The following is a 56091-nucleotide window of genomic DNA, read 5'->3' on the forward strand; positions in this document are numbered from 1 at the left end:
GCCATCCTGGGGCTTGCCGCCGCCCCGAACCCGTACGTGGCCGGGATCGCGCTCGCCGTGTGTGGGGCGGGCATGGGCGCCACGATGGTGCTCGGGCCCTCTCTGCGGCAGGCGATCGTCCCGGCGCACCTGATGGGCCGGGTTGCCTCCACCTCCCGCATGCTCGCCATGTGCGCCGCCCCGTTCGGCGCCTTCCTCGGCGGCTGGCTGGCCACCACGTACGACGTACGCACCCCGCTCTACGCCGCCGCCGGCCTCCTCCTCACCATGACCGCCCTCACAGCGACCATGACCAACAACCGCCGGGTCGAGGCGGCACTACGCAGGGCTGCCTCGACCGGCGGTCCGGGTCACCGGGAATCCGCGGATCTTGTTCGGGAGGACGCGCCCGAAGTGTTGTGACGCTTGGCAGCCAACCACGAAAGGTGTCCAGCTCGGCCTGGCCGCCGCCCATCCAGCACGACCCATGCTAAGTAAGCCGCTTGAAGTTGTCCCCGAACGTCCACCCCTTCGACCCGTCCCAGTTGAGGGACCACGTCATCAGGCCCTTCAGGGCGCCGTTGTAATGGTTCCATGCCTGGGTCACCAGGCTCGGGGTCATGTAGCCGCCGCCCGCGCCCGGTTGGGCGGGCAGGCCCGGGACCTGTTTGTCGTAGGGGACCCTGATGGTGGTGCCCTGGATGACCAGGCCCTTGTCGAGGCAGTCGGTCTGCTTGGTGAAGCCCTGGACGGTGCCCGCCGCGTAGGAGTCGCCGGAGCAGCCGTACATGCTGCCGTTGTAGTACTGCATGTTGAGCCACCACAGGCGGCCGTTGTCCGCGTACTTCCTGATGACGGGCAGGTACGCGCCCCAGATCGAGCCGTACGCGACGCTGCCCCCGGTGACGTAGGCCGTCTCGGGCGCCATGGTCAGGCCGAAGTTCGCGGGCATCCGGGCGAGCACGCCGTCGATGATGCGGACGAGGTTGGACTGCGAGGGCGAGAGCTGGTTGATGTTGCCGCTGCCCACGAGGCCGGTCTCGATGTCGATGTCGATGCCGTCGAAGTTGTACTTCTTCAGGATCGGCACGATCGTCTCGACGAAGCGGTCGGCGACCTTGCTGGAGCTCAGGTCGATGCCGGCCGTCGCGCCGCCGATGGACATCAGGATCGTGGCGCCGTCCGCCTTCGCCCGGCACATCTCGGCGGGGGTGGCGACCTTCACCGTCGAGTCCATCCCGTCCTCCCACAGGACGGTGCCGTCGGAGCGGATCACGGGGAAGGCGGCGTTGATCACGTTGTAGCCGTGTTCGCGGATGCGGGAGTCGGTGATCGGGGTCCAGCCGAACGGCGGGTGTACGCCGTTGGCGGCGCCGTCCCAGTTCTCCCAGTAGCCCTGGAGTACCTTCCCGGCGGGTTTCGACTTGACCGCGCAGGTGTCGGCCGCGGGAGCGGAGGGGGCCGCCGTCGCGGCGGTCGACAGTTGTGCGACACAGGCCAGTGCCAGGGCGGTCCCCAGCAGGCGTAACGTCCGACCGATCACGCTGTGCTCCTTGGGTGCGAGGGGGGAGAGGAGAGGAGACGTGCGTGGTGCGAAGCGTCACGTTAGGAAGGACTGGACCAGGCGTCAATAGGTCTGTACCAAAGGGTGGTTGGGGTGTCGCGGCCGAGGCGGCGGGTGTGTCGCCTGCGTGGAGCGGGTCAGTCGTCCACCGGCAGGCCCTCGGACTCCTTGATCCGCTTCATGATGATCTGCGAGTTGACCTCCGTGACACCCGCCAGCGCCGTGAGCCGTTCGATCCACAGACGCTCGTACGCGGCGAGGTCCGCGACGGCGATGCGCAGCAGGCAGCCGGGGCTCCCGAACAGGCGGTACGCCTCGATGACGTCCGGAATGTCGTGCAGCGCCGCCTCGAACGCCTCGACCGTCGCGCGGTCCCGCCGCACCTCGATGGAGACCAGCACCTCGAAGCCCCGGCCGACCGCCTCCGGGTCGACGACCGCGCGGTACCCCTGGATCACGCCGTCCAGCTCCAGCTGACGCACCCGCCGCATGCACGGGGACGCGCTGAGGCCGACCCGCTGGGCCAGCTCCTGATTGGTCAGCCGACCGTCGTTCTGAAGTTCGCGCAAGATGTTGCGGTCGATCTCGTCCATGTCGCAATTATTCACTACGGATGTTGCCGGGACGCTTGTTTCAGGCAAGCACATTGCGCGCTGTTCGATCTATCGTTGCGTCGAGGCTGCCCGCCATCCGGGGGGCTGTTGGTCCTCGGGGTTCCTGGGAGGTACGCAGACGTGGAAGCACAGGCGCGACGGATCGTCGTCATCAGCACCGGCGGGACGATCGCCAGCCGCTGGCAGGGGACCGGCTTCGCCGCCGACGCCCCCGGCCGCGAGGTGCTCGCCTCGGCCGCGATACCCGCCGGCATCACCTCCGAGGTCATCGACCTCTTCAACGTGAACAGTCCGCGTCTGACCTCCGCCCAGCAGATCTCCCTGCTGCGCACCGTGCACGAGGTGCTCGCCGACCCCGGCGTCGACGGCATCGTCGTCACCCACGGCACGGACACCCTGGAAGAGTCCGCCTTCCTGCTCGACCTGTACCACCGCGACCCGCGCCCGGTCGTCTTCACCGGCGCCCAGAAGCCGCTCGGCGCCGAGGACGGCGACGGACCCGGCAATCTGTACGACGCGCTGCTCACCGCCGCGACCGTGCGCGACCTCGGCGTCCTGGTCGTCTTCGACGGCAAGGTGCACGCGGCGCGCGGCACCGTGAAGACGCAGACCCTCGCCGCCGACGCCTTCGCCGACCCCTCCGGGCCGCGCGTCGGCAAAGTCGGCTTCGGCAAGGTCTCGGTACTGCACCGCCCGGAGCGCCCCGAGCCGCTGCCGCTGCCCGCGGCCACCGGCTCGCTGCCCCGCATCGACATGGTCATGCACCACGTCGACGCCGATCCGCTGCTCCTGGAGGCGGCGATCGCGGCGGGCGCGCGGGGGATCGTGCTCGTCGCCACCGGAGCGGGCAACGCGACCCCCGAATTCGTCACCGCAGTCACCGACGCCGTCGACCGTGGCGTTCTCGTCGCGCTCACCACCCGCGTCCAGGCCGGTCCCGTCACCGAGATCTACACCCACGGTGGAGCCGTCGACCTCGCGGCCGCCGGAGCCGTCCTCACCGGCACGCTGCGCGCGGGCCAGGCGCGCACCGCGCTCCTCGCCGCGCTGCTCACCACGGGCGACCCGGCCGCGCGCACGGCGGAACTCCGCCGTCTTCTCGGCGAGGGCGAGGGCGAGGGCGAAGGTACTGGCGTGGCCGAACCGGTCGCCGCCTAGGTCGCCGCCTAGGTCGCGTCCGCAAAGTTCCGTCGTCCGCCCGGAGGGCGGGCCCCGCGGCGAGCGTGCGTGCCAGACGTCGCGGGGCAGGCGGGACTGGACTGCGCGGACACGGCCCGGCCCCGCCCCAGCCTCGCCTCTCCCCGCACGGCCGCCGGAAGAGAACAGACCACCATGCCTGCCGCGCCCACCAGCGCCACGTGCCGCGGACAGGACCTGCTCGGTGACCGCGACGTTCCCGCCGACGCCTAGTGGGGCAGCCACTCCGTGTGCGCCACGGAGCCGTGTGTTCCGTGACGTCCTCTGACGCTCGGCCAGGAGTTCTCCGCGTACGCCGTGATGCTGGAGAAGGGGTTGTTGCCGCCGGAGCGGCCTGAGTCTTCTGTGTCCTGCCCGTGCGGGCCGTGTGGGGCTGGGCGCGCAGTTCCCCGCGCCCCTATCGGGGCGACTTCGCGGACGCCAGTATGTCCAGCGCCGCCCGTGCCGTGAACTCCGCCTGGCCGCCCCGGAAGAGCAGCTCGGCCTCGGCGAACGCCGGGGCATCCGCGTGGGCGGCCACGTACGGGATCGCTACGCACCGCATGCCCGCCGCCCGCGCCGCCGTCGCGCCCGGCGCCGCGTCCTCGAAGACCACGCAGTCGGCGGGGTCCGCGCCGAGCAGCGCGGCCGCGGCGAGGAACACGTCCGGCGCCGGCTTGCCGCGCGGGACCTCCTCCGCGGAGACGAACGTGGTCAGCTGGGCGTCCAGACCCGTACCGGCGAGGATCGCCTCGATGGCCGCGCGGGAGGACCCCGACGCGACGGCCATGGGTACGCCCGCCTCGTGCAGCAGTTCCACGAGCTTGCGCATCTCCGGGTAGACGCGCGTCCCGGCGCGCGCCAGCTCCAGATAGCGGCGGTCGAGGTCGGCGAGCAGCTCGGCCACCGACGCGTCGATCCCGTACTCCCGCCGCCACCGCGCGAGCGTCTCGTGGGAGCTGATGCCCACGTACTGCTCGTTGTCGGCCCAGGTGTACTCCCGGCCGGTGAACTCGGCGAGCAGCGCCCGCGACGCTTCGTAATAGGTGGGCTCGCTGTCCACAAGTGTGCCGTCGAGATCGAAGATGACCGAGGTGGTACCGAAGCTGCTCATGCCGTCAAGGATGCCAAAGCCGCAGGTCGCGGCCGCGGGGTGGTGGGCGTAGTGGGCGTGGTGGGCTCAGCGCTGACCCGCTGCCGTCCTGCCGACCGACTCGACCAGCGGAAGCAGCCGGTGCGGCACCCGCTCCCGCAGGGCCATCTCCGTCCGCGTGCGCACCACGCCCGGCAGCTTGATCAACTGCTGGATGACGTCTTCCAGATGGCCGTTGTCCCGCGCCGCGACGCGGGTCAGCAGATCGCCGCCGCCCGTGATCGAGTATGCCTCGATGATCTCCGGCACGGCCGCGAGCGCGTCGCCCACCTCGTCCAGATGCCCCTGCGTGACCTCGATGTGGACGAAGGCAAGCACCGGGTGTCCCAGCGCCGCGGGGGAGAGGAACGGGCCCGTGCCGGTGATCACGCCGTCCCGCTCCAGGCGGTCGAGCCTGGCCTGCAGCGTGCCGCGCGCGATGCCGAGTACGCGCGCGTACTCGCGCAGGCTGGTGCGGGGCTGTTCGAGGAGCAGCCGCAGGATGCGGGTGTCGAGTTCGTCGACGGCCATGGTCGGGGGTTCTCCCAGGTGAGGAGCGAGGTTGATCGCTGGTGACTGTAGTCGCTGGGGCCCGCGCGGCCGTGGCCCGCAAGGCCGCGGCCTGCTACGGCTGAGCCTGGGCCGCGATGAACTGGTCCCACGTGGCGACCGACGCGGCCGGCGGCGCGGAGATCTTCGGAACGGTGCCGAAGTCCGAGTACTCCTCGTTGATCTCGTCGCGGCCCTTCTTGCCCTCGCCGGTCTCCCGCGCCTTGAGGACCAGGTCGTCCTTGCCGACCCACATGTCGATGACGACCGACTCCATGCCCTGCTTCTTCGCCATCTTGACGTAGAGGTCGCGGAGGTCCGCGGGCAGGGCCGGACCGTCGTACTTCGCCAGTTCGTCCAGGACGACCTTGCCGCGGTAGTGGTCGGCCGGGTGGTCGCCGACCTTCTCCTCGGCGACCCACTCGGTGGACTCCGTCGCGGCGAGGGCACCCGTGAACTCGGCGACGTACCCGGCGCCGCGCGGAGTGCCACCGCCCCCGCCGAGATCCATGCTGTACCAGCTCTTGCCCGGCACCTTGTCCGTCTTCACGTACGTCGAGCCGCCCGTGGAGAGCATGTGGCTGATGCCGTCCGGGTTGACCGCGGACTTCGAGACCTGCGCCTTGATGACCGTGGCGGCGGGCTTCTTCTGGTACAGCATCTCGGAGCGGTCGGTGCCGCCCTGTCCGGTCTGGACCGTCTTGTACGAGGACTGCGCCGCGGTCTTCTTCGCCGCGGCCGTCAGGACGGCGCGGGCGTCCTTCCGCTCATCTTTCCGCTCGTCCGTCCGCTCGTTCCGCGATGCCTTGCCCTTGTCGCGGTCCGCGCCGTCGCCCTCGCCGCCGCAGCCCGCCAACACCATCGTGAGCGCCGCCCCCACGGCCGCCGTCACGATGCCCCTCCCCTTGACCTGCACAGTTCTTGTTCCTCGCCGGTTGTGCCGAATTTTCTGTGATCTTAACCGGCCGCTGCCCAGGCGCCGCGCGGGAGCTACTTCGGCGTGATCCAGATCTGGCGTTTCTTCGCGTTCGCCGAGTACAGCTGGACCTTGGTGCCGTCGGCGGTGCTGCCGCCCTTGACGTCCAGGACCTTGCCGGACGCGACGTGCACGATCCGGCCCCTGGCACTCACCGACCAGCGCTGGGACGCCCCGCCGTCGCAGTCGCGCAGGCCGATCTTGTTGCCGTCGGCGCTCGCGTCGCGGTGGTTGTCCAGGCACTTGCCGAGCGCGCGGAACGTACCGTCCCGCTGCGCGATCCACGACTGCGCGACGCCGCCGTTGCAGGCGTAGAGCTGGATCCGCGTGCCGTTGGCGGGCCTTCCGCCCTTGACGTCGAGGCACTTGCGGCCGATGCCGGTCACCTTGCCCTGCGGGGGCAGCGCGGCACCGCCTCCGCGCGCCAGGTGGCGCAGGCCCTGCATGTCGTACTGCTGTACGTAGGTGCCCGCGCGCTTGTCCTGGTAGGCGTGGGTCGGCGTGCACATCACGGGGAACTGGCCGGAGTCGGTGCCCTTGACGCAGTCGCCGCGTGCCGCGCTGCGGTTGGCGTGCGCGAGGCCCATCGTGTGCCCCAGTTCGTGGCTGATGTGGTTGCGCAGATACGTCTCGCCCATGGCGGGGGCGGGCTTGCCGGCCGCGGTGAAGAACTCGTCGTCGATGTACGCGTGCCCGCTGGTCACCGTGCCGGCGACGGAGGAGGCGTAGAAGCCGCAGCTCAGGTCCTTGCTGCCGGAGCCGTCGCGGACCACCTGCCACCCGGCGCTGCCGCCGTCGGCGGGCGGTACGCACGGGCGCCGCAGCAGGCCGATGACGACCTCGCCCCTCGGCCTGACGTATTCCCAGCCCACCGGCCGCGTGTCGACGGTGACCGGCAGGTTCGTGACGCGCCGCAGCTCCGCGGCCGACCTCTTCACGTAGGGGGCCAGCCAGTCGGCGGCCTTCTTGTCGTAGAACTTGATGGTGTAGCCGGTGGCGAGCAGCTTGGCCGCGCCGCCCGACTGCCAGCCCTCGCCGTGCGGGGCGGCGGCCGCGGCGCGCCGGGGCGGGCTCGCTGAGGGGGCTGAGGGGACTGAGGGGACTGAGGGGACTGAGGGGGTCGAGGAGGCCGAGGGCGGCGGGTTCAGGGTCATGACGCCGTCCTTGAAGTGCGTTCCGTCGGTCCCGGAGGAGCCGAAGTCCTCCCTCTCCGCCTGGCTCGCCGCCGCGTGCGCGTTCGACGTGGCCGGGCGGGGAGCTGTCGGTTCCTTGGCGTCGGTGGCGGTGCCGAACGCGCTGGGGGACAGCTGTGGACCCGCCACGACGGCCGCCGCGGCGCCGACGGCGGCCACGGCCATGTGGCGTTTGGGTGCGACACGCTTACGACGCTTACGACGCTGACGATTACGACGCTTACGTATCGAACTCAAGTCCCCGTGGTCCTCTCGCGGCTCCCGGACTCCCGGACTCCCGTACTCCCGTACTCCCGGCTCCCGGGTTCGAACAGATGATAGGCGGGAAGTACGGGGCGGCTGGTGCCAGTTGGTCCGCGGCTCCGCGCGGACTCAGTGCGCGTCCTCCGTCGGGCGCAGGCCCTTCGGGATCTTCGTCCAGGTGAGCGCCGCGGCGGCAAGCGGCAGCGCGGCGGCCATCAGGAACGTCGGCGTCATCCCGGAGGTGAACGCGTCGGCGGCCCCCGACAGCAGGGCGGCGCCGGCCGGTCCGGTCAGCTCGGAGGCCACCCGCGCGGCCTCGCCGATCGAGTCGCTCGCGGCCGAGGCGGCGTCGCCCGCGAGGCCCATGTCGGGCAGGTTCACGCGGTACAGCGCCGTGGCGACACTGCCGAGGATGGCCACGCCCATCGCGGCGCCGAGTTCGTAGCACGTCTCCTCGACGGCCGCCGCACCGCTGACGTCCTTCGCCGGGGTCGCGGCCATCAGCGTCACGGACGCGGCGGTCGTCGCGATGCCGACGCCGCAGCCGAGCACGCCCAGCGCCACGGCGATCTGTCCGTAGCCGAGCGGCCCCGTCAGCTGGAGCAGCCAGGGCAGGGCGAGGCCCGCCGTCATCAGCAGCAGACCGCCGCCCATGACGTGCCGGATCGGCAGCCGGTGCATCAGCACCGGCGTCACCAGCGAGGTGAGGACCAGGCCGAGCGGCGCGGGCAGCAGCCGGACGCCCGCCTCCAGGGGGGTGTAGCCCTGCCCGTACTGGAACCACTGGGTGATCAGGAACAGGGCCGAGCCCAGCGCGATCATGCCGAGGAAGATCGAGGCCGCCGCGATGGCGAACGGCCGCGAGGCGAAGAGGCGCACCTGGAGCAGCGGGTGCTCCAGACGCAGCTGGCGGCGCACGAAGACGGTGAGCGTCACCGCGGCCATGACGAGCAGCGCCCAGGCCATGGGGTCGGCGGGGCCGCCCTTGCCGAGCTGCTTGATGCCGCCCGCCAGGGCGAGCATGCCGAGGACCGACTGGCCCACGCCCCACCAGTCCCAGCGGCCCTGGCGGGGCTGGTGGGACTCGGGCAGGATCCACAGGCCGAGCGCGATGATCACCAGCGCGACGGGGATGTTGATCAGGAACGCGGAGTGCCAGCCGTCGTGCTCCACGAGCAGACCGCCGATGACCGGGCCGAGCGCCATGCCGCCGCCGAAGACGGCGGACCACACCGCGTAGGCGAGGGCGCGCTCGCGGGCGTCGGTGAAGACGTGGCGCAGGATCGACAGGGTGGCGGGCATGATCGCCGCGCCACCGGCGCCGAGCAGCGCGCGGGCGGCGATGACCTGCCAGGCGGCGGTCGCGAAGACGGCGAGCAGCGAGGCGAGGGCGAAGACGCCGAAGCCGATGAGCAGCAGCCGCTTGCGGCCCCACCGGTCGCCGAGCGCGCCCGCCGTGACCAGAAGTCCGGAGAGCACGAGGGCGTACACGTCGATGATCCACAGCTGCTGCACGGAGCTGGGCCGCAGATCGGCGACGAGGGACGGGAAGGCGACGTTCAGGATCGTGGTGTCCATGGCGATCAGCAGCAGGCTGCCGGAGAGGATCGCGAGGACGGCCCAGCGTCGTGGATCACGCTGCGGGGTCATGATGGAACACTCCAAGTTCGAATGAGACATTAATGTCTCACATGGAACGTTCGAGTGTCCAATGATCGCGGCGCGGTATCCGCTGAAGCTCCCGCCGAAGCCCTCGCTGGAGCTCCCGCCGAAGCCCCCGCTGAAGCTCCCGCCGAAGCGCCCGCTAAAGCACCCGCTGAAGCGCCTCCGGAGTGAGGTCCGCGAGGGTCGGGTAGCCGTCCACGGCCATCAGCAGATCCACCTCGGCGAGCAGTGAGCGCAGGACGTGCGTGACGCCGTCGGCCCCGCCGATGCCCAGGCCGTAGGCGTACGGGCGGCCGACGCCGACGGCGGTGGCGCCGAGCGCGATCGCCTTGACGATGTCCGCGCCGCCGCGCACCCCCGAGTCGAACAGGACGGGCAGTCCGTCGGCGGCCTCGACGACCGCGGGGAGCACGTCGAGCGCGGGCAGTCCGCCGTTGGCTTGGCGGCCGCCGTGGTTGGAGCAGTAGATGCCGTCCACCCCGCCGTCCCTGGCGCGCCGGACGTCCTCGGGGTGGCAGAGGCCCTTCACGATCAGCGGCAGCGAGGTCAGGGAACGCAGCCACGGCAGGTCGTCCCAGGTGAGCGGGTTGCCGAAGACCCGCACCCAGGTCAGGACAGCGGACTGCGGATCCTGCTCCGGGTCGGCGGGCAGCAGTGCGCGGAAGACCGGATCGCTGGTGTAGTTGGCCAGGCAGTGGCCGCGCAGCTGGGGGAAGTTGGAGGTGCTCAGATCACGCGGGCGCCATCCGCTGAGCCAGGTGTCCATCGTGACGACGATCCCCTTGAACCCGGACTTCTCCGCGCGGCGCACCAGGCTCTCGGCGAGCGCACGGTCGGTCGGCGTGTACAGCTGGAAGAAGCCCGGGGTCTCCCCGAACTCCGCGGCGACCGACTCCATCGGGTCGGCGGAGAGTGTCGAGGCGATCATCGGCACCCCGGTCCGCGCCGCCGCCCGCGCGGTCGCGAGGTCGCCGTGCCCGTCCTGCGTACAGATGCCCAGGACCCCGATGGGCGCCATGAACAGGGGAGAAGGCAGCGTCATGCCGAACAGGTCGACGGACAGGTCGCGCCGAGCGGCGCCGACGAACATCCGCGGTATCAGCCCCCAGCGTTCGAACGCGGTGACGTTGACGTTCTGCGTCCGCTCGTCACCGGCGCCGCCCGCGATGTACGAGACGACGGAGGGCGGCAGCGCGGAGTGCGCGCGGGCCTCCAGCTCGGCGTACGTCATGGGGTACTTGGGGACGATGCCGCGCAGACCGTCGAGGTAGATCTCGTCCTGGTAGTCCTTGTAGGAGCGGGGCGGCTGATTCATGGGCGGCCTTTCCGGGGCGGGTCGTACGGAGGGCATCGTTCACGAGATGTCGACACTTACCAGATGTCGGACGCTCACCAGGTGCCGACGAGGAATCCGGAAGTCGACGTCCACGGCGACGACCGGCGGTCCACCCCAATGGCCGCGGTCCACGCCAACGACCGGGGGCACATGGCAACGGCAAGGCTCCTCAGGGCGACTGGCGAGAGGCATCCTCCCGTTGCGGTAGGGCGCACTGGACGTGCGGATTGGCGATCAGTCGACGGGGGCATCACGGTGAGGCAGGACCGGTCGCGCAAGACACGCCGCGGCCCCGGTGGCGACAGTGGTCGCGGGTGTGCCGGTTGTCCCAGGGAGGGGAAGTGAGTTGCCATGCGTGCGCACCAGCGCGCCCATCGGCCCACGGCGAGGGTGGAGTACGCACTGCCGCAGGAGGCCGCTTCGGCGGGGCGGGCACGGAGGCTGACCTGCGCGTTCCTCGTCAGACCACACCGCCGCAAGAACGAGGTGACCGCCGAGCGCGTCGACGATGCCGCACTGGTCGTCTCCGAGCTGGTCTCCAACGCCGTCCAGCACGCGCACGGCGGCTGCCGCCTGCGTGTGGAGGTCTCCGGTGACCGGGTCACCGTCGAGGTCTCCGACGCGAGCCCCGTCCGCCCACGGGTACGCAAACCGAGCACCGTCCGGGAGAGCGGCCGCGGCCTGGCGCTGGTACGCCAACTGACCCACCGCCTGGAGGTCGTCTCCGTCCGCCGCGGCGGAAAGACGGTGCGGGCGGTGCTGGCCTGACGGGTCGGCGACGCAGGAGGGACCAGCACCCGTGGCTCAGCGGAGCAGCCCCTGACCACGCAGGGCCGCCCGTACGGTGTGGGCGCCGCGCGCCACCGCGAGCGGCGTGGCGCGCGCGGCGACCGCCACGAGGAGCTGCCCCACGTCCGGGACGAGGAGCAGCACCTGCTCCAGATCCACCCCGCCCCCGTGACCTGCCTGGGCAGTACGTACACAGCCAGGACCGCGACGTGCGGCGGGCCCGCGGCCGTGACGAGAGCACCAGCCCGGCCGTGACACCGGTGACGGTACCGGGAGAGCGTCCAGCGCGGCGGTGGCCGGACCCGCCACCCCCGGACCCGCCACCCCCGGGGTCCGGGGCCCCGGGGTCCGAGGCCGGGGCCCGGGAAAAGTCCGTTGCGGGGGAGGGGTGCGGCGGCGGACAGTGGGTCCATGACCACGTCTCTCACCCCGCCGCCCGGCCTGACCGTGCGGGCGGCGACACTCGGTGACGCGGCCGCTGTGTGCGCGCTGCTCAATGAGGTCGACCTGCTGGAGGTCGGCCGCGCGGACACCGAACTCGCCGAGGTACTGGCGGACTTGAAGCACCCCGAGGTGGATCTGGAGCGTGACTCCTGGCTGCTGTTCGAGGGGGAGCGGCTCGTCGGATACGCCCTGCTGTGGGGCGAGTCGGGTGGCGAACGGATCGACGTCGATCATTACGTCCTGCCGGGCCGGTCGCAGGGCGCCCTGCACCTCTTCGACCTGATGGAGGCCCGCGCCGCACAGCGCTCCGCGGCCAACGGAGCGGCGCGCGCGGTGCTGCACCTGCACCTCAACATCGCGCCCACCATGGACTTGCAGGCGCTGCGCGGGCGAGGCTGGCGCCCCGTACGCCGCTACAACGTGATGGCCCGTCAACTCGAAGGCGAGTCGGACACGTTGCCTGAGCCGGTGGACGGCGTGACGTTGCGCGACTGCTCGACGGAAGAGGACCGGCGGCGCGCCCACCGGCTGCTCCAGGAGTGCTTCACCGAGCACTTCGACCACCAGCCCCGCACCTACGCGCAATGGCTGGACGACATCGACGCCGAGCGCGCCGACTGGTCACTGATCTGGATCGCGCACGTCGAGGGCGTCGGCGACGCGGCTGTGCTGCGTACCCACAACGACCGCCCGTCGATGGCCTGGGTCGGCAACCTCGGCGTCCTGGCCGAGGCCCGCGGCCGCGGCCTCGGCAGCCACCTTCTGCGCCACGCCTTCGGGCACTACGCGGCGCTGGGCCGCGACCGCATAGGCCTCGGCGTCGACACGGACAACAGCAGCGGTGCCCTCGCCCTGTACGAGCGGCACGGCATGGCCCTGGACCACGCGGTCGACACGTGGGAGCTGGTCCGCCCGGTCTGAGACCCACGGGGGTGGTCTCAGGCCGGGCCAGGGCCGTCAACGGGGCCCCGAACGGGTCCTAGCGCAGAGCGCTGCCGAAGAGTGCCGCGGTGTTCGGGGCCGTGACGTCCTTGGGGCCGAAGGCGACGGACTCCGTGGCCGTCAGGCCCGTGGACGTGCCGCGCAGCGACCAGACCGCCCCGGCCTGCGCGTTCTCCGTGATGGAGGAAGCGGCGAGGTCGCGGTGGCCGTCGCCGGTGACGTCGAGCAGCGTGCCTTCCGCCCCGAAGCTGTCGTCCTTCTCGGCGACGCCGGGAACACCCGCCGTGTTCTGGTGGAAGACCTGCGCCCCGGCACCGGTCACGCCGTCGGCGCTGCCGCGCACCAGGACGACCGCGCCCGCGTCGGCGACGGTGCCCACGTCCTCACCCGTGACGCCCACGGCGACATCGGCGTATCCGTCGCCCGTCACATCGCCGACGGCCACCGAGCCGCCGAACTGGTCCCCGCTCTCCTCGGCGCCGGGAACGCCCGGCAGGTCCTGGTCAAATACCTGAGTGTCCTCCTTGAGGCCGCTCGCCGAGCCGTAGGCGATCCTGACCCTCGACTTGTAGTCGTCGTCGCCGAGCACCAGGTCGTCGTAATGGTCGCCGTTGATGTCACCGGTACCCATGTTGCCGCCCGAGCCCGGCGCCTCGCCGTTCTTGAAACCGGTGGGTGAGCCGTACAGGACGCCGTTGCTCGACTCGCCGTCGCCGCGGTAGCGGACCATGGCGATGTCGGTGCGGCCGTCGTCGTTGAAGTCGCCGACGGCCTGCGGCGAGGCCGGTCCCGACAGGCTCCTGGGGCCGTCGACGCAGTCCCGGTCGGCGCAGGTGGGGTCCGGGCGACGGCTGCCGTAGTCCCACCACTCCGACTCGTCCATGAAGTCGAGGGTCCTGGCGGGCGTGCCGCTGCGCTGGAGGGGGCCCTTCCACAGGCGGGCCTGCTGGCCGACCGGGTCGTCGCCGTAGTACTCCACTCCGGCGAACAGGGCGAGGTCGGTCGTGCCGTCGCCGTCGAAGTCCCCCGCCTGCGGGGACCGGCCGAAGGTGGCGATCTTGGTGCCGCCGGTCAGGCCGGAGGCGGAACCCCACAGGATCACCGAGCCCTCCGACGCGCTCCTGCCGCCCACACCGATGACCAGGTCCGCGAAACCGTCGCGGTCCAGGTCGCCCTTGGTGAACGTCGCACCGAACTCCTGCTTCGCCGTGGCCGCGCCGGGCACACCGCTCGTGGAGCGGCTGATGACCTTCTTGCGGGCGGGGTCCAGGCCGTCCTTCGACCCGTACGTCACCACCACGTACCCGGCCTTGGCCCGGCCGGAGACCGTACCGCCAGGGGCGCCGACGACCAGGTCGCCGTAGCCGTCGCCGTCGAAGTCGTCCGTGGCCTTCGCCGCGGCGCCGGCGCGGCCCGTCTCGGCGGCCGGGGTGGCGGCCCGGGCGCTGCCCTGCCCGAGCGCGAGGGCCGAGAGGCCACCGCCCACGAGCAGGGACGCGGCGATCAGGGGCATGGTGAGACGGACGGTGCGACTGGCGCGCGGCATACGACTTCCCTCGGTCAACGTTCGGCTGGTCCGATCAGCTGACCTTCAACCGTCCCCGATGGTTGTACGGCGCCCCTACCAGCACTTTCGGCAACAGCGTGACTACTGCGGCACGTTCAGGACGAAGTCGAAGTCGGCCTCCTTCGCGTTTCCGACGGTACGTACGTTCATGAGCAGCCGGGCGTCGAAGATCGGGTCCGTGTTGTTGCGCGGCTCACCGGGGAAGTACAGCTGGGTCGTGAGCACCGGACGCCCCGGGGCCTGCACCTTGACGTGCAGATGGCGGGTGCGCCCGGGGTAGAGGCCCGGCACGATCGTGGTGAGCCGGAACGCGCCGGACGCGTCGGTGTACTGGTGCCCGCGGAAGCGGAACCCCGCGTTGTCGTACCGCCCGTAGGTGTCGGCCTGCCAGAAGTCCAGCAGGGCCTGGGGTATCGGTCGGCAGGCACGCCCGAAGACGTAGCCGGTGACGGTGAGCCGCACCCCTGGTGTGCCGGGCTGGAGGAGTGAGGTGCGCCGCGGGGAGTTGGGCTTGAAGTACGGTCCCTCCATCTGGGGCGGCGTCGGGTCGTCACCGTCGTCGCAGGACGGGGTGATCGCCGGCGCCTCGCCCCGCTCGCTCGCGGTACGGGCCAGCGCGGGGACTCCCATGAGGGTCACGGGTACGGCCATGCCGACCGCCGCGGCGGCTCTCAGAACCGTCTTGCGGCTGGGCCCCTTGCCGATCTCGTCGTCCATCGCTCCTCCTGAAGGGTGGGGTGGGGTGGGTTCCGGATCGGCTAAGAAGCTATGCGGGGGAGCGGTGCCGGGCGATGGACTGGAGCCGGTGGTCGTGGTGAATATCGCCGCCGCCGCGCCGGAAGTCCCCGGGGCTGGCGCCGGTCTCGCGGCGGAAGAAGCGGCAGAAGTACGCCGGATCCCCGAACCCGACCCGCCCCGCCACCTGACGCACCGACAACTCCGTGCGCAGCAGCAGGCGTTTGGCCTCGTGCACCCGGGCCTGCCGGATCAGCTCGCCGGGCGTCCGGCCGGTGGACGCCTTCACCGCCTCGCTGAGGTAGCTCACCGAGACGCCCAGGTGCTCCGCGCACGTCCGCACCGAGTGCGGCGTGCCCTCGGGCGTGCCGAGCAGCGCCACGAACCCCGCGGCCACCGAGCCCGGCCGCGAGTGCGGCGCCACGGCCGCCGACGGGGGCGCGGGCAGCCGCGCGGCCCGCACCACCAGGATGTGCAGCAGACACCGCAGCACGCTGTGGAAACCCTCGGCGCCCGTGCGGTACTCGCCGTCCAGATCGGCGACCAGACGCGCGGTCCACCGCGTCGCCTCGTCGGACAGTTCCAGCCACGAGCGCCGGCCGAGCCCCCGCAGGACGTCCCGGTCGCCGGGGTGGTCCAGGAGGAAGTCGTCGGTGAAGAGGATCACGTGGCCCTCCAGGCCGGTGACGCCCTCCCAGTGGTGGACCTGGCCGGGGGTGATGAAACACAGATTGGGCGGCCGCAGCGCGAAGCCCGTGAGGTCGACGACGTGCCTGCCGGTGCCGCCGGTGACGTGGACGATCTCGTAGAAGGTGTGCCGGTGCGGGAACGGCGCGCGCGACATCGCCCCGATGGTGTCGAACGTGCCGATGGCGAACGGCAACGCGTTGGGCATCGGCACCTCAAGGCGGTGCGTCGGCATGCCGTCGCCGGTCGGCTCTCCGTTGTTCCCCTCGCCGGGCAAGACCGTTGTGCCGCGCATGCGTACGCTCCTCATCCCGACGCCGTCCGCCACGGGCCGCCACGATGGCACGCGGCCGTCACCGCCGGGGAGAGGACGGGCGGCCGTGGCCGGAAGGTGCGGATGTCAGGGACGCGTCAGATTTCCCGGGTACGATCGGACGCGCACACGGAACGCAGCGGAACGACACGGAACCAAGCCGCCCAGGAGAGAGCAGACATGGCCGTCCGACAACGCGCACGCGACCGTAACGGGACCGCACCGAGCGGCGAGGGCGACTGCCCCGGGAGCCCCGCGAGCCGCCCATGGCAAGGCAGGCACGGCTGGCGCACGGCCCTCGCGGGTGTCGTCGCCTGCGCCGCGGCCCTGGCCGTGTCACCGGCCTCGCAGGCCACCGCCGCCGCCGAGGGCGCCGCCGCGGACTGCCAGGCGCGGGCCGACGCCCGGCACACCGACTGGACCGGGATGCACTTCCTCGGGGACGTGGTGTGCTCGCACAACACCGGCTCGATCCGGGTGCAGTCCACGACCGACAGCACGGTCAACGGCCAGATCGCGTTCTCCCCCAGCTGGTTCGTGTGCTGGAAGCGCGGCAGCCCGTACCAGGGAGGAGACATCTGGTACTACACGCAGGGCGACACCGTCTCCGGCGCCAGGACGACGAAGGGCTGGGGCTACCTTCCGGCCGCCGAAATGGCCTCCTCCACGCATCCTGTGCCCGGCCTCAAGAAGTGCACCTGGTCATGACATCGCAGCCCTTCCGGACCCCTGGAGTACGAGCATGAGCCCCGCACCGTCCCCCGGAAAGCGCCGCGCGGCCCTCGCGGGCGCCGCGCTCGCCCTGTCCCTCACCGCCGCGTCGACCCCGGCCGCCCTGGCGAGCCCCGCCAGGCCCCCGGCCGGTCCGGCCGACGCGTCGGCCACCTGCTCCCTGCGGCAGAACCACCCGCACAAGGACACCCTGGGCAACGCCTTCAGCCTCGACCTGTACTGCGACAACCTGGCCTCGGACGCGTTCGGCCGCCCCGCCTTCAACGCGCCGGTCACCGGCCGCCTCAAACTCTCGCCGAGCTGGTTCGTGTGCTGGACCGAGGGCGACGCGGCCCCCGACGGGAACAAGGTCTGGTACTACACCCAGGGCGACGAAGTCGTGAGCCTGCCCGGCATCAAGGGCTGGGGCATGGTCCCGGCCAAGGTCGTACAGACCCAGAAGCACCCCTACCCCGGGCTGCCCCGCTGCCCCTGGTTCTGACCCGCTGATCCACCCGCGCCCTTCCTCAACCCACGTACGCCCCACCACAGTTCGGGAGAAGGTTCACCGTGACTTCACGACCCAAACGACGTGTCCGCGTCCGTACGCTCGCCGCCACGCTGCTCGGCTGTGCGCTCCTGGCCGGTCCCGCCGTGGCGCTGGCCGGTGCGAGCCCGTCCGGGAAGGACAGCAGGGCGGTCGCCGGCACCGACGTACAGATCAAGCAGGCCACCAACGGGGAGTGGCGGTACTGCCCCTACACCGGCACCCACCCGGAACTGGGCAAGGGCCACGCGAGCGACGCCGTCGGGCACCTGCAGTGCATCCTCAACAAGGTGTACGGCTACAAGAACGTCGCCGTGGACAAGATCTTCGGCGATGCCACCCTGGCCGCGGTCAAAAACTTCCAGCAGAGCGTCGGCCTGACCCCCGACGGCTTCGTCGGCCCCAACACGTGGGCCGCGCTGCATCCATGAGATGACCGCGCGGCTACCCGGCGGGGCGACCGGAGCCGCCGCCGAAGCGCCAGGCGTCGACGTCGCCGTAACGGACCGGCCCGGGACCGCGGCCGACGTCACCGGCGACCAGATGCAGGCGCTCGGTCCGCCAGGGGCGGCCGGTGAACCCGGCGAGGCCGGCGGCCACCTCCGCCGCGCACGAAGGGGCGTCCCGCCGGGCCCGCGCCAGCGTCAGATGCGGGCGCAGTGGCCGGTCCACGAAGGCGACACCGCACTCCTCGACCAGGGCACGCACCTCGGTGGCGAGCACATGCAACGCGTCGAGGTCCCCCTCGATCCCGCTCCACGCCACACGTGCGTCGAAGTGCCCGCCACCGCGCAGCGCCAGGGTGAGGGGGCGGCGCGCCGCCGCGAGGTCCGCGAGCGGTGGGCGCAGCAGCTCCATCACCGCGCCGGGCACCTCGCCGAGGAACGCCAGGGTGATGTGCCAGTCCTCGACGCGGTTCCACCGCATCCGCGGATGGGCGTGGTAGGCGGGGGCGAGCTCCCTCGCCAGTTCCTGCTTGGCGTCGTCGGGCGGGGCGAGGGCGATGAACACACGAACGGTCGCCGGCCGGATCTCTTCGTTCACGGAAGACTTCGTACCGCATACCGGCGGCTCGGCGTGCGCCGGGTCGGTGGCGTCAGCGGCCCGCGGACACCGGTGAGTCGGTCCTGTCGCCCACCGAACCGTCGGTCGCGGACTTCGGGATGGGCCGGTCCTGGCGCAGAGCGGCCCAGACCTGGTGTGCCGCCTCGTCCATCGGCTTGACGCGTCCCGCGTCCCGGGCGTCGTAGGTGACCGGCATCGTGACCATGGTGGTGCGCTCGGGGCTGATGCCCCGCAGCTCCTTGGCCAGGCCGAGCAGCTTGTCCGCGGAGGCCAGCTCGGAGTCCGCGCTGAGGGCCTTCGTCGCGGTGTCCGCCAGGTCGTAGGACTTGGCCGGGTCGCTGAGCGGGTCGACGGTGTCGGCGCGGTGGATCAGGGCCTTGACGAACGCCTGCTGGAGCTGGATGCGTCCCAGGTCACTGCCGTCGCCCACGCCGTGCCGGGTGCGGACGAGCGCGAGCGCCTGCTTGCCCTTGAGGGTGTGCTCGCCGGCGTCCAGGGACAGACCGCTGTTGTGGTCGTGGATGGCCTCGCGGGTGGTGATGTCCACGCCGCCGAGTCCGTCGATGAGCTTCTGGAAACCCTTGAAGTCGACTTCGAGGTAGTGGTCCATGCGGACGCCCGACATCTTCTCGACCGTCTTCACGGTGCACGCGGGCCCGCCCACCTGGTAGGACGAGTTGAACATGGCCTGCCGCGCGCCTGGCGCACTGCCGCCGTCCTGCTGTGCGCAGCTGGGCCGCCGCACCATCGGGTCGCGCGGGACGCTGACGACCGAAGCCTTTTTGTGGGTCTTGTCGACGTGCAGGACCATCGCCGTGTCGGCGCGGGCTCCGCTGACGCCGCGACCGTACTGGCCGTGCGTTCCCGCCCGTGAGTCGGAGCCGAGCAGGAGGATGTTCATCGAACCGTCGCGCTGCTCGCCGGGCCGGTCGTGGCCGAGGGCGGCGTCGATGTCCGTGCTCCGGATGTTGCCGTCGAGATGCTGCCAGGCATAGGCCAGGCCCCCTCCGCCGATCAGGACCGCTCCCAGGGCGCCCCATGCGACGTACCGCAGGGTCTTCTTCCGTGGCTTGCGCCGGGAGTGGTGCTGCATGGTGCTGCCCCTCTTCGTCGGCCGGTGGCTCAGTACGCGGAGTCGACGTTGTCGATGGAGCCGTACTTGTCGGCGGCGTAGTTGGCGGCCGCGGTGATGTTGGCGACCGGGTCGGTCAGGCTGTTCGCGGTGCCCTCGACGTGGTACGCGTCGAAGGTCGGCTGGATGACCTGGAGCAGGCCCTTGGACGGGGTGCCGTTCTGCGCGTTGACGTCCCAGCCGTTCTGCGCGTTCGGGTCACCGGCGGACTCGCGCATGATGTTGCGGTGCAGCCCCTCGTAGGTACCCGGGATGCCCTTGGCCTTCATGATGCCGAGGGCCTCGCGGATCCACCCGTCGAGGTTGTCGGCGTGGCCGGCCTTGGCCGCCGCCTGCGACACCTTCGCGCGCGCGGCGGTCGGCTCCGCGGCGTGGGCCGGGGAGGGGGCCAGTGTGAGGGCCACGGCGGCGGCGCCGGCGGTGGCGATGCCGGTGAGCGAGAGCTTGCGGAGTCGGGCGGTGCGGGGCTGCGTCTGGGTCATGGCCATGCGGATGTGGTTCTCCATGCGGTGCGTGGTGGGTGGGGGGCTCGGTCGGAGCGGGCGAATCCGCCCGGTGCGAGTGCGGCTCCCCGGAACGACATCCAGGGTTAGCGGCGCTCGGACGGGGACGCAAGGATGTGACGTACTACCCGGGGTCGCAGACGCCCTGGTCAGAGCCTTCGCAGGGCGCGCGGGGCCTACGGGCTCCCCGTGCCGGTGACCACTACCGTCCCTAGCATGTGACGTGGCCCCTATGGGTGGGCTCACAGCCAGAGCCCCAAATCCGGCACCTGCGGACAAACGCGGCGAGCGCCCCACCCGACCGGGTGAAGCGCTCGCTGAGGGATTGGTCCGGTGCGGTTCAGGGTTGCTTGCTGTCCGCCTTCAGCTGCCGGACGGGGCCGTCGAGCTCGCGCCGGTAGAAGTCGATGAACCCGTCGGGGTCGGGGCCCGCGTTCTGCATGACCAGCCTGTCGAAGCCCGCGTCGGCGAACTGCCGCGCCACCTCCAGATACCGGGCGGGGTCCGTGCCGCAGGCGAACTTCCCCAGGATGTCCTCCTCACGCACCGTAGTGGTCGCGGCGTCGAAGTTGACCGGGTTGGGCAGCTCGCTCATGACCTTCCACCCCGTCATGGCCCATCGGGACGTGTCCAGGGCGGCCCTCGCCGCGGTGTGCTCGTCGGGCGCCCAGGCCATCGGGACCTCCGCGTAGCGCGGGCCGCTGCCGCCTGCGTCGCAGTAGTGCTGGACGATCTCCGGCTTGTCCTCCGTGGCGAACAGGCCGTCGCCCAGCTCCGCGGCGATCCGCGCGGACGCCTCGCCGCTGGCGGCCACCGCGATCAGCGGAAGCTCCTCGGGGAGGTCGAACACCCGGGCGTCCTCAAGGCGCAGATGCTTGCCCTCGTACGACCGGTACCCCCCGCTCCACAGCAGCCGGATGATCTCCAGGGCCTCCCGGAGCAGCTCGTGCCGGGTGTGGACCGAGTCCGGGAAGCCGTGGCCTACGACGTGCTCGTTCAGTCGCTCTCCGGAGCCGAGACCGAGCACGAAGCGGCCCTCGGACAGCAGGGCGAGCGTGGCGGCCGCCTGGGCGATGATCGCCGGGTGGTAGCGCACGGTCGGGCAGGTCACGCCGGTCGCCAGCCCGATCCGGGAGGTCTTGGCCGCGATGCTGCCCAGCACCGTCCAGGCGAAGGGCGAGTGCCCCTGATTGTCGAGCCACGGATGGTAGTGGTCGCTGATCTCGACGAAGTCGAAGCCCGCCTCCTCGGCGAGAACGGCCTGCCTCACCAGCTCCGCCGGACCGAACGCCTCGGCGGCCAGCTTGTAACCGATCTTCATGTCGCTCCTCGTTCCTCGTTCCTCGTTTCCTGGGCCCAGCGGTCCAGCGGGCCGGTGGTTCAGTGGGCCGGTGGTTCAGTGGTCTGGTCGGGGATGGCGTTCGCCGAAGGGGCGTCGCCGCGGCCGTAGTGGCGCGTGGTGAACATGTATACGAGCCCTACGCCCACCACGACGCCGGCGCCGAGCAGCACGATCCAGTTGTCGTACCAGGCCGCCTCGGGGGTCCGGGGCCAGGCGATGGTGACGATGGCGAAGATCCCGTAGGCGAGTGCCCCGATATTGACCACCAGACCCCACCGGCCCAGCCGGTACTCGCCGCTCGGCCGCCAGCCCTTGAGGCGGGCCCGCAGCGCGGCGAGGACGACCATCTGGAAGGCGGCGTAGATGCCGAGGATCGCGAAAGAGACGATCTTGGTCAGAGCGTCCTCCGAGATCAGGGAGCCGACGGCGATCAGCGCCGGGAGCACCGCGGCGACCAGCAGCGCGTACTCGGGCACCGCACGGGTCGGGGAGAACTTCCGCAGCAGCCGGTGGCCGATGATCATCTCGTCGCGTGCGTACGAGTAGATCAGCCGGCCCGCCGCGGCCTGCAGGCTGATCGTGCAGGACAGGAAGGAGATGAGGACGACGGCCATCACCAGCCGCGCGCCGGCCTCGCCGAGGGCGTCGAAGAGGATCCTGACGGCCGGGTCGGTGTCCTGCCCGGAGATCACCGCCCGGTAGTCGACGACGGCCAGCAGCAGCGTCAGACAGGTGAAGGTCGCCGCGGCCCCGCCGACGTAGATGGTGCGGCGCATCGCCTTGGGAATCACCTTGCCGGGGTGCTGCACCTCCTCGGCGACGTCTCCGCAGGCCTCGAAACCGTAGTACTGGTAGAAGCCGATGATCGCCGCTCCGAGGAACACGGGCAGATAGGAGCCGTCACCGGCGGCGCCGAAGTCGTCGAAGAGAACACCGAGGCCGTGGAAGCGGTGCGTGACCAAGAGGATGACGCCGACGACGAGGGCGCCGATCAGCTCCGCCCCGAAGCCGATCAGCGCCGCCCACGAGAGCACCTTCGTACCCGCGTAATTGATCAGCACGGCGACGACGATCAGCCCGATCGTGCAGAGCACGGTGGTGTGCACAGTGGCGTCGAAACCGAGCAGGATGGCGATGTAGGGCCCGGCGCCGTACGCGACGCTGGTGATCGTGATGAGCAGCGCCCACAGGTAGACCCAGCCGGTCATCCAGGCCCAGCGCTTGCCCCACAGCCGCCGCGCCCACGGGTAGACCCCGCCCGCGACCGGGTACTGCGCGACGACCTCGCCGAAGACCAGCGCGACGAGGAACTGCCCGCAGCCCGCCATGACGAACGCCCAGATCATCGGGGGGCCGCCGTCGGCGAGGGCCGTGCCGAAGAGCGTGTAGGTGCTCACCACCGGGGAGAGGTAGGTGAAGCCGAGGGCGAAGTTCGCCCACGGCCCCATGTCCTTGCGGAACTCCGAGTCGGCTTCCTTCTGCCCGGCCGCCGCGGCGCTGTCCGGCGCTCCCGGAACGCTCACCGGACCGCCCCTTCCACGCCCGTCGGCTGCGGGGCCGGCCGGGCGCTGATGAGGTCCGCCGCGCGTTCGGCGGCGAGCAGCACGGTGATCATCGGGTTGATGGACGGCATGGTGGGGAAGACGGACGCGTCCACGATGCGCAGCCCGTCGTGTCCCCGCAGCCGCAGCTGCGGATCGACCACCGCCATCGGATCGTCCTCGGCGCCCATCCGGCAGGTACCGGCCGGATGGTAGACGGTGTGTGCGGCGCGGCGACCGTACTCGGACAGGTCCGCGTCCGACTGGACGTCCGGGCCCGGCGCCACCTCGCGCAGCAGCCAGTCGCTGAGCGGGGCGGTGGCGGCCACCTCGCGGGCGATGCGCAGGCCGTCGAGGATCGTACGCTCGTCGTGCCCCTCGGGATCGGTGAAGTAGCGGAAGTCCAGGGCCGGTTGGACCGACGGGTCCGCGCTCCGCAGCCACATGCGGCCGACGGAACGGGCCCGCGGCACGTTCGGGGTCATACAGACGCCGTGCTCGGGGATGGGGTAGCCGAGCCGCTCGGTGTTGACGGTGAACGGCACCTGGTAGAAGTGGAACATCAGGTCCGGGCGCGGGCCGCCCGCGGCGTCGCGGCGCAGGAAGAGGCCGGCGTCGGAGTCCATCGCCGAGTTGGGCGGCAGCGGCCCACGGGTCTCCCACACCATCACCGACTCGGGATGGTCGAGGAGGTTCTCCCCGACCCCGGGGAGGTCCGCGCGGACCTCGATGCCCAGGTCGCGCAGCTGGTCGGCGGGGCCGATGCCGGAGAGCATGAGCAGCCGGGGCGTGTCGATCGCCCCGGCGCAGAGCAGCACCTCCGCCTCGGCCTCCAGCGTCGACACGGAGCCGTCGGGGTTGCGGACCTGGACGCGGGTGAAACGGCCCTCGCTGTCGCGCAACAGCCGGTACGCCCAGGTCTCCAGACGTAGCGTCAGGTTCGGGCGGTCCATGATGGGGTGCAGATACGCGACCGAGGCGGACGAGCGCTTGTTGGTCTCCGGGTGGTAGGCGAGGGAGAAGAAGCCGACGCCGTCGGTGAAGGGGCGGGCGTTGAAATCCTCGACGACCGGGACGCCGAGCCGGGTGGACGCCGCCGTCACGAAGTCCTCCGCGACGGCGTTGCGGTCGGCGGCGCCGACGGGCACGATGTTGTTCCGCAGCCGCGACCGGTACGGCAGGATCGTCTCAGGACCCCAGCCGTCGCAGCCGCTCGCCACCCACTCGTCGAGGTCCTGCGGGAACGGCAGGAAGCTGATCAGCGTGTTGTGCGAGGAGCAACCGCCGAGCACACGGGCCCGCGAGTGCACGATGTACGAGTTGCCGCGCGGCTGCTCCTCGGTGGTGTAGCCGTAGTCGAACTCGGAGCCGAGCAGGTTGATCCAGTTCCGCAGCCGCAGGATGCGGTCGTCGCCGACATCGCTGGGGCCGCCCTCCACCACGCACACCCGGCAGGCCGGGTCCTCACTCAGCCGCGCCGCCAGCACGGAGCCCGCCGTACCGCCGCCGATGATCAGATAGTCGTAGGTCGTCGTCTCGCCGTCCATGGCGTCGCCCTCTCTCTCGCCCTGCCCGCTCAGCCCTTGAACCAGCCGGAGACGCCCGGCCTCAGGTTCTGGTAGATGTGCTTGGCCTCCTGGTACTCGCGCAGACCGGTGGGCCCGAGCTCACGGCCGAAACCGGAACGGCCGAAGCCGCCCCACTCGGCCTGGGGCACATACGGGTGGAAGTCGTTGATCCAGACCGTGCCGTGCCGCAGCAGGGCCGCGACCCGCTGGGCGCGGCTCGCGTCGTTCGTCCAGACGCCGCCGGCCAGCCCGTAACGGGTGTCGTTGGCCAGCTCCACGGCCTCGTCCTCCGTGCGGAAACGCTCCACGGTGACCACCGGGCCGAAGACCTCCTCCTGCACGATGCGCATGGAGCGGTCGCAGTCGGCGTAGACGGTGGGCAGCAGGAAGAAGCCGCGCGACAGCTCGGGATCGTCCGGGCGGCGGCCGCCGCAGACCAGACGGGCGCCCTCGGCGCGGGCGATCTCCAGATAGCCCTCGACCTTCTCCCGGTGCTCCGCCGAGCTGAGCGGACCGCTCTCGGTCCGCGGGTCGAGCCCGTTGCCGAGCCGGATGGCCCCCGCGCGGGCGGCGAGACGCTCCACGAACCGGTCGTGCAGGGAGTCCTCCACCAGAAGCCGGGAGCCGGCCGAGCAGACCTGCCCCGAGTGGAAGAACGACGCTTCGAGCGCGTGGTCGACGGCGGCCTCGAAGTCACAGTCGGCGAAGACGACGTTGGGGTTCTTGCCGCCCAGCTCCAGCGCGAGGTTCTTCACGTCCGGCGCGGCCGCCTCCATGATCCGGCGCCCGGTGGCCAGACCACCGGTGAAGGAGACCAGGTCCACCTCGGGGTGGGAGGACATCGCCGCGCCGACGGTGGCGCCCGGGCCCAGCACGAGGTTCGCGACCCCGGGCGGCGCGCCCGCCTCGGCGATCAGCCGGATCATGTGGACGGTGGAGAGCGGTGTCGTCTCGCTGGGCTTGAGCACGAAGGTGTTGCCCGCGGCCAGCGCCGGGGCGACCTTCCAAGACGCCTGCAGCATCGGGTAGTTCCAGGGCGCGATGAGCGCGCAGACGCCGATGGGGTGGTAGGTGATCCGGCTCAGCACATCGGGGCCGACGTCCACGACCCGGCCGCCGTCCTTGTCGGCGATCTCGGCGAAGTAGCGGAACGCGTTCGAGACGTCCTCGACGTCGATCCGCGCCTCGGCGAGCGTCTTGCCGGTGTCGAGGGACTCGACGTGCGCGATCTCCTCCTGGTCGCGCAGCAGGAACCGCGCCACCCTGAGCAGCACGTCGGCCCGCTCCCGGGTGGGCGACGCCGGCCAGTCGCCGCGGTCGAAGGCCCGCCGTGCGGCCTGTACGGCGAGGTCGACGTCGGCCTCGCCCGCGTCGTCGACCTGCTGGACGACGGACGCGTCGTACGGGTTGATCACGTCCCGCCGCGCGCCCTGGACGGCACCGGTCCACTCCCCGTCGATGAACAGCTCCGCCATCGTGGCCTCCTCGCTCTCGCACCTGTCCGGTACCGACGTGACCACCGGCACGGCACACCGGGCACCAACATCGTCCGCCCGGCTCGCACCGGTCATGCGGACGCACGGGCGGGGGGCGAGTTCGGCGCAGATGTGACCTGGTTGGGCTAGGGGGTGTCTCTTCGATGCCCGCGACGCCTGGCACCGCACCTCGCCGCGTTGTCACATCACCCGCGGACACCCAGTCCGCGGGCAGTGCTCCGCCTTGCGATGCACGGCGCCGGACGCCGCGGGCTGATCCTCGAAGATCGAAGAGACACCCCCTAGGCAGTCCGTCCGCCTATGTTGGCGACATGACACACGCAGCAGTCACCGCCGACAGCACCGCCGGCCCGACCGCCGGCGCCGCCCTGGTCACCGGGGCCTCCCGCGGCCTCGGCGCCGTGATCGCCCGACGTCTCGCGGCCGACGGACACCCGGTCGCCGTCTCCTACCGGTCGGGGGCCGAAGCGGCCCACACGGTGGTCGCGGACATACGCGCGGCCGGCGGGACAGCGGAGGCGTTCCCCGCCGACGTCACCGATGACACCGCCGTCACGGAACTCGTCGCGGACGTCACGGCCCGGCTCGGTCCCGTCGCCACCCTCGTCGTCAACGCGACCGGCCCGCAGCCCCAGTTGGACCCGGCGGAGGTGTCCTGGGCAGACCACCTCGCCCAGCTCACGTTCTTCGTCAAGAGCCCCACACTGCTCATGCGGGCGGTGCTGCCGGGCATGCGCGGGCGCGGCGGCGGCCGGATCGTCCAGATCGGCTCCGACGTGCTGGAACGCGTACTGCCCGAGATGTCGGCGTACACGGCCGCCAAGGCCGCCCAGCACGCCCTGACGGAGTGCTGGGCCCGCGCGCTCGGCCCGTACGGGATCACGGTGAACACCGTCGCGCCGGGCTGGATCCCGGTCGAGCGGCACGCCGACGCGAGTGCCGAGTCACTGGCCGCCTACGCCGCCGACGTGCCGCTGCGCCGCATGGGCCGACCGGAAGACGTCGCCGCCGCCGTGGCCTTCCTCGCCTCACCGCAAGCGGCCTTCGTGACGGGCGAGCGCGTCAAGGTCAACGGCGGGCACACGCTCGGCTAGCGGGCCCGGTGCGGCCCGGCCGCCAGTGAAACCGCCTGACGGTGCTCGGTCCACTGACCGTGCTCGGCCCACCCGAGGGGAAGCCATGCCGACCGTCACCGAGTCCGAGGCGCTGTCCGCGCAGATCCGCACCGCGTGGACGGCGTTCGCCACGCACGGCGACCCCGGCTGGCCCGCGTACGACGCCGGGCAACGCCTCGTACGGCTCTTCGACGCGCGACCGACCGTCACCGCCTACCCGGAGGAGACCTCCCGACTGCTGTGGCAGGACCACGACTTCCCGGCGCACCGGCTGATCGACTGACCGGATGATCAGCTGCCCGGCCGCATCTTCCGGGCACCGGCCCTGATGGCCTCGCGGATGCGGAAGTACGTACCGCAGCGGCAGATGTTGCGCAGGCCGTCGAGGTCGGCGTCGGTGATGCCGCGGCCCTCGGCGGCGGCACCGCGGACCAGGGCCACCGCCGCCATGATCTGGCCCGGCTGGCAGTAGCCGCACTGGGCGACGTCGTGGTCGAGCCACGCCTGCTGCATGGGGTGCAGATCCTCGCCGACCGTCGCCGGAAGCCCTTCGATGGTGGTGACCTCGTCGCTGGGCTCCAGGTCCTTGACGGGGATCGCGCAGGGATTGACCGCCTTGCCGTTGAGATGGCTGGTGCACGCCTTGCAGACGTTGATGCCGCAGCCGTACTTCGGTCCGGTGATGCCGAGGATGTCGCGCAGCACCCACAGCAGGCGCACGTCGTCGGCGACGTCCACGGTGACCCGCTCGCCGTTGACGCGGAAAGTGTGCTCAGGCACTCGGATCTCCAAGCTCTCAGCGGGCGTGGTCCAGGCCGTCGGTGGGGGACTGGGGGATGGGCGGGACGGTGGGTTTGGGGGTGAACGAGAGCGTGCCGTGATTGATGGGAAAACTGGTGGGCATCGCTCCGGTCGCGCGGCCGTACGCGCAGGCGACCGCGGCCATCGACGCGGCGACGCCCAACTCCCCGGCGCCACCGGGCTCGTCGGAGGTGCTCGGCATGACGATGATCTTCAGCTCGGGCGGGGTGTTCCACTGCCGGGTGTAGAAGTAGTTGTCCCAGCTCGCTTCGAGGAAGTACCCGTCACGCAGGTGCAGGCTGGAGGTCAGGGCCAGCGCGATGCCGTCCATGACGCCGCCCATCATCTGCGCCTCCAGGCCGCGCGGGTTGACGGCGAGGCCGACGTCCACTACGAAGACGGCCTTGGTGACGCGTGGTCCGCCCACGCCGTCGCGGATGGGGCGGTCGACGGTCCCGGGCCGGCAGTCGATCTCCACCAGGGCGGCGCTGACCGCCTTGTACTCGGCGTGGAAGGCGATGCCCTGCGCGGTGTCGGCCGGCATCCGCCGCCCCCAGTCGCCGGCCTCGGCAGCCTTCTCCAGGACCGCGCGGGAGCGGTCGTCGCGCAGGAAGTCGTGCCGGAACCGGTACGGGTCCTTGTCCATCCGCGCGGCGACCTGGTCGACGACGAGCTCCCGGGCGCAGGTGACGTCCGGGGAGTACACGTTGCGCATGCTGCCGGTGTTGAAGCCCTTGTCGGTCTCGCTGAGCAGCCGGCTGTTGACACCGAAGTCGTACGACATCGTCTGGCTGAGCTGGAAGAACGTCTCGGAGAAACCGATGTCGCCCACCGGCAGCCGCGCGGCCAGGGCGGTGATGACCTCGCCGAGGCCGTGGCCGAGGTCCGTGGAGACACTGGTGTGCCGCTGCTTGTAGCTCAGCACGGTGTCACCGGCGTAGGCGACGCGTACCCGCGAGGTGGCCATCGGATGGGCGCGGCCCTGGCGGGAGTCGTCGGCGCGGTGCCACATGAGCTTGACGGGCTTGCCGACCTTCTGGGAGACCTCGGCGGCCTCCAGGGCGGCGTCGAAGAACAGCTTGCGCCCGAAGGAGCCGCCGCCTTCGGTGACGTGCACCGTGACCTTGCCGAGCGGCAGCCGGAGCTTGGCGGCGATGGCCTGCTTGGCGACGATCGGTGATTTCAGCGACGACCAGATCTCGGCACGGTCGGAGCGCACGTCGGCGATCGCGCAGTTCGGCTCCAGCGCGCTGTTGCTGCGGAAGTGGAAGGTGAACTTGCCCTCCACGGTCGGCGTCGGTGGCCGCAGCCCGAGCGGCAGCTCAGCGGCCGCCAGCTCCTTGAGTACCGTCTCGTCGGACTTGCCTTCGGCGGTACCGGGTCTCCAGGACACGCGCAGCGCGCGTACGGCGTCGATGCACTGGCCGAAGGTCTCGGCGCGCACCGCGACCCCGGTGGAGATCACCACGACATCGGTGACGCCCGGCATGCCGCGGACCTCGGCGAGGTTGGCCACCGGGCCGACCTTGCCGTTGATGGTCGGCGGACGGCACACCATCGTCGGCTTCGCGTCCGGGACGTCGAGGTCCATCGCGAACTTCTTGCGCCCGGTCACCGCCTCCAGCGCGTCGACGCGGCTGTGCGGCTTGCCGATGACGGTGAAGTCCTCGCGGGCCGTGAGTTCCACGGGCATCTTCCGGGTGCGGGCGCTCGCCGCCTTCTCGGCGAGCGCGCCGATGCCGATGCCGCCGCGCCCGCCGGAGCGATCGGTGACCACTCCGGCTCTCACCGTCAACTCGCTCACGTCCGTGCCGAGTTCCTTCGCCGCGGCCTCCAGCAGGCGCCGCCGGGCGATGGCGGCGGCGATCCGGATCGGGGTGTAGGTCGAGATGGTCGTGTTCGATCCGCCGGTGAGCTGGTTGAACACCAGCTCCGGCCGGGCATCGGCCAGCGTGACCCGTATCCGTTCCAGCGGTACGTCCATCTCCTCGGCGATCAGCATGGCCGCCGAGGTGGTGATGCCTTGGCCCACCTCGGCCCGCGGCAGCGCGAACGACACCGTGCCGTCCCGGTTGACCTCGACCGTGATCAGACCGGAGGTCGGCAGCGCCGCCGCGGTCATCAGGTCGTTGAGGTCGAGCAGGTCCGTGATGTCGGGCGACGGCAGCCGGGCGTCGGCTGTCGGCGGTCCGGCTTCCGCCGTCGGCGCGGGGCCGAGCTCGGCGGCGGCCACCAGGGTCGGGGCCGCGAGGACGTAGCCGAGGAATCGCCGCCGGCCGACGGCGGCCCGGCCGTCCTTCTCCGGTTCTCTCATCGTCCGGTCCACTCAGGACTCGGGGCGGGACTCGGGGCGGGACTCGGGGCGGTTGACGACGGGAATATCAATCTTCGTCTCCTTGCCTTTGGTGAGATAGAACAGGATGTACTTCCGGGCGGCCTCGTCGATGATCCAGGCGGTCTCGGGCACTAGCGGCAGCGGGATGAGGCCCTCGCGGAACTTCACCAGGGCCGGCCACGCCACCTTGATCGCCGGGCCCCAGAGCGGCTCGCGCGGGATCTCGTCCCAGTCGGCCACCTCGTCGCCGACCAGATAGCGGGCGAGCGCGTTGCACAGCGGCCGGCTGACGCTGCCGGGGCTGGTCTGCTCGGCGAGCTGCCCGAGCAGGATGTCGGTCAGCTCGACGCCCTCGCGGGTCGGCCCCATGGCCGGGGGGAGCACCTGGTCCGACTGGGCGTTCGCCGCGTCCCAGGTGGCGGGGATGTACTCGTCCTTGATGCCGAGCATGTGCGCGGTCACCTGCCACACGTGCAGATACGCCGCGGACTCGGCCCTGGTGATCGGCACCCTCCATTCGCGCATCCTGCGCATGGCGAAGGTCGGCAGGGTGTGCCAGGTGACCAGCATGTCGTTCTGGCTGATCGGTATGTCGTCGCCCCAGTGCGGCGACTGCCGCAGCAGGTGCCGTACCGCCGCGTGCACCAGGCGTGTCTTCACGGCGTTGACCACGCAGTTGCCACCGGGCCGGTACGCGTCGAGCGCACCGACGGCGAATCCCAGGATGCTCGTCTTGGCGACGCGGTCCTCCATGTCCGCGCCCCCCTTGGAGTAGTAGACCGCCCGCGCCTCCTTGGGAATGGCGGTACTGAGCATGCCGCCGCCCACACCGTTGAGCAGGTTGAGGTAGAGCCCCCGGGACTTGTTGAAGTCGGCGGCGGTCTCCAGCTCGGCCCGGTCCGCCCACGACGGCAGCCGGCGCGCCTCCTCCATGAACGTCCGCAGATCCCGGGGCAGACCGTCGGGCAGCGGCTGGTCGTTCCGCTCCCAGTTCCACAGGAGGCGGTTGACCTCGGGTACGGCGCCGCGGTCGAGCAGGGAGGCGACGAGCGGATCGGCCTCCTCGTCCCACACCCACCGGGGGTCGGCACCGGCGCCGGAGCCCGCGACCGAACCGCTGGGCGCCCAGGTCCAGTTCATCGGGCGCGCGTGGGCCGGAGAGGCCATGTTCCACGCTCCGAGCGCGCCCAGGGCCCCGCCCGCGGCCAACATCTTGCGTCTGCTGAGATCCGCCATGTCCCGCACTCCTCCTTGAGTTCTTCGAGGCCCGTTCAGGACGGGCGGTTGGTCTCCGGGATCTCGATGCTGATCGGGCGAGCTTCGGACAGGAAGAGCAGGGCAGCCTTGCGCAGGAACTCGTCGAACGTCCAGTAGGCCTTCGGCGCCAGCGGGAAGGGGAGCAGCCCTTCGCGTACGGCGACGAACGGGCCCCAGGCCGTCTTGAGGAGCGAGTCCCAGATCACCTCCCGGGGAATGTCCAGCCACTCGGCGATCCGGTCGCCGAGCAGGAAGCGGGTGAACGCGCCGAGTATGGGCTTGCTGAGGATGCCGCCGTCGACCGAGGAGCCGAGGTCGAGGAGGATGTGGGCCAGCTTGACGCCCTCGGGCGTCGGCGCGAGTACCGGGTCCAGGACCTGCTTCGCCTGGGCGTCGGCCTCGTCCCACGACCCCGGGATGTACTCGTCCTTGATACCGAGCAGGTGCCCGCCCAGCTGCCACGAGTGCAGGAAGGCGGAAGACTCGGCGGCGGGGATCGGCACCTTCCACGCGGTCAGCTTCTGCATGACGGTCGTGGGCAGGCTGTGCCACGTGACCATCATGTCCCGCTGACTGATCGGGATCTCCTCGTCGGCGACGTCGGGCCAGTGCGGGGACTGCGGCAGCAGGTGACGCACCGCCGCGTGCACGAGCCTGGTCTTGACGCAGGTCACGATCATCTCGCCGTCGGGCTGGTAGGCGTTCCGGGACCCGATGTCGTACCCCAGTTTGGCGGTCTTGGAAATGCGGTCCTTCATGTCCGCGCCGCCCTGGGAGTAGTAGACCGCGCGCGCCTCCTTGGGGATGACCGTGCTCATCATGCCGCTGGCCAGGCCGTACAGCACCCCTAGGTAGAGGCCGCGCTTCTCGTTGAACTCGACGGCGGTGGCCAGCTTGCCCCGGTCGGCCCACGACGGCAGTCGACGGGCTCGCTCCATGAAGTCCCGCAGGTCGGAGGGGAGTCCGGCCGGCAGCGGCTGCCCGTTCTTGGTCCAGGCCCGCAACAGCTTGTTGACCTTGGGGACATCGCCCCGGTCCAGCAGGGAGGCGACCAGCGGGTCGGCCTCCGCGTCCCACACCCACCGCGGGTCCGCGCCTGCCCCGGAGCCCGCCACCGAGCCCTTGGGCGACCACGTCCACGGCGTGCGCGCCTGCGCGGGCGTCGCGGCACCCAGCGCACCGAGTGCGCCCAGCGCTCCGCCCGCCATCAACATGTCGCGTCTGCTGAGTCGGTCCATTGCTGCGAACTCCTCACGTGCTGCCGATGCTGATACTCTGGAACTGATCGTGTATCTGCGTATCCCCAGAGGAGCACAGACAAGGCATGAACGCCAGAGGCTTCACAGAGTCCGGGAAGGCAACTCCGGTCGCAGGGAAGGCAATCGTGGAACCCGTACTGTCGGCCCTCATGAACCCTTCGGACTCCCGGTCAGTGCTGGAACTCGCGTTCACCGAGGCCGTCGAGGGCGTCGACCAGGACGACGAGGACATCGCGCGCATCCTCGACGCCGCTCATGAGCAGTTCTGCCGCATGGGCATCAAGCGGTCCACCATGGCGGATGTGGCGCGGCTCGCCGGTGTCTCCCGGATCACCGTCTACCGCCGGTTCGCCTCCAAGGAGGCGCTGGTCGAGCAGGTCGTGCGGCGCGAGTTCCGGCGGTACTTCGACCAGTTCATCGTCGACATCCAGGACGCCGAGACCGTCGCCGACCGCGTCGTACTGGGCTTCGTCAGCTCGTTGCGGGCCATCCGGAGCAACCCCCTCATCGGCGGCCTGCTGGCCGCGGAACCGGACGCCGTCGTGCCGTCCATGACCAGCGACGGGGGCCGGACGCTGGCCGCCGTACGGCAGTTCGTCGCGGGCAGGCTCCGCAGGGAGCAGCAGGCGGGCGGCGTATCCGGCGACGTCGACGTGGACGTCGTGGCCGAGATGATGGTCCGGGTCTCCGCGTCCTTCCTGGTCGTCCCCAGCCACGTCATCGACCTCGACGACGAGGAGCAGGTGCGCGCGGTGGCCCGCCAGTTCCTCGTCCCCATGCTCGAACCGCCGCGCCCCGCCCACTCGTAGCGCGGCGCCCGCGGCAGGCCCTCGTCCGGCACGCCCGGACCCAAGGAGGAATCCAGATCATGCCCCGAGTCCTCAACGACGAACGCCGCGACCTGGTCAGGGCGGTAGGCGACTTCTGCCGCCGCGAGTGCGGAACCAAGGAGCAGCGGGACAAGCTGACCGCGGGCGGCCAGGAACCGCACAACCAGAAGCTCTACGAGAAGATGGCCGGGCTTGGCTGGCTGGGCATCGCCGTCCCCGAGGAGTACGGCGGCGCGGGCCTGGGCATGACGGACCTCTGCCTGTTCCTGGAGGAGACCTCCTACGGGCTCGCACCCATCAGCGGCTTCGGGACCACGATCATCACGGCGGCGGCGTACGACAAGTTCGGCACCGAGGAACAGAAGCGCGTCGTGCTCGGCGGGGTGGTCAAGGGCCGCGTCGAGGCCGTCTCGATGTCCGAACCCGGCGCCGGGTCGGACGTGAGCGCGCTGACCTGCCGCGCGGAGCGCACCGACGGCGGCTATCTCGTCAACGGGCAGAAGACCTGGTGCTCCAACGCGCACTTCGCCGATCACATCCTGCTCATCGCCCGCACCTCGCGGGAGGAGTCCAGGCACGCGGGGCTCACCCAGTTCATGGTGCCCACCGACGCCGAGGGCCTGCGGATCAGAGGCATCGACACGATGGGCGGCCGGGAGGTCAACGACCTGTACTTCACCGACTGCTTCGTGCCGGACTCGGCGGTCGTCGGCACGCCGGGCCGGGCCTGGACGCAGCTGATGGCCGGGCTGAACCTGGAGCGGATGATCCTCGCCGCGCTGATGCTGGGCGTCGCCCGGCGGGCGTTCGACGACACCCTCGCGTACGTACGGCAGCGGGAGCAGTTCGGCAGGCCGGTCGGCTCGTTCCAGGTCCTCAAGCACCGCATCGCGGACATGGCCACCGAACTGGAGTGCGCCCGGCTGCTCCTCGACGACGTGGCGGCCACGATCGACGCCGAGCCCGGACGCGTGTTCGCCCGCGAGGCCTCCATGGCCAAACTCAAGTGCACCGAGCTGGCCAAGCACGTGACCCTGGAGGGCATGCAGATGATGGGCGGCTACGGCTACGCCACGGAGTACGGCATGGAGGCCCTGCTGCGCTCCACCGTCGTGTCCACGGTGTACGGCGGGACGAGCGAGATCCAGCGGGACATCATCGGCAAGACGTACGGGCTGTAGGAGGCCGCCGCAGAAGCTCAGTCGACGCGGATCGACGTGGCTTCGTAGACGACGGCCGAACTCCTTGCCGGTCCGTGGCAGGTCAGCCGACACGGCGGTGTGCGGTGGGAGTGCACCTCGACGTCGAAGGCCGTCGGACGGGGCGGGTGGCCGGTGACGCGGATCCGCCAGCGGCCGCGGTCAGGTTCGCGTTCGGGTTCGCGCGCGGTCTCGACAACCGCGTAGTCGTGGCGGCCGGCCGGGCCGAAGCGTCTGAGCACGGCGGCCACGGCGGCCTGCTGCGGCGGGAAGAGATCCGTGTACCCGCGCAGATGCTCCGCATGGACGCGGCCGGCCAGATGCTCCGCGACCACCGCCACGGACGAACCGGCGTCGAGAGCGCCGTAGTAGACACCGTCGGGCGCGACGACGACGTTGGCGGCGAACCTGTCGCCGCCCACGTGGGTGCACTCCCACACCAGGTGCGGCCAGCGCTCGCTCAGGGCGCGCCCCACGGGCCGGCCGCGCACGGCGCAGCAGGTGTCGTGCTGACCGTGGGCGCAGACGAGGACCACGGGCGGGCAGCCGAGCCGTCCCGGGGTACCAAGAGCGCCGGCAATCTGCGCCAAGTCCTCGTCACGGCTCCATGTGCCCCAGTGCTGGCGGTAGGCGCCGGAGTTCTCGTGGCGCAGTACGGCCCAGCGTCTGGCGCCTTCGGGTACGCGGCGTCCGTGCCGCCTGATGAGAAGCACGCGTGCCCGCACCGCCTGGGCGGCGGAGAACACGAGTCGCTTGGTGTCGGGCTCGAGGCCGAGGCCGTCGAAGCCGTTGGGTGGCCAGCCGCCTCGGTACTCGATGAGGACCCAGACACGGCCGTACGGTGCCGTGCCCGCGAGTGAGTCGCCGCGTGTGCGGGCGGCATCGGCGCAGAAGAAGCGCTCCGCCGCGCTCACCGCGGCCACGTCACTGTTCGGCGGGCACCAGTACGCCCGCGCGCAGCAGTCTCTCGACGAGGTCGACGCCGAGGTCACCGGCGGTGCGGACCTCACCGTCGAGGATGAGGGTGACCGACGGCAGGTCGGTCTCCTGGAAATCGAGCCGGCCCACGCGCGTGGCCAGGTGCCGCCCCTCCAGCCGCGCCTCCAGCGCCTCACGGAGCCGCACCGGCGAGTCGGGGCCGAGGCCGTCGACGGCCGCGAGCTGGGCCAGCGGCCCGAGCGGAGCGGGGCGTCCCTGGGCGCGCCGGGCGCGGTGGAACAGCGGCGCCGGATCGGCCTCCGTGACGGCGGCGGCGAGGCGCTCGCGGACGACGTCGATCTCGCCCTGCGGCCCGTCCACGCCCAGGGGCAGGGTGCCGCGCATCCGGGGATCGTCGCGCAGCACCGCGAGCGCGCACTGGGCGAGCTGCTCGGCCAGCGCGTACCGCGTCCAGCTGTGGATGCCGAGCGTCAGGTGGATCGAGACCTCGCCCTGCGCCTGCGCGGCGTGCAGCCAGCCCCGCGGCAGATAGAGGACGTCGCCGGGTTCGAGGACGGTGTCGATGTACGCCTCGCCCTTCGCGGCCTCGGCGACGGCGGAGCGGCGATCGGTCCAGGGCTGATCGCGCAGCGGGTCGGGATGGACGGGCTCGTGCACGATCCAGCGCTTGGCACCGTCGATCTGGAGGACGAAGACATCGTGGACGTCGTAGTGGTCGTCGAACCCGCGGCTCTGCGGCGGGGTGACATAGGCGTTGGCCTGCACCGGATGCCCCAGCTCATGGGCAAGGCGGGCGCTGAAGTCCGCGACCGGCGCCCACGTGCGGTGCAGGGCTTGCAGGACGAGCGTGGCGCCGTCGGCGAACGCGCGCCACAGAGCGGTGTCGTCGAGCTGGTCGCAGATGGTGGCGCCGACACCGCCGGACGAGGTGAAGGACGACTCGGGAAGCGTGGAGCCGTCCTTGGCGACGCGGAGGAAGGGCGTACGCAGCCCGCGACGTGAGATCAGCTCGTCCACGGCGTCGGCGCGGAACAGGTCGGAGAAATCACTCGCGCGGCGCGTGAGCAGCGCGGTGCGCGCCCAGACTTCACGGGCGAACCTCTCTGGGCTCAGGCCGGTCAGGCGTGTCTCCAGAACGCCGGCACCCACCGTGGCGCCGGCGCCCTGAAGCCCGGTCGGAGGGATGCTCAAACGCCGCTGCCGGACTCGTCGGCTCCGCCGTCCGCGCCTCCGTCATGGACGCCGGGAGTGCCCGCCGCGCCGCCGTCCGCGGGGCCTTCGGCTCCGCCGTCCGCGCCTCCGTCGTGGACGCCGGGGGTGCCCGCCGCGCCGCCGTCCGCGGGGCCTTCGGCTCCGCCGTCCGCGCCTCCGTCCGCGCCGCCGTCATGGACACCGGGGGTGCCCGCCGCACCGCCGTCCGCGGGGCCCTCGTGCTGGTTCGGATCCTGCTTGGGGTCGGCCATCATTCCTCCTGAGAATCGAACGGCTGGGAGCGGGCGCACCCTCCGGAGCCCCCTACTCCACTTCCACCAAGCTCGCTCACGCGATTCCGGTCGGCAACCCGAAGGGATCAGAGCCTCTGTGGCGACCCGGCAGTGGGAGCGGGTGCGCGCGTGGAAGGCGAGGAGGGCCAGAGCACTCGTTACGGCGGCCCAGGCGAACGACAGGAGCTGGTAGGGCCAGGAGGCGAAGGACGTGAACGCCGCGGCCAGCGCGGACTGGCACGCACCGTACAGAGGGAGCACGCTCAGGCCGGTGAGCTCGATGACGTTGAGGACCGGGTTCTGCAGTCCGCTGTCGACCAGGCTGAGCATGATGACGAGGAAGAAGCCCTCCAGCTCGCCACGGACCAGCGTGCCGAGCAGGAGGCCGATGCCGCCGTACACGAGGCCGGCGCCGAGAACGGCGAGGGCCAGCGGGCCCAGCTGACGCACCGGCAGTGTGCCGCCGAGCACGGCCGTGGTGTACACGGCGACGAGAGTGGCGCTGACGGCGACGGCGGCGACCTTGGCCAGCAGCATCGGGAACCGCGGGTACCCGGCCAGGACGAGTCGGCGGTCCATCTCCCGGGCTTTGAAGGTCTCCATGAACGATGAGAAGCCGGTGACCAGAGTGACGGCGGCGAGGGCGTTGACCACCTGGCCGACCTGATTCGCCGGGGCGTGGACGACGGTGCTCACGGAGTCCGGGGAGAAATGTGCGGCCCGGTCCGACGCGCACAGGCGCGCCACGACGATCCAGCCGGGGAGGAAAGCGACCGCCAGGACCAGCGCCATACGGCTGCGCAGATGACCGAGGAGAGTGCAGCGCAACATCCGGCTGAACGCGGCGGCCCGGTGCGAGGTCATCGGGTGGGCACCTCCAGGTCGAGGCGGCCGTCGCGCAGGTGGCCGACCACGTCGAAGTGGTCCATGTCGTGCAGCAGATGCGAGACCACGACGATCGAGTCGCCCCGGCCGCGCAGCTGAGCGGCGAGGGACCAGAAACGCTGATGGGTCTCCCAGTCGAACCCCTGGTACGGCTCGTCGAGCACCAGGAGCTGCGGGTCGTGCATGAGGGCGAGCAGAAGGTTCAGCTTCTGCCGCGTTCCTCCGCTCAGCTCCCCGGCCCGCCGCTGCTCGCAGTCGGCGAACGCCAGCACGTCCATCAACTCGTACGCGCGCGTGAGGCTCGGCAGCCGGTGGGCCACCTGGAAGAGCCGAAGGTGCTGCAGGACGGTGAACGAGTCGTTCAGCACGGCCTGCTGCGGGCAGTACCCCGCCCTGCCGATACGTACGACCGTGCCCCGGTCGGGCGCCAGATGCCCCATGGCGACCCGGAGCAGTGTGCTCTTGCCCGCGCCGTTCTCGCCGACGACGCCGATCAGGGCACCGGGCGGAACGTCGAGGTCGGCGCCGCGCAGGATCTGTCTGCGGCCGTACGCCTTCCATACGTCGCTGATCCGCAGCACTGACTGTCGCTGCGCATGCTGCATGGCCTGTGCGGGCACGTCGAGCCCTCCCGGTCAGCGGAGCGTGTAGATGGAAGCGGCGAGGGCGAGGGTGTACCACTGCTCCACCAGGCGGTAGCTGCGCCGGTCCGCTTCCCGGCCACGCCACATCACCACGCGGACGGAGAGCAGAAGGCTCCAACCGCCCAGGAGCACATCCGTGGCGATGATCCACCAGTGCGGTCCCGCGGGCGCCATGAGGAAGTGGTGGATGGCTGCGGGACCGATGGCGAAGCCGGCGCACAGGAAGACGCGGGTGCGTGTCTCCCCGAAGACCAGGGGCATGGTGCGGCGGTGGACAGCGCGGTCGCCGGTGATGTCGTGGAGGTCCTGGACGGACACGAGGAGGGTCACGGTGACCGTGAGGGTGATGATCCAGCGCCAGGCGTCGGGCGTCATCGCGGTGACCATCTCCCAGGCCGCCGCCAGCTGGGCGATGACGCCGACTCCGGTGTAGACGTTCCTGCCCACCCAGTGTCGGCACCAGCCGTACTCGTGCTGGAGCAGGGAGAGGATCTGCCACATCAGGGCCCACTCCAGGACACCGAGCCAGTACCCGTACAGGGGGAAGAGGATCCGGACGGCGACCAGCCGCAGCCGGGCGCCCCGGACGCTGCTCCGGCCGGTGACCAGCGGCCGGAAGGGCTTGTTGACCCGGTCCTCTTCGACGCCGACGAGTTGGTTGGCCAGGGCGTGCTCGTAGACGAACAGCCAGAAGTACAGGGCGCCCGAGGCCAGGGTGATCGCGGCCGCGGGCGGGGCCGGCCGGGCGTGGACGACGGCCGCCGTGACGAAACAGGTCGCGGGGAAGATGGTGGTCCAGCGGTCGGCGCTGATGAAGAGCCAGCTCAGGCGGATCTCGCACCAGGCGCTCCGCAGAACCGTCGCCGTGGGCGCGGTCATGGTCGTGATCATGGCAATGGGTCCCCCATGCTCCGTGGTCGGCAGGCCGGGCTTCAGACCGTGCGGTGTACGACCGCCTCCGCGACGCCCTTCAGCGTGCGGGTGGCGCCGGGCGGGAACGGTGCCGTGGCCAGGGAGTCCAGAGCCTGGTGGTGTCTGTCCTGGATCATTCGCTCGACCGCCGCCCGAGCTCCGGTGTCGGTGAGCAGGCCGCGGATCTCCGCGGCTTCCCGCTCCCCGAGACCGGGGTCGCCGATCAGTTGACGCAGCCGGCTCACCTGGGCCGGGCCGCCGGCGCGCAGGGCGTGGACGACGAGGCTGGTGCACTTGCCCTCGCGCAGATCGTCCAGCCGGGACTTGCCCGTCCGGTCAGGGTCCCCGAACACGCCGAGTACGTCGTCCCGGAGCTGGAACGCCTCACCGAGGGGGACCCCGTAGGCGGTGCAGGCGCGCATGACCTTCCGGTCGGCACCGGCGAGGGCCGCTCCGACCTGCAAGGGGCGTTCGATGGTGTACTTGGCGGTCTTGTAGCGGATGACGCTCATCAGCGTCTCGACGCTGGTGTGGAGGTCGCCGGTGGTCAGCAAGTCCAGGTGCTGACCGGCTATCAGCTCGCTCCGTGCGCGGTCGACGCAGCGCAGGACCGTGGCCCGGTGGGCGTCGGACATGGGCGTGGTGTGCAGCAACTCGTCGGACCAGACGAGAGCGAGGTCGCCCAGGAGAATCGCGCCACTGACCCCGTACTGCTGCGCCGTCCACGGCGCGTGGTGCCGGTCGGCCAGCGCCCGGTGGACCGTGGGACGACCGCGGCGGCTGTCGGACGCGTCCATGATGTCGTCGTGGATGAGTGCGCAGGTGTGCGCCAGTTCGATGGAGGCGGCCAGCCTGACGGCCCGCGCCGTATCGCCTTGTCCCCCGGCCGCGAGCCATCCGGTCACGCACAGCAGGGGACGGACCCTCTTTCCGCCGGAGATGAAGTCACGCAGCATGAGGGTGAGCACCGACTGGTGGGGCACAGGCGCGTTCCGTGCCTTCTCCGTCAGGAACTCGGACAGAAGGCTGTCTATCGCGGTACGCGGTGCGAAGAAGCCGGACTGGACCGCCATCGTTTCAGCCTTCATGACAAGCCGCCCCCGCGCCCGAGTGGCCTGTGCGCAGGACGTATCGGCCCAGCGCCATCAAGGGGAAGACGTGCCCGTAGTACTGGTAGTGCACGGCCACGGCCCCGGGAATGAGCGTGCCGGTAAAGTGCGGCTCCTCCCAACTGCCGTGCTCCGTCTGCTGTTCGGTCAGCCAGCGCACTCCGGACCGGACGGTGGCGCCGTCGTGCTCTCCGGCCGCGAGGAGCGCGAGCAGGGCCCAGGCGGTCTGTGAAGGGGTGGACGGGCCACGGCCGGTGCGGGCCGGGTCGTCGTACGAGTGCCAGCTCTCGCCCCAGCCGCCGTCCGGGTTCTGGACCGACGTCAGCCAGGCGACGGCGCGCCGGACGGCTCCATGGTCACCAGGGACTCCGGCGGCGACGAGGGCGGGAACGACACAGCCGGTGCCGTAGAGGTGGTTCACTCCCCAGCGCCCGTACCAGGCACCGCTCGCCTCCTGCTGATCGAGCAGCCACTGGACGGCACGGCGGGTACGGGTGTCGCGCTCCATCCCGAGGGCGGCCAGCATCTCCACCACGTGGGCGGTGATGTCGGCCGTTGGCGGATCGGTGCAGAACTCGCCGAAGTCGAAGAACGGGACCTTGCCGGGGAGGGCGCTGGTGTTGTCCGCGTCGAAGGCCGCCCATCCACCGTCGCGGCTCTGCATGCCGAGGCACCACCGCGCCGCCCTGCTCACCGCCGCGTCGACGCGCGTCCGATCGGGGGGACTGACACGGCGCAGCGCGAGGACCGCCTCGGAGGTGTCGTCGGCGTCGGGATAGGTCTGGTTGTGGAACTGGAAGGACCAGCCGCCGGGAGCTGGCCGGGGCCGCCGTACGGCCCAGTCGCCGGGCCGGTCGGTCTGCCGGGTGAGCAGCCAGTCGGCGGCCTTGAGCAGCGCCGGGTGGTCGGTGGCCAGCCCGGCGTCCAGCAACGCGGTGGTGGACAGGCAGGTGTCCCATACGGGGCTGTGGACGGTCTGCAACACCCGCACGTCGCTCTCGGGCCACGTGACGCAGCCCTCCAGGAAGCTCCAGGCGGCCTTGAGCACTGGATGGTCCGGGGGGCAGCCGTGCACGTGCAGGGCGAGGACCACCCATGTGGTCATCGGAGTGCAGGCTCCCCAACTGCCGTCCGCCTCTTGACGCTTCAGAAGCCAGCGAACGCAAGCGTTGGCCGCGGTTTTGCGTGCCGGCCGCGGGATGGCCTTCACGCACGTACGCACAGCGGCGTTCAGATGGTGGAAGACCTTCTCCCGCCCGCTGGTCGGTGCAGGCGTCGGCGTACGCACGCAAGCGTCGCCGGACGCAGCGAAGAGCTCGTCGATGCGGAAGGGAGCCGGTCGCACGGGCCGGTGCGCGCTGATGACGCTGAGAGCGACGAGCACCGGACGCATGATGGCGCTGAAGGAGTAGATGTTCAGGGGTGCCCACTTGGGCAGGGCAATGATCTCCGGTGGGACTTCGGGCAGGTCGTCCCACTCCCACCAGCCGAACATGGCGAGCCAGATACGCGCGGTCAGCTGGCCGGCGGCGACACCGCCCTGCTCGCGTACCCAGGCCGCACACCGGAGCATGTGCTCCTCGTCCGGACTGTCCCCGGCGAGCCGCAGAGCCACATACGCCTGAATCGTGGTCCCCAGATGCCCCTCGCCCTCGAAGGCGAGGGGCCAGGAGCCGTCCGCGCCCTGCTGGGAACGGATCCATCGGCCACTCGCCGCGGCCAAACGGTCGTCCGGCACACCCAGCAAGCAGCGCAGGAAAAGGTCATGGGTGTCATAACTCACGTCCGTCTGGAAAAAACCTTTCCACCACCCCTCGGCATGCTGGCGGGTCAGCAAATTATTCGTGGCCCGTACCATCGCTCGCCGAACCGTTTCCTCTTTGATGTCCGGGCATTCCTCGTGCGGTGCACCGTCAGTCGAGATCGCCATTGGCACTCCTGGATGATCGGGCGCGGACGTTATCGAGCGGGCGGGGACGTTATCGAGCCTTCCGCTTCTTTTCCGGCCCGCACATCCTCCGTACGAGTGGGGTGCGGGGCGCTCGGGGACACTTCCCTGGCCCTGGGGTGCGCCGTCGCCGCCCGGGCGCTTGGACGTGGAGCAGCGCAAGCCCGGCCCAATTTTCACTTTGTGAACAAACGACTTTTCTTTGAAGCCGTGCACAAAATGCCTTATGGGCGTTTGGGTGTACGTCTTGTTCTTTCAAGGCTGCCGGTGCGGCAGCCGTAAAGGAGATTTGATGCCGGTTTCTTTCGCTCCGGGCCGGTCACCCAGGGGTCGTGAGTCCGCCGGCGGGCTTTCACATCGTGGGCGTCCGCGGCTGCGCCTGACACTCGGTCTGGCGCTCGCGGTCATGGTGTGCACGTCCGCCGCTGCCTCTCCCGAGCCCCCTGTGCGCCCGGCACCGGCGAAGAAAGGCGCGGCGGCTCGGGACTATCCGATGCGCATCGTGGCGTACGTGGCGAACAGCGGCGGTCCCGGAACGGTCTCCTCCTACGACGTCCGGCTGGAGAGGCCCGTCGCCACCACGCCGACGGGCAACGGCCCGACCGGGGTGGGAGCGGCACCGGACGGCTCCCATGTGTACGTGGCCAACGGCCTGTCCGACACGGTCTCCTTCATCGAGACCGCCGGGCACAAGGTCGTGGCGAGTGTGCCGGTCGGGTCGTACCCGTTCGCGGCCGTCTCCAGCCGGGACGGGAAGCGGGTACTCGCCGCCAACTGGGGCGGCGACACGGTGTCGGTCATCGACACCGCTTCGCGCAAGGTCGTCGCGACGACCCGGGTCGGTGAGCTCCCGCACAGCATCACCACCCTTCCCAACGGGACCGCGTACGTCACCAACAGCGGCACCAACGACGTCACCGTGCTGTCCGAGACGAACCAGGCGAAAGCCGGAATTCCTGTGGGTGATTTCCCCAGCGGAATCACCAGCACCAGGGGCGGTGAAAGGGTCTACGTCGCGAATACGGGTTCCGGCAGCATCTCGGTCATCGACCCCGCCACCGGCAAGCCGCTGTCCACCTGGGTGGTCGGGAAGGCTCCGGTAGGCCTTGCCGTCAGTCCCGACGGGCAGCGTCTGTACGCGGCCGATTCGGCGGCCGACGTGCTCCTGGTCATCGACACCTCGACCGGCCGGGCCGTCAGCCGTGTCCCCGTGGGCAAGAAGCCGCAGGGCGTGGCGGTCAGTCCGGGCGGCAGCCGGGTCTGGGTCGCCAATGAGGAGTCCGACACCGTTTCCGTGATCGATCCGGTAGCGGCGAAAACGCGCGTCACGCTACCGACCGGGCAGCACCCCGAGGGCGTCGCCATCACCCCCAGGTGACATGGGTTCGAGGCCCCTCAGAAACGGGATGAGCGCATCGATGAAGGGCTCGTTCCGGTCGCCGGCGACCATGTGCCCCGCGTCGAGCACATCGACGTACCGCGCCTGGGGAACACTGTCGCAAAATTCCTCGGCGATGTCCTCGCGTACGACGTCGCTGAGCGCGCCGCGGACGAGCAGGATCGGCACGTCGGTGCGGCGGGCGGCGTCGAGGAGACGTTCCGCCATGCCGGGCGGGTCCATTCGGTCCTCGAAGCCGTCCACAAGACGAGGGTCCCAGTGCCAGACCCACCGGTCGCCGTGGCGTCGCAGGTTGTTCCGCAGTCTCTCGGGATCGTACGGCCGCGTGCGATGCGGCAGGTGGGCCGCGACCGCCGCGGCTGCTTCCTCGACGTCGGCGAATCCGTCCGGCCGACGGCGCATGAACTCGACGATGCGGCGCGCCCCGCGGGGGTCGGGGCGATGGGCGACATCGACCAGGACCAGCGCGCGAACCGCCGCCCCGGGTGCCTCTCCGGCGGCGAGCAGCGCACTCAGACCGCCGAGCGAGGCCCCCACGAGCAGCGGTGGCTCGCCGAGTTCAGTGACCAGTGCCCGGACGTCCCCGGCGAACAGGTCGAGGTCGTAGCAGCCATCGGAGGACCATTGGCTGGTGCCGTGCCCGCGCAGGTCCGGAGCGATGACCTGCCACCCCCGGGCGGCCAGCCGAGGGCCGGACCGGTCCCAGGCGTGCCGCGTCTGGCCGCCGCCGTGCAGCAGGACCAGCGGCGGCGCGGACTCCTCGCCCCACACATCCGCCGCGAGCCGGATCCCGCCACGGCCGACGAAGCTGCGGGGCCGCGACAGCGCGCCGCCCGTCATACCGCGCCTCGGGCGCGGAGCGGCGCCAGCAGTCGGTCGCGGTGGGAGTCCGCGGCCGCCGCGGCGAGCGCGACGTCCAGTGCGAACAGAGCACGCGCGAGGAACCGGTCGTCGTCGATCAGGGCGGCGACCCACTGATGCAGCGCGCCCACGCACGCCGTGCCGACCATGGCGGCCAACGCGTCAGTATTGATGTCGGCGCGCAGAAGGCCCTGCCTCTGCGCCCCGGCCACCGCCTGGCGGAGCTGGGTGAGCGGACTGCGGTCGAGTACGAGGCCGCTCTCCTCCCACTCGCGGACCATGCGGCGCGATACGACCGGGTCGTCCACGAACAGACCTACGGTCGACCGGACGACCTCGCGCGGGTCGTCGGCTCCCAGCACCGCCAGGCGGCGCTCCAGTTCGTCCATGAACCCGGCGGCGAGCGCCTCCCAGATCTTTTCGCGCGGTCCGATCAGGTTGTACACGGTGGCGGGCGCGACCTGCGCTCGCTCGGCGATCCGCTCCGTACTGATCACTGACTCCGGGCTGTCCCGGAGGAGTTCGCGCGTCGCGTCGAGGATCCGGATCCGCCGCCTGGCCTTGTGCTGCTCACGCAGCCCCCCTTCGGACGTCTGCATACGCGCACACCCTTCCCGAATACTTGGAGAGCGTTACTTAGAGAGCAATCCAAATTTAGAGGGCGCTCTAGAGAAGGGCAAGTGCCGAACGGGCCGTGCCCCGGCATGGCCCGTTGGTCCGCCCCTGACGCTGCGCAAGGCGCGCTGACTGGTCCATTGGTCCACTCGGACGCACCTGGGTTGAGCCGAGTGGAGACCAGATGGTGTGATGGGGGTGTCGATGGCGCTGCGGACTCCGTGGCGCCTTCTCTGTGTCTGGCTGCCGAGAGGGGCGGGAAGCTGTGCTGAAGAGGGTGTTCGTAGCTCCGGACCCCGGGCGGCTGCGGTTGCGCAGCGCCGGGCGGGGTGTCCTCGGTGTCAGTCTTGCCGTGACGGTGTCGGTACTGGTCACCCACTCGTTGTCCGCAGCGATCACCGGGGGGCTTGCCGCCCTGCTCGCCCTGTTCACGGTGGCCGACGCGTCGGTGCGCAGGCAGGCGGTCACTACGGCCCTGTTGCCGGTGGCCGGTTTCCCGGTGCTCGCTCTCGCCGCTCTCTTGCACGACTTCCCGTGGGTACGGGACACGGCCTTTGTCGCCATCCTCGGAGCGGGGATGTATGCCCGCCGGTGGGGGCCGCGAGGTCACGCGCTGGGGATATTCGCGTTCATGATGTTCTTCGCCGCGCAGTTCCTGCACGCGGTGCCGGGCCAGCTGCCGGAGCTCTGCACGGCGGTGGCGCTCTCGCTGGCCGCGTCGTCAGCGGTGCGCTTCGGCTTGTGGTGTTACGAGAGGCGGCTGCCGCCGGCTGCCGTACCGGTGGTGGCTCCGGGCGGCGCAGGTCTTGCCCGGGTGACCACGCGCCAGGCCGTCCAGGGGATGGCGGGCGGCACGTTCGCGCTGGTGGTGGGGCAAGTGGTGTCACACGAGCGCTGGTACTGGGCCGTTGGCGCGGTGTGGTGGATATTCGTGAACACCGCGTCGCGCGGGGAGACCCTCGTACGGGGCTTTCGCCGGGTCCTGGGCACCGTGGTCGGCATCGCCATCGGCCTGATGATCGCTGTTCCACTGGACGGAGCGGCTGCTCCCACCGCTGTGCTCGTGGCGGTCTGCGTGTTCGGCATCTTCTACACGGCAGCGGTGTCCTATACGTGGATGATGCTGGCGGTGACGCTGATGGCGGGGCTGCTCTACGGCTTGCTGGGCGTGCTCGATCCGGCTCTGCTCGCCCTGCGTGTCGTGGAGACGGGTGTGGGGGCGCTCGGCGCGGCGCTCGCTGTGCTCTTCGTACTGCCGGTGACCACGCATGCCACCACCGACGCGTGGATCCAGCGCGCGCTGCACTGCGTCCACGCCTGCACTTCCGAAGCCGCGGCCCGCCTGGCCGGCTCCCCGACCGCGGACCCGGCCCGGTATGTCGCTGAGCTGGAACTGCTGCTGAGCCGGGTACGGCTCTCGCTGGCCCCACTGGTGCATCCCTTCGCCCCGCTGCGTGCCCGCAAGGCGCGTGCCCGCCGGGTGCTGGAGCTTCTTGACCGGTGCGCCCAGGATGTGCGCGGCCTGGCGTCGGTCGCCGCGGACCCCGATGCTTCCCACGACGCCAGACTCGCCGCCGCGTGCTGGCGGGTGGAGGCAGCGGTGCAGGCGCTGACCATGCCCGACGTAACGCAGCGCGAGATCGATGTGCCCGCCGCCGTATCGCAGCATTCCGGTGCCGAACTGGCTCTGACCCATCTGCATGGCCTGGAGCACGCGCTGAAGGCACTGGCGGAGCCCCTGCGAGGCCCGGTGGCTCCCGCCTGACGGTGGGCTGTCCGTGCCTCAGGGACTCCGGGCCCCCTGAATCAGTACGGCCGGGAGAGGAAACCGGTGACCGCGTCCGCAAAGCGGTCCGGAACATCGTGGTGCACGACGTGACCGGCGGGCAGCTCGACACGGCGGATACTGCCGGCCCGGCGGGCGACCATGTCTTGGGCATGAGCGGCCGCCAACTCGTCGCTGCGGGTTCCATGGACCAGCAGCGTGGGGCAGGACACCGATATCCAGTCATTCCAGTGATCGCCGTTGAGCGCCTTCTGGGACGCCACGGTGTCGGCGATGCCGAAGGAGAACCCCCAGCCCTGTTCCTTCTGACGGAAGGAACACTCCAGATAGGGCACCGCCGCACCCAGAGCCGCGGCCAGCGCCTCGCGGGACGGCGCGACGACGGGAAGACGTGTGGTGAACGACCAGTCGCAGTCCACCACCGCCCCGATGTCCTCGACGATCAGCTCGCTGACCTTGTCCGCGTGCCGGGCCGCGAACTGGTAGGCGTTCACCCCGCCCAACGAATGGCCCAGCACCGCCACCGGGCCGACTGCCAGATGCCGGTGGAAGGCCGCTACGTCGGCTACATACTCGTCCCGCTCGTAGCTGTGAGCACGGTCGGACTCTCCATGCCCACGCTGATCGAGCGCGATCACTCTCCACCGCGGAGCCAGCGCCGCAGCCAACGGCGCGAACGCCGACGCTTCGTTGTAATGCCCGTGCAGGGCCAGAAGCGGCCGGCCGGGTCCCCCGAAGTCGAGATACGACAGTCTCCGACCCGCCACCATGAACGATCTACGCATGGTGCGGATGGTAGGAGACAGCACTGACACTTCCCGGACCGGCCGGCGGGGCGGTCGCGCGGGCGAGCAGGCGGAGCAGGCGAACCTCTGCCTGGCCCCGGTGGACGCGTACGCCACCTCGACCAGCGCGGACGTCGACGCCGTCGCGGCACGCGCGCACCCCGATCCGGCCGGTCCGGCTCGTGGACACGTACCGCAGGTCCCGCCCGAGGCACATGGATCATCCGGTTCGCCGCGACGGGCGATCCCGGCTGGGATCCGTACGGCCCCGAGCGCCGGGCCACCATGCGTGTCGACGCCGACTGGACCCGGGTCGACGACCCGCGCGGCCAGGAACGACAGGCATGGACCTGACCCGGCGCGAGGGCCGGACCTCGACGATCCCGGTCAGCGCAGGCCGTACTGCGCCCGGCTGACCACCTTGCCGTTGGTGAGGGTGAACACGGCGCTGCCGTACGTGCGGGACTGCTCGCACGAGTAGCTGGCGGACTTCGCACCGGCCGTCTCGGCGTCGGCGAGGCGCACGCACACACCCTTGCCCGCGATGCTGTGCATCTGGGCGGCGGTGGTCCTGCCCTTGCACTCGTAGACCTTGCTCGAGTAGCCGGAGCCGCCGCTGCTCGACGTGAGCTTGCAGGCGCCGCGGCCGGCGACGGAGTACATCTTGGAGACGCTCGTCCCCGGCTTGACCTTGTCGTACTCGGCGCGCGTGATGGTCGGCGAGGCCGCCTGCGCGGTGGGGGCCAGGGCGGCGGTGAGAGCGGCGGGGCTGCTCGCCGGCGCGTGGGCGGTGTGCCGGACATGAGAAGACCCCGGCTGGACGGGGGGGACCAGCCGGGGTCGTCGAGGGTGGCCCTCTGCGGCCACACCTAGATGAACGGTGAACCACATGTGGTTGTTCCGGGCCCCCGTCCGGAACCGGCGTGACCTGTGGCACAGCCCCATGACTCCCGTGACCCACCCGCCCGAACGATCCGGTCGGTGCCGACCCGACGGCCTCCGCCGCCGCTTGGTCTAGACCGACTGCTAGCGTCAGCCGCACGAGCGGCGCCAGGGACGTGCCGCTCCGGCCGAGAGGGGACAGCAGTGGGCGACGGCAACCACGCCGGACGGGCATACATCGGATCCTTCACCGCCGCCGGGGGCCTCGGTGTCCTCACCGCGGCCGTCGACGAGGACACCGGGGCGCTGACCGTCCTCAGCGCCACGGACGCGGTCGCCGATCCGTCCTACCTCGCGCTCTCGCCCACCGGCGACACCCTCTACGCCGTGAGCGAGACATCGGACGGCGCCCTCGCCGCGTACCGCCTCGGAGGGGACAAGCCGGAACTCACCGGCCGACCCGTGCCCGTCGGCTCCGCGCCCACGCACCTCGCCCTCTACGACGGCCACGTGCTCACCGCCAACTACCGCTCGGGCAGCGTCACCGCCGTCCCGCTGCGCGACGACGGCGGCCTCGCCGCCCCGGCGGGCGAACTCCGGCACACGGGCTCCGGACCGCACCCGCAGCGCCAGCAGGGCCCGCACGCCCACCAGGTCCTCGCGGACCCGAGCGGCCGCTGGGCGGTCAGCGTCGACCTCGGCACGGACTCCGTACGCGTCTGCGCGCTCGGCGACGCCGGACTGACGCTCCACCGCGAAGTGGCGCTGCGTCCGGGCTCGGGCCCGCGGCACCTCGCCTTCCACCCGCGCGGCGACCGCGCGTACGTCCTCAACGAACTCACCCCCACGCTCACCGTCTGCTCCTGGGACGCCGACGAAGGCACCCTCAAGCCGATCAGTGAGGTCTCCGTCCTCGTCGACGTCCCGGACGGCGACATCTACCCCTCGGAGGTCGTCGTCGCGCCCGACGGGCGGTTCCTGTGGACCGCCACGCGCGGCGCGGACGTCATCTCGGTCCTCGCGCTCGACGAGGCGGGCGAGGCGCCACGACTCGCGGCGACGGTCCAGTGCGGCGGCCACTGGCCGCGCGACCTGGCCATCCACCCCTCCGGACGGCATCTGTACGCCGCCAACGAGCGCTCCGGTGACGTCACCTGGTTCACGATCGACCACGGCACGGGCATCCCACGGAAGGCCGGCTCGATCAAGGCGCCCGCCGCCTCCTGCGTGATCTTCGACTGAGGCCGGCCCGCCCGCCCTTCACGTGCGTACGCGAAGGGGCCCGCCCCCACACACGGGGCGGGCCCATCGACGTACGTACGTACTCAGTGCACCGGCATCCCCGAAGGCTGCTGCGGCGTGATGCCGAGCGCCGTCGTGTACTTGGACAGCGCCAGCTTGCCGATCGCCGGGTACGGGCCGAGCGGCTCGGCGACCGAGCAGCCCGCCTCCTTCGCGGCCGCGTCCAGCAGGCCCGCGTCGAGCTCGGGGCCGATCAGGTACGGCGCGAGCGCCAGCTGGGCCGAGCCGGAGCCGCGCAGCTGCTCGGCGGTCGCCGCGATGGCGCCCTCCTCGTCGAGCGCGGCCGCCATCACCGGCACCGCGAGGCGCGCGGCGAGCAGCATGCCGGTGATCCCAGCGGCCTGCACGGCCTCCTCGCCACCGACCGTGGCGAGGACGATGCCGTCCGCCGCGGTGGTCACGGTGAACAGACGGGCGCGGTCGGCGCGGGCGAGCCCGGCCTCCGAAAGGCGTACGTGCAGCGCCTCGGCAAGCAGCGGATGAGGGCCGAGCACATCCGTCAGCTCGGCGGCGGTACCGCTGTCCACGACGGCCTGCCGGATGCGGCCCATCAGCGCGCTGTCAGGACCCGCCAGCAGCGGCACGACCACCGCCACGGGGCCCTCGGGCTCGCTGACCTCGGCACCGGCGGCACGCGCCCGCTCGAAGCGGGCGGCACGCTCGGCGCTCGCGTGCGCGAGCACGGACGGCAGCGAGGGGAACTCGGGGAAGGACGTGACGGTGGCGTCCTCCTCACCGTCGACGAAACCGATTCTGGCGTCGAGGCCGGGCAGCTCGGAGCGGGCGATGCTCACGACTTCCTCGGCGAGGCCGCGCGTGGTGGTGCTGGGGGCGCCCGGCACGGCGAGGACGAGTGCGGGCGCGCCCTCAGGAGCCGCGACGGGCTCCGGACGGCGGTGCCGGCCCGGCTGACGGGGGCGCGGCATTCGTACGGGCAGGCCGGATGGGGGCCCAGTGGGGGAGCTCATGCGCCCGCATGCTACTGGCTTGCGGGTCTCCGCTGTTCGGGGAGGGTGCAGCTGGGCGGTATAAGTACGTTTTTGTCTGATGAGTTACGTAGAGGTCAACTGTCGCCCTTTCCGTGGACGGAGAGCATCCGTGCGTCGCGCGGCAGTCGCAGCTGGTCACGGGCGACATCGACCGCTACGCGCAGGGCGCCGTCGAGCGGGTCGCCGGTCGCGGGGACCTGCCGGGCGTGCGGCAGTTGTACGGCCAGCTCCTCGCGCAGCGGGGCGAGCAGCGGCTCGCCCATCTGGAACAGGCCGCCGGACAGGGCGACTTCGCTCGCCTCGGACCGTGGGCAGACGGCCGCCGCGGCATCGGCGATGTGGCGGGCCGCGTCCCGCAGGATGCCGCCCGCCACGGCGTCGTCCGCCGCGCAGCCGGCCACCTCGGGCGCGAAGGAGGCGAGGACCGCGGGCCGGTCGGCACGGGGATAGAGCCGGCCCGGCAGCCCCGCCAACGGACCGAACACTTTCTCCGCCCGCGCGAGGAGCGCCGTCGACCCGCCCCGTCTGCCGTCGTGCGCCCGCATCGCCGCTTCGAGTCCCGCCCGGCCGATCCAGGCGCCGCCGCCGCAGTCCCCGAGCAGATGGCCCCAGCCGTCGGCGCGGCGCCAGACCGTCAGGTCGGTGCCGAGCGCGATCATGCCGGTGCCCGCGGCGACGACCGCTCCGGGACGATCGCCCAGCGCGCCCGCGTACGCGGTCACGGCGTCCGCGGCCAGCGCCAGACGCCGTACACCCAGGGCGCCTTCGAGCGCGGACGGCAACTCGGCGCGCAGGTCGTCGCCGAGAGTCGCCATCCCCGCGGCGCCCACGGCGACGGCCGTGATCCGCCCGCCGCCCGCCCGCTCCAGCAACGCCCTCGCCATCGGCAGGAGTTGCTCCATGAAGTGCGCGGCGTCGATCCCCCCGGCGCCGGTGCGCACCGGCTCGGTCGAACGCACGGGCTCCGTCGAACGCACGCGGCCGGGACGGTGCGCGCCGTCCGGCACCGCCAGGGCCGCCCGCAGTCCGGAGCCCCCCGAGTCGACACCCAGTACGTACGCCCTGTCCGTCACGGAAGCCGCCAGTCCACCGGCTGCGCCCCCTGCTGGACCAGCAGGTCGTTGACCCGGCTGAAAGGACGCGAGCCGAAGAAACCGCGGTCCGCCGACATGGGGGAGGGATGCGAGGACTCCACCGACGGCAACTGCCCGAGCAGCGGCCGCAGATTGCGCGCGTCACGCCCCCACAGGATCGACACCAGCGGCTTCCCCCGCGCCGCCAGCGCCCGTATCGCCTGCTCGGTGACCTCCTCCCAGCCCTTGCCGCGGTGCGCGGCCGGTTTGCGCGGGGCCGTGGTGAGCGCCCTGTTGAGGAGCAGGACGCCCTGCCGCGTCCACGGCGTGAGGTCGCCGCTCGACGGCGGGGGCAGGCCCAGGTCGTCGGTCATCTCGCGGTAGATGTTGATGAGGCTGCCGGGCAGCGGCCGCACCTCGGGCGCGACCGAGAACGACAGCCCCACCGCGTGTCCGGGCGTGGGATAGGGGTCCTGGCCGACGATCAGGACGCGGACGTCGTCGAAGGGCTGCTGGAACGCGCGCAGTACGTTCGCTCCCGCCGGGAGGTAGGTGCGTCCCGCGGCGATCTCCGCGCGCAGGAAGTCCCCCATCCCGGCGATCCGTTCGGCCACCGGCTCCAGGGCCTTGGCCCAGCCGGGTTCGACGATCTCATGCAAGGGTCGTGGTGCCACGCCGTCACCCTACTGCCGTACCGGTGGCGTCGATCAACCGATGGCCGCGGCCCGCACGCACAGTACGTCCGGCAGGTGCGAGGCGAGCAGCCGCCAACTGTCGCCGTCGTCCGCCGAGGCGTACACCTCGCCGTTGCGATTGCCGAAGTAGATGCCCGCCGGGTCGTTGCCGTCGCTGCACATGGCGTCCCTCAGCACCGTGCCGTAGTGGTCCTCCTGCGGCAGGCCCGCGCTGAGCGGCTCCCAGCTCCCGCCCGCGTCCGCCGTGCGGTAGACGCGGCAACGGCGGTCGGCGGGCACCCGGTCGCTGTCCGCGGTGATCGGGAAGACGTACGCCGTGCCGCCGCGGTGCGGATGCGCGACCGCGGCGAAGCCGAAGTCGGAGGGGAGACCATCGCCGATGTCCGTCCAGTGCGCGCCCGCGTCGTCGCTGCGGTACACACCCCAGTGGTTCTGCAGATACAGCCGGTCCGGATCGGCCGCGTCCCGCGCGACCTTGTGCACACACTGCCCGAACTCCGGGTCGGGCTCCGGCAGGAACACCGCGGAGACGCCCTTGTTCGACGGGGCCCAGCTCTCCCCGCCGTCGAGGGTGCGGAAGACCCCCGCCGTGGACACCGCGACCGTCACCGCGCGGGCGTCGCGCGCGTCGGTCAGGACGGTGTGCAGGCCCTCACCGCCACCGCCCGGAACCCACTTGGAACGCGTGGGGTGTTCCCAGAGCGGACGGACGAGCTCGAAGCTCTCGCCGCGGTCCTCGGAGCGGTACAGCGCGGCCGGTTCCGTGCCCGCGTACACCACGTCCGGCTCCGCGGCCGACGGGTGCAGCTGCCACACCCGCTCCAGCGACGCCCCGGTGTCCTTGGGGAACTTCACGGCGGCCTTCGCGGGCTCCGTCCACTTCTGCCCCAGGTCGTCGGAGTGGAAGACGGACGGGCCCCAGTGCGCGCTGTCGCCGCCGACCAGCAGCCGTGGTGTCGGGCCCCGGGTGTCGATCGCGACGGAGTACACCGCCTGCGCGTTGAAGTACGGGCTGTCGTCGAACTCCCAGGCGCCACCGCGCCTGCGGCCGATGAACAGGCCCTTGCGGGTGCCTACGGTCAGAAGTACATCGGCCATGACGGCCACCTCCGGGACGTCGTTGTCTCACGTATCCGTCAGTCTGCACCCCACCACTGACAGTCACCCTCCGGTGCGGGCGTTCCCGCAGGTCGACGCCGTTCCTCACCCCGTCGACCGCCCCTGCGACGACAGCTCCCGCGCCACCTCCGAGATAGCCGCGGGGCCCACCCGGCAGCACCCGCCCACCAGCCGCGCCCCCGCCGCCCGCCACCCGGCCACTTGACCGGCCGCGAACCGAGCGGGCCCGCGCCAGGCCCGGGCCCCGGCGTCCCACGTCTCCCCGCTGTTGGGATAGACGACCACGGGCTTGCCGGTGACGCGCGCGGCCAGCGCGACCGCCGCGTCGGCGTCGCGCGGATCGCAGCAGTTCACACCGACCGCGATCACCTCCTCCGCGTCGGCGGCGAGCGCGAAGGCCTCGGCGAGGGGCTGTCCCGCGCGCGTGCGATCGCCCTCGACGCTGTACGACAGCCAGGCGGGCACTCCGAGGCCGCGCACCGCACGCAGCAGCGCCCGCGCCTCGTCGGTGTCGGGGACCGTCTCCAGGGCGAGCACGTCCGGTTCCGCCGCGGCGAGGGTCTCCAGGCGGGGCCGGTGGAAGCGCTCAAGGTCGTCCACGGTGAGTCCGTACCGCCCCCGGTACTCGGAGCCGTCGGCGAGCATCGCGCCGTACGGTCCCGCCGACGCGGCCACCCACACCGCGTGGCCGAGCCCGGCACCGGCGCGCCGCGCCAACTCCACGCCGAGGCGCAGCAGCTCGGAGGTTCGGCGTGCGTCGATGCCGTGCCGCGCGAAACCTTCGTACGTCGCCTGATAGCTGGCGGTGATGGCGACCTCGGCGCCCGCCTCGTAGTACGCGCGGTGGGCGGCTTCGATCGCCGCGGGCTCGTCGGCGAGCAGCCGCGCCGACCACAGGGCGTCGCTCAGGTCGTGCCCGGCGGCCTCCAACTGGTTGGAGAGGCCGCCGTCGAGCACGACCGGGCGACGGGCGAGGACATCGACGAGATTCACACGGCCGACGCTAGCCGAGGCGAGGCCGGCGGGAAGTGACAGGCCACTTGGTGTCCCTCCCCGTTCGGTGTGCTCACCGGAGGTTCGGTCGTGGCGCACACGTCCTGCGCGAGGGGGCAGCGGGTGCGGAAGCGGCAGCCCGAGGGGGGCTTCGCCGCGGACGGGGTCTCGCCCTTCAGGGGCGTGTGCCGCATGCCGGACGCGGCGTCGGGATCGGGCAGGTTCACCGTGTCGAGCAGGCCGCGCGTATAGGGGTGCAGGGGACGCTCGTACACCTCCTCGGCCGGACCCGACTCCACCAGTTTGCCGAGGTACATCACGCCGACCGTGTCCGCCAGGTGCCGTACGACGGCCAGGTCGTGCGAGATGAACAGATAGGTCAGGCCCCGCTCGCGCTGGAGCTTCCGCATCAGGTTCAGGATCTGCGCCTGTACCGACACGTCGAGCGCGGACACCGGCTCGTCGGTGACCACCAGATCGGGGGAGAGCGTCAACGCCCGTGCGAGGCCGAGGCGCTGGCGCTGTCCGCCGGAGAACTCGTGCGGGTAGCGGTGCACGGCGCCGCGCGGCAGGCCGACGGCGTCGAGCAGCTCGGCGACCAGTTCCTGCTGTTCGGCGCGGCTGCCGACGCCCTGGATGACCAGGGGTTCGCGCAGGATCTCGCCGACCCGCATCCGGGGGTCCATCGCGGCGGTGGAGTCCTGGAACATCAGCTGGACGCGCCGCCGGTGCGCGCGCCGCTCTCCCCGTGACATCCGCGTCGGATCGGCGCCCTCGAACCGCACCGCCCCGCCGGTCGGCTCCTCCAGGCCCGCGACGATCCGCCCGAGCGTGGTCTTGCCGCAGCCGGACTCGCCGACCAAGCCGAACGTCTCGCCCTTGCGGACGGTGAGCGACACCCCGCCGACCGCGCTGACGGTGCCGCGGCCGCGCGAGAACGGTCCGCCTTTCAGCGGGAACTCCTTGACGAGCGCGTCCAGTTCGAGGAGTACGTCGCCGGGCGCGGCGGCCGGCGGGGCGGGCGCCGGGATCACCACTTCCGCCTCGGACGCGGCCTCGTCCGGGG

General features: G+C 71.4%; 54 protein-coding genes and 1 pseudogene (2 of these 55 cut by a window edge). 15 read left to right on the plus strand and 40 right to left on the minus strand.

The window, feature by feature from the left end:
* Positions 1–402, plus strand: the end of a protein-coding gene (locus tag ACWDVB_RS19000; RefSeq protein ID WP_451513740.1) for an MFS transporter. 894 nt of this gene lie to the left of the window's left edge; only the last 402 of its 1296 coding nucleotides appear in the window; the start codon falls outside the window, past its left edge; its stop codon occupies positions 400–402.
* A 67-nt stretch (positions 403–469) separates the two neighbouring features.
* Here ACWDVB_RS19000 and ACWDVB_RS19005 read toward each other — a convergent pair whose 3' ends face one another.
* Positions 470–1522, minus strand: coding sequence for a chitinase (locus tag ACWDVB_RS19005; RefSeq protein ID WP_451513739.1), 1053 nt, complete (start codon positions 1520–1522; stop codon positions 470–472).
* Positions 1523–1680: 158 nt separating this feature from the next.
* The gene (locus ACWDVB_RS19010; protein WP_451513738.1) at positions 1681–2136 is read right to left on the minus strand and encodes an Lrp/AsnC family transcriptional regulator; all 456 of its coding nucleotides are present in this window, start codon (positions 2134–2136) and stop codon (positions 1681–1683) included.
* Positions 2137–2277: 141 nt separating this feature from the next.
* Between ACWDVB_RS19010 and ACWDVB_RS19015 the strand changes: the two genes are divergently transcribed.
* Complete coding sequence (locus ACWDVB_RS19015; protein WP_451513737.1) at positions 2278–3315, plus strand: asparaginase; 1038 nt, start codon at positions 2278–2280, stop codon at positions 3313–3315.
* 69 nt (positions 3316–3384) lie between these two features.
* Positions 3385–3567: a hypothetical protein gene (locus ACWDVB_RS19020; protein ID WP_451513736.1), complete on the plus strand. Its 183-nt coding sequence runs from the start codon at positions 3385–3387 to the stop codon at positions 3565–3567.
* Between the two features lie 184 nt (positions 3568–3751).
* On the opposite strand, the gene ACWDVB_RS19025 is transcribed toward ACWDVB_RS19020, so the two are convergent.
* The 6 genes from ACWDVB_RS19025 to ACWDVB_RS19050 all read right to left on the minus strand — a co-directional run bounded on the left by ACWDVB_RS19025 (position 3752) and on the right by ACWDVB_RS19050 (position 10406).
* Positions 3752–4447 carry an HAD family hydrolase gene (locus ACWDVB_RS19025; RefSeq protein ID WP_451513735.1) on the minus strand — a complete coding sequence of 232 codons (696 nt, stop codon included), beginning with the start codon at positions 4445–4447 and terminating at the stop codon, positions 3752–3754.
* Between the two features lie 66 nt (positions 4448–4513).
* Entirely contained in the window at positions 4514–4996 is a 483-nt protein-coding gene (locus ACWDVB_RS19030) for an Lrp/AsnC family transcriptional regulator (RefSeq protein WP_451513734.1), read from the minus strand.
* 94 nt (positions 4997–5090) lie between these two features.
* Positions 5091–5906, minus strand: a complete 816-nt coding sequence (locus ACWDVB_RS19035; protein ID WP_451513733.1) for a hypothetical protein — start codon at positions 5904–5906, stop codon at positions 5091–5093.
* Positions 5907–6004: 98 nt separating this feature from the next.
* On the minus strand, positions 6005–7348 hold the full coding sequence (locus ACWDVB_RS19040) for a ricin-type beta-trefoil lectin domain protein (RefSeq protein WP_451513732.1): 1344 nt from the start codon (positions 7346–7348) through the stop codon (positions 6005–6007).
* A gap of 207 nt (positions 7349–7555) precedes the next feature.
* Positions 7556–9076, minus strand: a complete 1521-nt coding sequence (locus tag ACWDVB_RS19045) for an MFS transporter (RefSeq protein ID WP_451513731.1) — start codon at positions 9074–9076, stop codon at positions 7556–7558.
* A gap of 154 nt (positions 9077–9230) precedes the next feature.
* Entirely contained in the window at positions 9231–10406 is a 1176-nt protein-coding gene (locus ACWDVB_RS19050) for an alpha-hydroxy-acid oxidizing protein (protein ID WP_451513730.1), read from the minus strand.
* Between the two features lie 372 nt (positions 10407–10778).
* Here ACWDVB_RS19050 and ACWDVB_RS19055 point away from each other — a divergent pair, with 372 nt between their 5' ends.
* A complete protein-coding gene (locus tag ACWDVB_RS19055) occupies positions 10779–11195 on the plus strand; it encodes an ATP-binding protein (RefSeq protein WP_451513729.1) in 417 nt (138 codons plus the stop codon).
* 36 nt (positions 11196–11231) lie between these two features.
* Here the strand turns inward: ACWDVB_RS19055 and ACWDVB_RS19060 are convergent, their stop codons facing one another.
* Entirely contained in the window at positions 11232–11375 is a 144-nt protein-coding gene (locus ACWDVB_RS19060) for a hypothetical protein (protein ID WP_451513728.1), read from the minus strand.
* 252 nt (positions 11376–11627) lie between these two features.
* Here ACWDVB_RS19060 and ACWDVB_RS19065 point away from each other — a divergent pair, with 252 nt between their 5' ends.
* Positions 11628–12581 carry a GNAT family N-acetyltransferase gene (locus ACWDVB_RS19065; RefSeq protein ID WP_451513727.1) on the plus strand — a complete coding sequence of 318 codons (954 nt, stop codon included), beginning with the start codon at positions 11628–11630 and terminating at the stop codon, positions 12579–12581.
* Between the two features lie 58 nt (positions 12582–12639).
* Here ACWDVB_RS19065 and ACWDVB_RS19070 read toward each other — a convergent pair whose 3' ends face one another.
* The 3 genes and pseudogenes from ACWDVB_RS19070 to ACWDVB_RS19080 form a co-directional block, all read right to left on the minus strand.
* Positions 12640–14115, minus strand: coding sequence for an FG-GAP and VCBS repeat-containing protein (locus tag ACWDVB_RS19070; RefSeq protein ID WP_451611979.1), 1476 nt, complete (start codon positions 14113–14115; stop codon positions 12640–12642).
* Between the two features lie 138 nt (positions 14116–14253).
* A pseudogene (locus ACWDVB_RS19075) lies at positions 14254–14886 on the minus strand (dioxygenase family protein); the annotation flags it as partial.
* Between the two features lie 49 nt (positions 14887–14935).
* Positions 14936–15886, minus strand: coding sequence for an AraC family transcriptional regulator (locus tag ACWDVB_RS19080; protein WP_451513725.1), 951 nt, complete (start codon positions 15884–15886; stop codon positions 14936–14938).
* Positions 15887–16084: 198 nt separating this feature from the next.
* On the opposite strand from ACWDVB_RS19080, the gene ACWDVB_RS19085 reads away from it, so the two are divergent.
* The 3 genes from ACWDVB_RS19085 to ACWDVB_RS19095 all read left to right on the plus strand — a co-directional run bounded on the left by ACWDVB_RS19085 (position 16085) and on the right by ACWDVB_RS19095 (position 17593).
* Complete coding sequence (locus ACWDVB_RS19085; RefSeq protein WP_451513724.1) at positions 16085–16612, plus strand: hypothetical protein; 528 nt, start codon at positions 16085–16087, stop codon at positions 16610–16612.
* A gap of 34 nt (positions 16613–16646) precedes the next feature.
* Positions 16647–17117 carry a hypothetical protein gene (locus tag ACWDVB_RS19090; RefSeq protein ID WP_451513723.1) on the plus strand — a complete coding sequence of 157 codons (471 nt, stop codon included), beginning with the start codon at positions 16647–16649 and terminating at the stop codon, positions 17115–17117.
* Between the two features lie 68 nt (positions 17118–17185).
* The gene (locus ACWDVB_RS19095; RefSeq protein ID WP_451513722.1) at positions 17186–17593 is read left to right on the plus strand and encodes a peptidoglycan-binding domain-containing protein; all 408 of its coding nucleotides are present in this window, start codon (positions 17186–17188) and stop codon (positions 17591–17593) included.
* Positions 17594–17606: 13 nt separating this feature from the next.
* Here ACWDVB_RS19095 and thpR read toward each other — a convergent pair whose 3' ends face one another.
* The 7 genes from thpR to ACWDVB_RS19130 form a co-directional block, all read right to left on the minus strand.
* A complete protein-coding gene (gene thpR / locus ACWDVB_RS19100; RefSeq protein ID WP_451513721.1) occupies positions 17607–18206 on the minus strand; it encodes an RNA 2',3'-cyclic phosphodiesterase in 600 nt (199 codons plus the stop codon).
* A gap of 52 nt (positions 18207–18258) precedes the next feature.
* Entirely contained in the window at positions 18259–19320 is a 1062-nt protein-coding gene (locus ACWDVB_RS19105) for an LCP family protein (RefSeq protein ID WP_451513720.1), read from the minus strand.
* Positions 19321–19349: 29 nt separating this feature from the next.
* A complete protein-coding gene (locus tag ACWDVB_RS19110) occupies positions 19350–19847 on the minus strand; it encodes a transglycosylase SLT domain-containing protein (protein ID WP_451513832.1) in 498 nt (165 codons plus the stop codon).
* Between the two features lie 355 nt (positions 19848–20202).
* The gene (locus ACWDVB_RS19115; protein ID WP_451513719.1) at positions 20203–21183 is read right to left on the minus strand and encodes a TIGR03557 family F420-dependent LLM class oxidoreductase; all 981 of its coding nucleotides are present in this window, start codon (positions 21181–21183) and stop codon (positions 20203–20205) included.
* A 59-nt stretch (positions 21184–21242) separates the two neighbouring features.
* Complete coding sequence (locus tag ACWDVB_RS19120; RefSeq protein ID WP_451513718.1) at positions 21243–22727, minus strand: APC family permease; 1485 nt, start codon at positions 22725–22727, stop codon at positions 21243–21245.
* Positions 22724–24292, minus strand: a complete 1569-nt coding sequence (locus ACWDVB_RS19125) for a GMC family oxidoreductase (RefSeq protein WP_451513717.1) — start codon at positions 24290–24292, stop codon at positions 22724–22726. The genes ACWDVB_RS19120 and ACWDVB_RS19125 overlap by 4 nt, the downstream gene beginning before the upstream one ends.
* Before the next feature lie 29 nt (positions 24293–24321).
* Positions 24322–25788, minus strand: a complete 1467-nt coding sequence (locus ACWDVB_RS19130; RefSeq protein ID WP_451513716.1) for an aldehyde dehydrogenase family protein — start codon at positions 25786–25788, stop codon at positions 24322–24324.
* 332 nt (positions 25789–26120) lie between these two features.
* On the opposite strand from ACWDVB_RS19130, the gene ACWDVB_RS19135 reads away from it, so the two are divergent.
* Together ACWDVB_RS19135 and ACWDVB_RS19140 are read left to right on the plus strand one after the other, a co-directional pair.
* A complete protein-coding gene (locus ACWDVB_RS19135) occupies positions 26121–26903 on the plus strand; it encodes an SDR family NAD(P)-dependent oxidoreductase (RefSeq protein WP_451513715.1) in 783 nt (260 codons plus the stop codon).
* 85 nt (positions 26904–26988) lie between these two features.
* Positions 26989–27207: a hypothetical protein gene (locus tag ACWDVB_RS19140; protein ID WP_451513714.1), complete on the plus strand. Its 219-nt coding sequence runs from the start codon at positions 26989–26991 to the stop codon at positions 27205–27207.
* Positions 27208–27215: 8 nt separating this feature from the next.
* On the opposite strand, the gene ACWDVB_RS19145 is transcribed toward ACWDVB_RS19140, so the two are convergent.
* From ACWDVB_RS19145 to ACWDVB_RS19160, 4 genes are read right to left on the minus strand one after another with little or no spacing between them, the layout of a single operon-like run.
* Entirely contained in the window at positions 27216–27704 is a 489-nt protein-coding gene (locus tag ACWDVB_RS19145; RefSeq protein WP_451513713.1) for a (2Fe-2S)-binding protein, read from the minus strand.
* A gap of 16 nt (positions 27705–27720) precedes the next feature.
* Entirely contained in the window at positions 27721–30039 is a 2319-nt protein-coding gene (locus ACWDVB_RS19150) for a molybdopterin cofactor-binding domain-containing protein (protein WP_451513712.1), read from the minus strand.
* Positions 30040–30051: 12 nt separating this feature from the next.
* Entirely contained in the window at positions 30052–31296 is a 1245-nt protein-coding gene (locus ACWDVB_RS19155) for an oxygenase MpaB family protein (protein WP_451513711.1), read from the minus strand.
* A gap of 35 nt (positions 31297–31331) precedes the next feature.
* Positions 31332–32555: an oxygenase MpaB family protein gene (locus ACWDVB_RS19160; protein ID WP_451513710.1), complete on the minus strand. Its 1224-nt coding sequence runs from the start codon at positions 32553–32555 to the stop codon at positions 31332–31334.
* Positions 32556–32701: 146 nt separating this feature from the next.
* On the opposite strand from ACWDVB_RS19160, the gene ACWDVB_RS19165 reads away from it, so the two are divergent.
* Together ACWDVB_RS19165 and ACWDVB_RS19170 are read left to right on the plus strand one after the other, a co-directional pair.
* Positions 32702–33385, plus strand: a complete 684-nt coding sequence (locus ACWDVB_RS19165; protein WP_451513709.1) for a TetR/AcrR family transcriptional regulator — start codon at positions 32702–32704, stop codon at positions 33383–33385.
* A gap of 59 nt (positions 33386–33444) precedes the next feature.
* A complete protein-coding gene (locus ACWDVB_RS19170; RefSeq protein ID WP_451513708.1) occupies positions 33445–34587 on the plus strand; it encodes an acyl-CoA dehydrogenase family protein in 1143 nt (380 codons plus the stop codon).
* 17 nt (positions 34588–34604) lie between these two features.
* On the opposite strand, the gene ACWDVB_RS19175 is transcribed toward ACWDVB_RS19170, so the two are convergent.
* The 7 genes from ACWDVB_RS19175 to shc are packed head-to-tail and all read right to left on the minus strand — an operon-like array spanning position 34605 to position 42508.
* Complete coding sequence (locus tag ACWDVB_RS19175; protein ID WP_451513707.1) at positions 34605–35519, minus strand: sucrase ferredoxin; 915 nt, start codon at positions 35517–35519, stop codon at positions 34605–34607.
* Between the two features lie 10 nt (positions 35520–35529).
* Positions 35530–36735, minus strand: coding sequence for a cupin domain-containing protein (locus tag ACWDVB_RS19180; protein ID WP_451513706.1), 1206 nt, complete (start codon positions 36733–36735; stop codon positions 35530–35532).
* Positions 36732–37892 (minus strand): hypothetical protein, encoded by a 1161-nt coding sequence (locus ACWDVB_RS19185; protein ID WP_451513705.1) that lies wholly within the window; start codon positions 37890–37892, stop codon positions 36732–36734. Before ACWDVB_RS19185 ends, ACWDVB_RS19180 begins: the two co-directional genes overlap by 4 nt.
* Positions 37889–38518, minus strand: coding sequence for an ATP-binding cassette domain-containing protein (locus ACWDVB_RS19190; RefSeq protein WP_451513831.1), 630 nt, complete (start codon positions 38516–38518; stop codon positions 37889–37891). The genes ACWDVB_RS19185 and ACWDVB_RS19190 overlap by 4 nt, the downstream gene beginning before the upstream one ends.
* A 30-nt stretch (positions 38519–38548) precedes the next feature.
* Positions 38549–39436, minus strand: a complete 888-nt coding sequence (locus tag ACWDVB_RS19195) for a UbiA family prenyltransferase (protein WP_451513704.1) — start codon at positions 39434–39436, stop codon at positions 38549–38551.
* Between the two features lie 53 nt (positions 39437–39489).
* Positions 39490–40557 carry a polyprenyl synthetase family protein gene (locus tag ACWDVB_RS19200; protein ID WP_451513703.1) on the minus strand — a complete coding sequence of 356 codons (1068 nt, stop codon included), beginning with the start codon at positions 40555–40557 and terminating at the stop codon, positions 39490–39492.
* Entirely contained in the window at positions 40547–42508 is a 1962-nt protein-coding gene (gene shc / locus ACWDVB_RS19205) for a squalene--hopene cyclase (RefSeq protein WP_451513702.1), read from the minus strand. Before shc ends, ACWDVB_RS19200 begins: the two co-directional genes overlap by 11 nt.
* A 511-nt stretch (positions 42509–43019) precedes the next feature.
* Between shc and ACWDVB_RS19210 the strand changes: the two genes are divergently transcribed.
* Entirely contained in the window at positions 43020–43904 is an 885-nt protein-coding gene (locus tag ACWDVB_RS19210) for a YVTN family beta-propeller repeat protein (protein WP_451513701.1), read from the plus strand.
* Here ACWDVB_RS19210 and ACWDVB_RS19215 read toward each other — a convergent pair.
* Together ACWDVB_RS19215 and ACWDVB_RS19220 are read right to left on the minus strand one after the other, a co-directional pair.
* A complete protein-coding gene (locus ACWDVB_RS19215; protein WP_451513700.1) occupies positions 43857–44765 on the minus strand; it encodes an alpha/beta fold hydrolase in 909 nt (302 codons plus the stop codon). The two genes, ACWDVB_RS19210 and ACWDVB_RS19215, sit on opposite strands and share 48 nt — an antisense overlap.
* Positions 44762–45385 (minus strand): TetR/AcrR family transcriptional regulator, encoded by a 624-nt coding sequence (locus ACWDVB_RS19220; protein WP_451513699.1) that lies wholly within the window; start codon positions 45383–45385, stop codon positions 44762–44764. Before ACWDVB_RS19220 ends, ACWDVB_RS19215 begins: the two co-directional genes overlap by 4 nt.
* Before the next feature lie 281 nt (positions 45386–45666).
* Here ACWDVB_RS19220 and ACWDVB_RS19225 point away from each other — a divergent pair, with 281 nt between their 5' ends.
* Positions 45667–47166, plus strand: coding sequence for an FUSC family protein (locus ACWDVB_RS19225; protein ID WP_451513698.1), 1500 nt, complete (start codon positions 45667–45669; stop codon positions 47164–47166).
* A 41-nt stretch (positions 47167–47207) separates the two neighbouring features.
* Here the strand turns inward: ACWDVB_RS19225 and ACWDVB_RS19230 are convergent, their stop codons facing one another.
* Together ACWDVB_RS19230 and ACWDVB_RS19235 are read right to left on the minus strand one after the other, a co-directional pair.
* Positions 47208–48002: an alpha/beta fold hydrolase gene (locus ACWDVB_RS19230; RefSeq protein WP_451513697.1), complete on the minus strand. Its 795-nt coding sequence runs from the start codon at positions 48000–48002 to the stop codon at positions 47208–47210.
* A gap of 357 nt (positions 48003–48359) precedes the next feature.
* A complete protein-coding gene (locus ACWDVB_RS19235) occupies positions 48360–48839 on the minus strand; it encodes a hypothetical protein (RefSeq protein WP_451513696.1) in 480 nt (159 codons plus the stop codon).
* Between the two features lie 219 nt (positions 48840–49058).
* On the opposite strand from ACWDVB_RS19235, the gene ACWDVB_RS19240 reads away from it, so the two are divergent.
* Positions 49059–50096 carry a lactonase family protein gene (locus tag ACWDVB_RS19240; RefSeq protein ID WP_451513695.1) on the plus strand — a complete coding sequence of 346 codons (1038 nt, stop codon included), beginning with the start codon at positions 49059–49061 and terminating at the stop codon, positions 50094–50096.
* A gap of 83 nt (positions 50097–50179) precedes the next feature.
* Here the strand turns inward: ACWDVB_RS19240 and ACWDVB_RS19245 are convergent, their stop codons facing one another.
* From ACWDVB_RS19245 to ACWDVB_RS19270, 6 genes are all read right to left on the minus strand, one after another.
* A complete protein-coding gene (locus ACWDVB_RS19245; protein WP_451513694.1) occupies positions 50180–51124 on the minus strand; it encodes a sirohydrochlorin chelatase in 945 nt (314 codons plus the stop codon).
* A gap of 95 nt (positions 51125–51219) precedes the next feature.
* The gene (locus ACWDVB_RS19250; protein ID WP_451513693.1) at positions 51220–52218 is read right to left on the minus strand and encodes an N-acetylglucosamine kinase; all 999 of its coding nucleotides are present in this window, start codon (positions 52216–52218) and stop codon (positions 51220–51222) included.
* Positions 52215–52892, minus strand: a complete 678-nt coding sequence (locus ACWDVB_RS19255; RefSeq protein ID WP_451513692.1) for a uracil-DNA glycosylase — start codon at positions 52890–52892, stop codon at positions 52215–52217. The genes ACWDVB_RS19250 and ACWDVB_RS19255 overlap by 4 nt, the downstream gene beginning before the upstream one ends.
* A 33-nt stretch (positions 52893–52925) precedes the next feature.
* Complete coding sequence (locus ACWDVB_RS19260; protein WP_451513691.1) at positions 52926–54011, minus strand: WD40/YVTN/BNR-like repeat-containing protein; 1086 nt, start codon at positions 54009–54011, stop codon at positions 52926–52928.
* A 105-nt stretch (positions 54012–54116) separates the two neighbouring features.
* The gene (gene mmuM / locus ACWDVB_RS19265) at positions 54117–55025 is read right to left on the minus strand and encodes a homocysteine S-methyltransferase (RefSeq protein ID WP_451513690.1); all 909 of its coding nucleotides are present in this window, start codon (positions 55023–55025) and stop codon (positions 54117–54119) included.
* Positions 55022–56091 carry the 3' portion of an ABC transporter ATP-binding protein gene (locus ACWDVB_RS19270; RefSeq protein ID WP_451513689.1) on the minus strand. The gene runs 982 nt beyond the window's last position, so 1070 of the gene's 2052 nt are visible here — the last part of the coding sequence; its start codon lies off the right edge, out of view — the gene reads right to left on this strand; the stop codon is at positions 55022–55024. The genes mmuM and ACWDVB_RS19270 overlap by 4 nt, the downstream gene beginning before the upstream one ends.

The sequence above is a fragment of the Streptomyces sp. NPDC003379 genome (genome assembly GCF_053589195.1).

What these genes read in the sequence shown, in the direction of transcription:
- ACWDVB_RS19010 (WP_451513738.1), bottom strand. Translation starts at nt 2,136, where the DNA reads ATGGACGAGATCGACCGCAACATCTTGCGCGAACTTCAGAACGACGGT.
- ACWDVB_RS19025 (WP_451513735.1), bottom strand. Translation starts at nt 4,447, where the DNA reads ATGAGCAGCTTCGGTACCACCTCGGTCATCTTCGATCTCGACGGCACA.
- ACWDVB_RS19030 (WP_451513734.1), bottom strand. Translation starts at nt 4,996, where the DNA reads ATGGCCGTCGACGAACTCGACACCCGCATCCTGCGGCTGCTCCTCGAA.
- ACWDVB_RS19040 (WP_451513732.1), bottom strand. Translation starts at nt 7,348, where the DNA reads ATGGCCGTGGCCGCCGTCGGCGCCGCGGCGGCCGTCGTGGCGGGTCCA.
- ACWDVB_RS19045 (WP_451513731.1), bottom strand. Translation starts at nt 9,076, where the DNA reads ATGACCCCGCAGCGTGATCCACGACGCTGGGCCGTCCTCGCGATCCTC.
- ACWDVB_RS19050 (WP_451513730.1), bottom strand. Translation starts at nt 10,406, where the DNA reads ATGAATCAGCCGCCCCGCTCCTACAAGGACTACCAGGACGAGATCTAC.
- ACWDVB_RS19055 (WP_451513729.1), top strand. Translation starts at nt 10,779, where the DNA reads ATGCGTGCGCACCAGCGCGCCCATCGGCCCACGGCGAGGGTGGAGTAC.
- ACWDVB_RS19065 (WP_451513727.1), top strand. Translation starts at nt 11,628, where the DNA reads ATGACCACGTCTCTCACCCCGCCGCCCGGCCTGACCGTGCGGGCGGCG.
- ACWDVB_RS19070 (WP_451611979.1), bottom strand. Translation starts at nt 14,115, where the DNA reads ATGCCCCTGATCGCCGCGTCCCTGCTCGTGGGCGGTGGCCTCTCGGCC.
- ACWDVB_RS19080 (WP_451513725.1), bottom strand. Translation starts at nt 15,886, where the DNA reads ATGCGCGGCACAACGGTCTTGCCCGGCGAGGGGAACAACGGAGAGCCG.
- ACWDVB_RS19085 (WP_451513724.1), top strand. Translation starts at nt 16,085, where the DNA reads ATGGCCGTCCGACAACGCGCACGCGACCGTAACGGGACCGCACCGAGC.
- ACWDVB_RS19090 (WP_451513723.1), top strand. Translation starts at nt 16,647, where the DNA reads ATGAGCCCCGCACCGTCCCCCGGAAAGCGCCGCGCGGCCCTCGCGGGC.
- ACWDVB_RS19105 (WP_451513720.1), bottom strand. Translation starts at nt 19,320, where the DNA reads ATGCAGCACCACTCCCGGCGCAAGCCACGGAAGAAGACCCTGCGGTAC.
- ACWDVB_RS19110 (WP_451513832.1), bottom strand. Translation starts at nt 19,847, where the DNA reads ATGGCCATGACCCAGACGCAGCCCCGCACCGCCCGACTCCGCAAGCTC.
- ACWDVB_RS19115 (WP_451513719.1), bottom strand. Translation starts at nt 21,183, where the DNA reads ATGAAGATCGGTTACAAGCTGGCCGCCGAGGCGTTCGGTCCGGCGGAG.
- ACWDVB_RS19125 (WP_451513717.1), bottom strand. Translation starts at nt 24,292, where the DNA reads ATGGACGGCGAGACGACGACCTACGACTATCTGATCATCGGCGGCGGT.
- ACWDVB_RS19130 (WP_451513716.1), bottom strand. Translation starts at nt 25,788, where the DNA reads ATGGCGGAGCTGTTCATCGACGGGGAGTGGACCGGTGCCGTCCAGGGC.
- ACWDVB_RS19135 (WP_451513715.1), top strand. Translation starts at nt 26,121, where the DNA reads ATGACACACGCAGCAGTCACCGCCGACAGCACCGCCGGCCCGACCGCC.
- ACWDVB_RS19140 (WP_451513714.1), top strand. Translation starts at nt 26,989, where the DNA reads ATGCCGACCGTCACCGAGTCCGAGGCGCTGTCCGCGCAGATCCGCACC.
- ACWDVB_RS19150 (WP_451513712.1), bottom strand. Translation starts at nt 30,039, where the DNA reads ATGAGAGAACCGGAGAAGGACGGCCGGGCCGCCGTCGGCCGGCGGCGA.
- ACWDVB_RS19155 (WP_451513711.1), bottom strand. Translation starts at nt 31,296, where the DNA reads ATGGCGGATCTCAGCAGACGCAAGATGTTGGCCGCGGGCGGGGCCCTG.
- ACWDVB_RS19160 (WP_451513710.1), bottom strand. Translation starts at nt 32,555, where the DNA reads ATGGACCGACTCAGCAGACGCGACATGTTGATGGCGGGCGGAGCGCTG.
- ACWDVB_RS19170 (WP_451513708.1), top strand. Translation starts at nt 33,445, where the DNA reads ATGCCCCGAGTCCTCAACGACGAACGCCGCGACCTGGTCAGGGCGGTA.
- ACWDVB_RS19185 (WP_451513705.1), bottom strand. Translation starts at nt 37,892, where the DNA reads ATGACCTCGCACCGGGCCGCCGCGTTCAGCCGGATGTTGCGCTGCACT.
- ACWDVB_RS19190 (WP_451513831.1), bottom strand. Translation starts at nt 38,518, where the DNA reads ATGCAGCATGCGCAGCGACAGTCAGTGCTGCGGATCAGCGACGTATGG.
- ACWDVB_RS19195 (WP_451513704.1), bottom strand. Translation starts at nt 39,436, where the DNA reads ATGACCGCGCCCACGGCGACGGTTCTGCGGAGCGCCTGGTGCGAGATC.
- ACWDVB_RS19200 (WP_451513703.1), bottom strand. Translation starts at nt 40,557, where the DNA reads ATGAAGGCTGAAACGATGGCGGTCCAGTCCGGCTTCTTCGCACCGCGT.
- shc (WP_451513702.1), bottom strand. Translation starts at nt 42,508, where the DNA reads ATGGCGATCTCGACTGACGGTGCACCGCACGAGGAATGCCCGGACATC.
- ACWDVB_RS19210 (WP_451513701.1), top strand. Translation starts at nt 43,020, where the DNA reads ATGCGCATCGTGGCGTACGTGGCGAACAGCGGCGGTCCCGGAACGGTC.
- ACWDVB_RS19215 (WP_451513700.1), bottom strand. Translation starts at nt 44,765, where the DNA reads ATGACGGGCGGCGCGCTGTCGCGGCCCCGCAGCTTCGTCGGCCGTGGC.
- ACWDVB_RS19220 (WP_451513699.1), bottom strand. Translation starts at nt 45,385, where the DNA reads ATGCAGACGTCCGAAGGGGGGCTGCGTGAGCAGCACAAGGCCAGGCGG.
- ACWDVB_RS19245 (WP_451513694.1), bottom strand. Translation starts at nt 51,124, where the DNA reads ATGAGCTCCCCCACTGGGCCCCCATCCGGCCTGCCCGTACGAATGCCG.
- ACWDVB_RS19260 (WP_451513691.1), bottom strand. Translation starts at nt 54,011, where the DNA reads ATGGCCGATGTACTTCTGACCGTAGGCACCCGCAAGGGCCTGTTCATC.